Consider the following 45,000-nt stretch of genomic DNA (forward strand, 5'->3'; position numbering starts at 1 on the left):
ATGAATATAAAGAGTATAGCTGGAAGTGGTGTTGAGATGAGTGAGGGTTCAAAATTGAAAACTAGTATCCATGCTTTTTTATCAAATCTAATTGATTACGCTGGGTTATTTCCACCCGCTAATTTATCCCTGGAAACCTCAATAAAAAATTACAAGGAATTTCAAATTTGTAAAGATTCATGGATGCTCGGACGGTTTATCATTCCTATCTCACAACTAAACCAACTTATTCCGTATGTATCAATATTTTCAAAAGAACGTCCATTAATCATTTCAGCTTTAGGGTCTAGGAGTAATAATAAGATCGAATGCCTAAATAGCTTACATGCGGATCTTGAAATAGTTAGGTCTTTTCATAATGAATATAAGAGGAATATCAAAATTGACATATGCGAGATTCCTCTCCCGCCTCATATACCTGACCGTGCTTTATTACAAACTATTACAAAAGCGACAGACAAGAGTAGGCTACAAACCTTTTGTGAAGCGACAATACCTTTAGATAGGGACTGGGAATCTAAGATACTTGAAACTCTGGATATTATTGCTGCGCATAATAATGAAAGCGATTTCTTACTAGGGTTTAAATTACGGACTGGTGGAGTTACAGCAGAAGCATTTCCAACTTCTCAGCAAATAGCAACCGTACTTGTCGGATGTCGTGATCGAGATATTCCCGTGAAGTTTACAGCCGGACTACATCATCCAATTCGTATGTATCGTGAAGAAGTGAATACACGAATGCATGGTTTCCTCAATGTTTTTACAGCTGGGATGCTAGCTCATATCAAAAAACTAGATATAGTATCAACAGTAAAAATTCTTGCTGATGAGAAATCAAAGAATTTCAAGTTCACTGATAAAGGATTACAATGGCACGATTTAACCGTCCCAACTTCTGAAATTATAAGATTACGAGAAAAATTACTTTGTTCATATGGAAGCTGTAGTTTCGATGAGCCCCGTGAAGACTTACGTACATTAGGAATTTATAGTATAGAAGAGGAGTGGAGATGATGAAGTCATTTATAGAGGTAGATCCTAAATCTCATTTTCCCATTCAAAACCTTCCTTACGGTGTATTTCGCCCCCTTACGATGGGGGTTCCCCGTATTGGAGTTGCGATTGGTGATTATGTATTGGATCTTTCCGTGCTAGACGCTGAGGGATATTTTGATGGTACAGATGTAGGGGGAAAAGGAGTTTTTGAACAAGCTTCTCTTAATGAATTTATGGCTCTTGGAACTAAAGCATGGCGGGATGTAAGAGGACGTATCCAACAATTACTACATGAAGATGAGTCAATTTTACGGGATAACTATGCCCTTCGTAATATTGCATTAATCCCTCAAAAAAATGTCAAAATGCTTTTGCCTGCACAAATTGGGGATTATACAGATTTTTATGCTTCAAAAGAGCATGCAACTAATGTAGGGATTATGTTTAGGGGAAAGGAAAATGCCCTAATGCCGAATTGGACTCACTTGCCAGTTGGGTATCATGGACGAGCTAGTTCAGTAGTTCTTAGTGGGACTGATGTAAGGCGTCCACAAGGACAAATGAAACCAGCGAACTCAAATGCACCTTTATTTGGTCCGAGTTGTCAACTTGATTTGGAATTAGAGATGGGATGGTTTATTGGTCCAGGTAATGAAAGAGGGAAAAACATTGCCTTAAAAAATGCTGAGGAACAAATCTTCGGCCTTGTACTAGTCAATGACTGGAGCGCTCGAGATATCCAATCCTGGGAATATCAACCACTTGGCCCATTCTTAGCTAAGAGCTTTGCTACTTCAATTTCTCCTTGGGTGGTGCCATTTGAAGCTCTCGAGCCTTTTAGAGTAGCTGGACCAGAGCAGGAGCCAGAGCCGTTACCTTATTTACGTACAAATAAACCTGGTTCATTTGATATTCATTTAGAGGTGAATCTTAAGGGGGAAGGAATGAAAAATTCCAAAACCATCTCTACAAGTAACTTTCGTTATCTTTACTGGTCCATGGCTCAACAGATTGCTCACCATACAGTAGGGGGATGTAATTTACGTCCTGGTGATTTGCTTGCTTCAGGAACAATTAGTGGACCTGAAAAAGAGATGAGAGGAAGTTTATTGGAGCTAACATGGCGTGGAACTGAGCCGATAGAAATAGAAAATGGAGAACAAAGGGTTTGGTTAGAAGATGGAGATCAGCTAACGATTACAGGGTGGTGTCAAGGAGAGGGATATAGGATTGGATTTGGGGAAGTGACAGGACGAGTTCTGCCAGCCCTTAAACAATCTTATACTTTATCTCACATTTAACTCGTAAAGCTCGTTCAGTATACTCCAAGACAGATGTGTTTGGGAATGGGATTAGAGTCAACTGATGGGCTTTACAACTAAGTAGAACTTATGGGTGAAAGTGGAGAAAAAAGTTGGAGAGATCACTGTATCAGTCTGTAACAAAATTACATAGAACAGGATGGGTGAAAGCATGGAAGTACTTGAACATAAAATCATCTCACGGAAAGAATTAGAAGGTCTTGATGTTTATAAACCAGGTAAGCCTATTGAAGAAGTGAAGCGAGAACTAGGTCTTAATCGCATTATTAAACTTGCTTCGAATGAAAATCCATTAGGTTATTCACCAATGGCAAAAGAGGCCATGATAAAAGAAATGGAAAAGTTAATGTTTTACCCGGAAGGAACGGCGCCTGTTCTGGTAAAAAAAATAGCGAAACAATTAAAAGTTAAGGAAGAGCAAGTTATAACAGGAAATGGGTCGGATGAAATTCTTCGTTTGCTCACACGCAGCTATATCCGTTCTGGGGACGAGGCTATCATGGCAGACGTCACATTCCCTCGTTATGAAACGAATGTCATCATCGAAGGGGGCAGGGCGATTAAAGTACCACTTGTGAACGGGGTGCACGATCTTGGTGGTATGCTCGCTGCTATTACGGACAAAACGCGCATGATTTTTGTGTGTAACCCAAACAACCCTACTGGAACGATTGTTGGAAAGAGGGAACTGACATCATTTATTAATCAAGTTCCTAATCATATACTGCTTGTTGTTGATGAAGCTTATTTTGAATATGTGACAGCAGAAGACCACTTGGATACGGTGCCACTTATTCACTCTCATGCAAACTTGATTGTCTTACGTACTTTTTCAAAAATTTATGGATTGGCTGCTCTACGTATTGGTTATGGAGTAATGCATTCAAATTTTGTAAAGGAACTTATTAAGGTAAAGGAACCCTTTAACACTAATCGTATGGCACAAGTTGCAGCCACTACCTCTTTGGCAGATTTAGAGTTTGTTAGCAAGTGTAAAAAAGAGAATGAGAAAGGAAGGTTATATATTTCAGCAGAGGTCGAAAAAATGGGTCTCAGCTATTTTCCTTCCCAAGGTAATTTTGTAATGATAAGGCTAAATTCATCTGGTGATAATGTGTTTCAATCGTTACTGCATAAAGGAATTATCGTTCGTTCCGGAGGGGTATTGGGACTCCCAAACACAATTCGTGTATCAATCGGAACAAAAGAAGAAAATGAAGCGTTTATCCAAGCACTTCGCGAAGTAATACAATAAGAGAGGAGCAGTGTTTATGCCGCATTATGTAAAGATGGGGAAGGTTCCTGCTAAACGCCATACACAATTCCGGAAAGAAGACGGGAGCTTACACTATGAGCAAGTTATGGGAACGAAAGGTTTTTCGGGTATTCAATCACTCATTTATCATATCAATCCCCCAACACAAGTAAGAGAGGCTAAAAAAATCACAGAAATCCATTATGAGATTGAAGAAAAAGAGGCACTTAAGCATCGTCACTTTCACACTTGGGAAACCGAAGCAGGAGGAGATTTCCTTGAAGCAAGAAAAATCTTTATGGTTAATGATGATGTAGCCATTGGAGTTGCCCGGCCAACAAAACAAATGTCATATTTTTATCGTAATGGGGAAGGCGATGAAATGCTGTATGTTCATGAAGGAAAAGGAAAAATAGAGAGTATCTTTGGTGAATTGTCTTTTCTTCCAGGTGATTACCTAGTTATTCCTATTGGTACTACATATAGAGTAGTTCTAGAAACAGAACAGGCACGATTTCTCATTGTGGAATCAAACTCAGCAATCATGCCTCCAAAACGCTATCGCAATGAGCATGGTCAACTTCTAGAGCACTCTCCCTATTGTGAGCGTGATTTAAGAACACCAGAAAAACTAGAGCCAAAAGATGAACGAGGAGAATTCGAGGTTCGTGTGCGAGCTCAAGGTATGTTGACTTCTTATTTATTTGACTTTCATCCATTAGACGCTGTAGGTTGGGATGGGTATTTGTTTCCTTATGCTTTTAGTATTCATGATTTCGAACCAATTACAGGTAGAATTCATCAGCCACCTCCAGTTCACCAAACATTTGAAGCTCATAACTATGTAATTTGTTCATTTGTGCCACGATTATATGATTATCATCCAGAGGCCGTTCCGGCTCCTTATGTGCACAGCAATGTAGAAAGTGATGAAGTACTATACTATGTGGATGGAGAGTTTATGAGTAGGCGTGGAATTGAAGAGGGATCTATTACTCTTCATCCAAGTGGGCTGCCACACGGTCCACATCCAGGGAAAATGGAAGAAAGCATCGGGAAAAAAGAAACGCGAGAACTAGCTGTTATGATTGATACATTCCGACCACTTCATGTCGTTAAGCAAGCGCATCGTTACGAAGATTCTTCTTACATGCAGAGCTGGTATAAATAGAAAAATATACTTAGTTAAATTTTATGGCCGATATCATAGCCTTTATGCTTTTTGTACCGGGCGTTATTTAAACGCCCAGCTCCCTTTTATTTAATCATTATTGAAGATAAATTGAAGTATGCTATTAAAATTTTTAAAGATAAGTATTCATGAAAACAGAAAAGTGGTATGGGAATAATCTGATAGGTAGAATAAAAAAATTTCCTTTTTTAAATTATTAAGGCCATTAATACACTTATTCTAGAAGAAGTGCAAATTATAAAACAAATATTCCATTTTTGAGGGGAGAACCTACATGGATTTATTTCGAAAAAAGTCAATTTCTCATATGTTGGCCAGTGTTCAAGAAACGGATAAATCTCTGAACAAAGTACTTGGAGCTAAAGATCTAACAATGATGGGGATTGGCTGCATTATTGGCACAGGAATTTTTGTTTTGACAGGAGTAGCCGCCGCAGAACACGCAGGACCGGCTCTTGTGCTTTCGTTTATCTTTTCAGGACTTGCCTGTATATTTGCTGCGCTATGTTATTCAGAGTTTGCTTCTTCTATCCCTATTTCTGGTAGCGCTTACACCTACAGTTATGTCACTTTTGGTGAAGTGATGGCCTGGATTCTTGGTTGGGCATTACTGTTGGAATATGGACTTGCAGCTTCAGCAGTTGCTAGTGGCTGGTCAGGTTATTTTCAAGGCTTATTAAGTGGGTTCGGGTTGAAATTACCACTTGCTATAACAAGTGCTTACGATCCTGGAAAAGGTACCTTTATTGACATTCCAGCTATTACTGCTGTTTTAGTTATTACCTTTCTGCTCTCTCGTGGTTTACGTGAATCTACACGTGCAAATAATATCATGGTTGTGATTAAGATTGCTGTTGTTCTTTTATTCATCGTCATCGGAATATGGTATGTAAAACCAGGAAACTGGACACCATTTATGCCATTTGGTTTCTCTGGGGTAACAGCAGGTGCTGCATCTGTCTTTTTTGCTTACCTTGGCTTTGATTCTATAGCTTCTGCAGCCGAGGAAGTAAAAAATCCTCAGCGCAATATGCCTATCGGGATTATTTCTTCCCTTACTATATGTACGATCTTATATATTATTGTTTCCTTCATTCTAACAGGCATTGTTCCCTTTACTGAATTAAATGTGAAAAACCCGGTAGCTTTTGCTTTAAGTTATATTCACCAAGACTGGGTAGCAGGCTTTATTTCGGTAGGAGCTTTGACGGGAATGACTACAGTGTTACTTGTACTTTTATACGCACAAACACGTTTGTTTTTTGCTATGAGTCGGGATGGCTTATTGCCTAAAACAATGTCCAAAGTCGATTCAGTTAAGAAAGCCCCTATTATAAATACGTGGATTACAGGAATCTTAGTTGCAATTTTTGTTGGATTCATTCCTTTACATAGATTAGCTGAACTAGTTAATATCGGAACACTCTTTGCGTACTTGGTTGTTTCGGTAGGCGTATTGGTTTTGCGTAAAACACAACCTGAACTACCACGCGCTTTCAAAGTCCCATTTGTTCCGTTTATCCCCATTATCTCTATGTTATTTTGTGGCTACCTTATGTTTAATTTACCGATGACCACTTGGATTGGATTCGGAATCTGGTTGGTGATTGGTCTTATTGTTTACTTTATATTTGGTTACAGAAATAGTGAATTAGGAAAGAGGGAGAAAAATTTAAAAGCTGATAAAGAAATAGATAAGAGAGAGATTCTATAAGCCTTCTACATGCACTTATCTAATTAATATATTCAAGTTAATTAAAAACGTCTATCTTAATACATGTAATCTTCTATTCATTAACTGCCTTAGGACAAACAATTTTGTGTGATAGAATCTGTTTAATCAAACATTTTATTATAACTAAAGCTAAAAGGGATGCCTATTGGCATCCTTTTTTAGATGAAAATTATTTCATTTACCGCATACACCACAATCTACTCATCCCCTACTGCAGTAGCTACATAGAAACAGTATTAAATCAGGATTCTAAATTACACCCAGATACCATTCATAAGTGGCTATTTCTCAACGGAATGGGGTTTGCTGAAAAAGTAGACAAGTTTAAGACATTAATTATTACTTCCAAGAATGTTATAGATGGCAAGTTAATTACTGATTGGACTCAACTTCAACAAAGTTAATAACTAGATGAATAAAATAAAAAGCGACATACCTATTAATGGTAAGTCGCTTTTAGTTATTTATCATTTCAGCTTGAATAATGTAGCGATCAGGCGCTTTTCCAATCATATCAAATGGATAGCAAGTTGTTAATGTAAGCGTAGGATTATCTTTAGGAACAATTACTGTCCGATCTTCTTTATGTGTAATCCAAATCTTTTTAATTTGGTATTCATAAAGCTTGTTATCAAATTCTACAATTAGATTGTCACCCGTTTTAAGTTCACCTAACCTTGTAAATACGGTGTCGCGGTGCCCACTTAATACTGTGTGCTCCATTCCCTTTGGAGTAGTAGTTAAATCACTAACAAACATTCCTACGCCTCTTTTTAAGGTATCAGCATCTGTTCCCCAATACACTGAGTATTTTAATTCGAGTTTAGGAATAACGAGATTCGCTACTTTTTGACCTTTGTTGTAATTATAATCTTCCATTTTCTCTGAAGACTTGGTGTCGACTTCTTCTAGATTCACATCGCTAGTTGAATCTTCTTGTTTTACTTCAGTGCTTTGTTGGCCTACATCTTCTTTTTCTTTTACTTCATAATGGTTTATTTCCTTCTGAGATAGAGTCTCTGAAGATGATCTTCCTAAGTTCCACTCAAAGAATGAATAACCAGCTAGGGAAATGCCTATCACAAATAGACAAATGCCTAATATTCTCATACAACTGCACCTCTATAAAAAAGAGACAGGAATAATCCCGTCCCTTTTATTTTATATATCCATTATATTATGCTTTTGAATTTTTACGACGAGTAAATACTACCACACCAGCAGCCGCAACAGCTAAACCAGCTGCTACACCAAGTGGATTATTACTTGCTGTTTCAGGAAGCTCTTCGCCTTCTTTTTTGTCAGAAGTAGCTTTTTGCTCTGAAGAAGAATTGTCTTCTTTAGTAGCAGTTTCTTCTTTTGCAGGCTGTTCTTCAGTAGTTTGTTCTGTAGTAGTCTCTTCTTTAGTTGTTTCCTCTGAAGTAGCTTCTTCTTTCTTACCAATGCCGTTAATCTTAGAAGTATCATAGTCAGATGGAGCTTCACAAGGAATACCATCGTCTACTTTGTTACCCCAGCCATCTAATCTCTCAGGATCATTTGTTGCTGTATAACCTTTTGAATTCCAGTAGTCTACTACTTCTTGGTATGGCTTACCTTTAAAATCAGAACAGTCTTTATCTAAACCGTTTGATTCTGCTGATGCTGTAGTTGCTACGGTACCAATTCCCCCAAATGTTAACGCTGCCGCCAAAGCAAATGTTACTTTTTTCATTTCTCCTACCCCCAATAATTATGTGTCAGATTTGCTAACAATTTCATATTAAACTCTTTTTCTGGCAACTTCAACAATAATCTGGGGCATTAGCTACAATTTCCCTTTATTCGTCAATTTCTTCTGTTTAACATGACGATATCATTATATTTATCCATTTTATGTAATTAAACTAGTTTTAAATGAGTGTTGTTTTCCCGTTTTTTTCTTCAGTTAAACCTCTCATTTTTTATTTACAATTTAAATTTTTGCTTCTTTTTTCTTTTTTCTAACCGGCTTATACTTGGTTTATTTTCTCGTTAATTCTTTACATATCCATTTGATATACTTCTTTCTGAAAGTTTAAAAAGATATCCTTTGCTATGAAACAATCAGATCATTACAAGCAATAGTAATTAATAAAATGTCCCGCATTGAGAACGAACACTCTATTTAGGTAAAATAAAGGAAAAACCATACAGGAAATTTAAAGAAGGTGTTCTTATGAAGAAAGTTGTGGCTGCAATTATAAAGGAGAAAGATCAAATATTAATCGCTCAAAGGCATTCAAAAGACCCTTTGGCCGGCAAATGGGAATTCCCCGGCGGCAAGTTGGAACCTGGTGAGACACCCAAAGAGTGTCTAGTAAGGGAGCTCAGAGAAGAGTTACGAGTAGAAGTAGAAATTGGCTCTTTTTATGATGACAAGGTTCTGGTGCAAAGATTACGTCAATCTGAAAGAAAGCATGTAAATGGTTAAATACATCTATTCTTAATCAGCAATTTTGAATAGTTCATGAATGAACTCCACTTGATTTTGGACAGACTTGTCTTGTGAAATAAGTTGTCCTTTTTTTATCATATGGATCGCTTCTATTCCTGAAAGAATGGATGTAGCTGTGCTAAAAGATTTTAATCCTAACATAGATCGAACTCGTTTTTTAATAAATCGATGATCCTGTTCGATGATGTTATTCAGATATTTGACTTGCTTTAATTGGATGCCTACAGGCATCTTTTTTTGGTTCTTTAATTCTTCAATCGCTATAGGATAAGCTGAGTTCTTGTCTACTGTGATCACACGGGGTTTGGAAACATGAAAAGACCGCAAAGCTTTCTTGAAAAAGCGCTTTGCAGCCTTCGTATCTCTTGTTTTACTTAAATAAAAATCAATTGTATTTCCTTTAGAATCAACCACACGGTAGAGGTACATCCATTTTCCTTTCACTTTCACATAGGTCTCATCCACTCGCCAAGAATCATTTGTTGTCTTAAGGTGACGTCGCACGCGTTCATCTAACTCTGGTCCATATTGGTGAACCCAACGCATAATCGTAGTGTGAGCTATTGATAAACCTCGTTCTTCCATCATTTCCACTAAATCACGAAAACTAAGGTTGTACCGCAGGTACCATCGGGCGGTTAGTAAAATAATGTCCGGCTGATAATGTTTCCACTTAAATAGATTCTGCTTTTCCATACTGATCACGTCCCTTTTTTAGAGTACTAGTATCAGTATGTCCAAGGTTTAGAGATTAATTGCAAGTTAGATTGATTTTTTGCACCAAAACCCCTAATTGCGTTAGTCTAATAAAAGCCAAAAAGGAAAGAGTGAACCTGGAAGAAATAAAAGAGCAAGAAATAGATCTTGATAAAGTTTATAACTACGCTGAATATCCAGATAAGGTTTTATCAAGACCTAAATTGAAAAAAGGCATAGAAAATAAAGGTTGATACATATTGCACATGACTAATATGTATCAACCTTTTAATTTTTGCTCAATAAACGTGCCTGTTTGATGAAATGCCTTAAACATCTATGGGATTAACATCTGAAAACAATATCTAAGCTACCGTTGTAATTATCGGTTGATCCTTTGTAACAATTATTGTGTGCTCATGTTGTGCACAAAGACTATTATCGGGCACACATAAAGTCCACCCGTCAGGACTTCCAACTGTATACTCTGCTCCAGTTGATAAAAAAGGCTCAACAGTAATAACCATACCTTCTTTCAATACTCGTTTATCATGCTTGTCATAAATAGGTAAAATATTTTCAGGTGTATCATGTAAAGACCTTCCAATGCCGTGACTGCACAGATTCGTAATTACCTTATAACCACCTTTTCGGGCTTCATTTTGAATAATTCTTCCGATTTCATTCAATCTCGCCCCATGTTTAAGTGAAGAAATAACTTTCATCATGGTATCGTGTGTGTGTTGACAGAGACGCGTTACAGAAGGGTTATATAAAGGCATCTGAAAGGAATGACCTGCATCGGCAAAGTAACCATTTAACTCCGCGGAGACATCAATATTTATTAGGTCACCTTCTTTAATCTTCCGATTCCCCGGTACTCCGTGAGCAACTTCATGGTTAATACTAATACATGTGTTCCCAGGGAAATTATAAGTTATCTTTGGTGCAGAAGTCGCGCCATATCTTCTTAAAAACCGTCCCCCGATTTCATCCAATTCTTTGGTCGTCATTCCAGCACGTGTCTGGTTTTTCATTTCACTTATTGTTAAAGCAACGATCTTGCCGATTTCCTTAAGCCCTTCAATATCTTCCTTACCTCCAACTGTCATATACGAACCCTCCAATTTTCTTGATTTTTTAATTTACCAAAGGTAATGTTTCCGGTCCTCCATAAACTGGCCCGATTGCTTAATACCTATTATTACAAAGTTACAAAACTCATACCATTCACCTCCTAACTCATATTAACGTTCGGTCTGAAGACTTTACTACGCCTCCTGCTATAGGCTACATCCTCCATTTGCAACAAACTTATGTTCCTTTATAATATATACATATTGAACTATATTTATAGTATCTAAATAACGAATATAATATGTATAAGAAAAGAGGATATATGCTCATATATTGAACATAATAGCCTCTTATTAGTTTAGTCCATTTAATAAGGTCAGTGGCAGATGCGACAACTGCAACTCAGCTTACTTCAAAAGTTCCGTAAAAGGTGGCGTTTTCTTACGTGAATGTAGAGAATGTGGCATGAAGAAAAGCATTTAGTTGGTATTGATTGAAAGGGTTGGGGAAATGAGAGATATTTGGGATGATGGATACAGTCAATCAAAGAAATTAACAGAAGAAATGGTCAAAGATGCAGAAAAGAAGTTGGGTGTGAAGTTGCCAAAATCCTATATTGAGTTATGTAAAATGCAAAATGGAGGCTCTTTAAAATATTGTGACTACCCTACCTCCGTTCCAACAAATTGGGCATACGATCATGTAAACCTCCCTGAAATTTATGGAATAGGAAAAGAAGGCATTTTATCTAGTGACTATTATATAGAAGAATGGGAGTTACCAAAAGATATTGTTCTACTATGTGGAGAGGGACATTGGTGGGTTGCATTCGACTATCGGAATACAAAAGATAACCCTCCTGTAATTTATATGGATTTAGAATGGGGAACGGAAACACTTATTTTTGAATTAGCTCCTGATTTCGAGACCTTGGTAAATGGCTTATTTATTTATGAAGATGAAGAATGACTACATTTATACAATACACAGGAACTGACATTTAATTGTCGGTTCTTTTTTATTAGTTTCATATAATTTGATCCACCAAGCTCCCACTGTTCCTCATTATGTTTTACTTCAGTCCTTGGGACATCTTTGGATCCCTCGTCCATTTCATGAAAAGACAGGTGACTAGAACCACTTTGATTATAAAAAAATTAAGAGGTTGGTCTATTTTGATTGCACAGCAAATATATTGTTAATCGGGTTGTTACCCAGGTCTTTGTACCCTTCATTTCTAAGGGACATTTACCTAATTCCCAAGGGCGGATAAAACCAAAATACCTAGAGTATTATGTTTTAGAATTATTTATTTCAGGAGGATCCATATGTCTAAAAATTTAACATCAGCTATTCCAGTTTCACTAAAATCTCTTTCGGTTAGTCATAACTCAATCATTTCAACCACTAGTTCAAGCCAAGAACGAATACAATACCATAAAGCAGTCCTAGAGTCCGTTGGCATTACTTCAATCTCATCCCTTGGGACATTGAATTTATCAGGGAATTTAATACCCCAAGCAGGTGTTACAAGACCTGACTCTAATTTAATTGCTACCCAGGCCTACTTTCAGTCAGCTTATAAAGTAACCAATACTGTAAGCGCACCTGTACTTCAACCTTTTGGTGGCCAGGGTTCTATTTTAAAATCAGTTCCATTTCCATTTAAAACAGTATCTTTTGCTTCCACACCCAGTATCGCTTCTCAAATTAATATCGATACAGCCTATTGGGTAGCGACGGAAATAAATCTACAGGATAATACCACTGTGGTTCTTAAGCAACCTCAACAATATCTTATTTTAATTGCGGAAAAAATTACAGTTGGAAAAAATGTTACGTTTACTTGGGAAAGGCCAAGCAAATCTATTCCATCTAAGCCTTGGAAACCTGGAACCCCTCCTCAAGCACCAACATCTACAACGCTTGTAGGAATTTCAGGAACAAATGGTACACACGGTATCAAAGGTAGTAAAGCCCCAGACGGGAATAATGCACCTGAGTTAGAAGTATGGGTGCTTGATATGATTGGACGTCCTGCTTTTGATTTAAGAGGACAAGATGGGACGACTGGTGGCGCCGGACAAGATGGGGGAAATGGTGGCCAAGGAGGAAAAGGAAAACCTGCTCAATTAGACTGGTCAGGATTCTGTAAGGCAGGAGCAGGTGCTGGAGGTAACGGAGGGGTAGGTGGAAATGCGGGTCAGGGTGGAGACGGAGGACATGGAGGGCATGGAGGAAAGCTTTCAATTTATGCTCCACAAGCAGTTATCAACGAATACCTTAAGGGTTTTTATATTACTGTCGATGGAGGACGCGGGGGAAGTGGAGGTCAGCCTGGCTATCCAGGTATAGGGGGTGCTGGGGGTCCAGTTGGGGATTCTGTTAAAGCAAACTTTGGTGCAGTTTGTGGTCCTGGATCGAGAACTGCGGGATTAAAGGGACCTGATGGTTCTTATGCTGGTCAAGGTTCTAGTGGATACAGTGGAGGGAAATTTGCAGAACCAATCGGTATGTACGTCATCGACCCAGATGATATTGGTATTAAACTATTAGAGCCAGCTATTTTTGAAGCAGTGCCAGCTTATGCTTTTGCAGGTGATAGCATAACCTTAAAAGGTAAACGCTTTACAAAATCAGATACCGTGTTAGTAGATGGTTCTCCTGTGCAAACAAATGCTTTTAGTGACACTGCTCTGCAGTTTGCAGTACCTTCTTTAAAGGGTGGCCAGCATACAATTCAGGTAAAACAGATGGATGGAACTTTGTCTAATAAGGCTTCTATATATATTAAGCCTAAAATCGACTCTGCTCAGCAGGATAATCAAATCACTGGACGCGTGAGTCCAGGAAAGAAAGTAAGCTTAATAGGTAGTGGATTTTCAGAAAGTGCACTTGTCCGAATAAATGATCAAGATATGCCCGATGTTACCTTATTAAGTCCCACTCAGCTTGAGTTTACATTAGTTAGACCATCTTCAATAGAGGCAAACCCATCGGGGGAACCAGTAAAGGTGAGCGTTTTACTATCGGATGGAACACCATCTAACACTATTAATTTAGTATTAGATACATTTCATACGCTTGTAATAGGCGATTCTGTTTCTTGGGGTCAAGGGTTAGCTGAACATGAAAAACATTATTCCCTTGTTGGAAATGCCATAAAAGCCCGAAATGGGAATATCGGATATTATACTCAAGTACTTGCTCATTCAGGGGCTATTATTGGAGTCAACGACCATTCATCTCTTCCAACGACAGATGGAGAGGTGCCTAACTCGTATCCTACTATCATTAAGCAGTGTGATTTATTTGTCGGAGATCCTTCTAAGGTAGATCTTATCATTATGGATGGCGGGATAAACGATGTTAACCTTAGAACCGTCCTAAATCCTTTTACTGATATTGATTTAACTGAGCTACATCGTAAGCACTTTCTCGATGGTAGTAAGACCCTACTAGAGAAAGTAGCAACTACCTTCCCAAATGCTAAGGTAATTGTAACCGGATACTATCCACCCGTTTCTGAACATAGTGATTTAAGTGCTGTAGAAATTTTATTAGTTGCTTTGGGAATAGTAGTTCAAGGAATACCTGGTGGCATTGGTGCTGGCTTTTTGACCAATCATCACCTTCAAATCATACATGCAAGAAGTATGCAGCTGGCCAATGAGTCAAAAGTGTTTCTCCAACAGGCTGTAGATGAAACAAATGCTAACTTAACTGGGGAAAAACGCTTTTTCTTTGCTGACCCAAATATTGATGGGGAGCACTCTGCACTTACTGATGATCCATACGTATTTGGCATTAATTTAGATATGTCACCCCAAGATTTTATCGCAACAGAAAGGCTGGTCTCCTGCACAAAAGCCGGATGTACAGGAGTTGATTTTGAAATTTGCAAACGAGCTTCAATTGGCCATCCTAATAAAAAAGGCGCCATTGCTTACGCAGAAGCAATCTATCCATTTTTATAATAAGCTATTTTCATAAGGGTTCGATTTTTTTATGAATGGTAAGAAATGAAAAGGTATACCTAAGTATAGATGTGGTAGCAGAAAGAGAAGGTTCAGTCCTTCTCTTTTTTATATTTATTTTATTGGTGTAAATCGGAACGATTCACTAGAATCTGACTGATCCTCATTACATTCTACTTTATATGTTGGGGCACTTTTAGATTTCTCGTCCACTTTATGAAAAAGATAGGCCTATAGGCCAAGTCCTACCTATATAAAAATCAAGCACCTTTTACATCACCAGCTACTGATTCATTACTGCAGTAGGGTTTCTTTTTATTTTTGAGTGGACAGGCAAGCTTAATGAAGTAGCTACATAGTATCTAAAGAATCGCGACTTCGTTACCTAATCAGTAGCTAGTTCAGTAACGTTACCGCGTTAATACAAGCTTTATATGCGTAATGACACCCTTCACGTTGCTTTCTTTATTGGACCCTTAACTAGTTATAGATAATGACCTCACTTTTCCCTTATAGAAAAAGCAAGGCCGTCTAAAATGTTAGATATTTTTTTCAAACGTTACAACATGTATTTCATTATCTATTAATTGAAAATATGTCTTTGGATATGATCCAATATAAATAGGTAATCTTCCTTTTTCGTTCTCCGTATAAACGTTATAACCTAACTCATCGACAGTCTCAAATCCGTAATACTCCTGCCCTTTTATGATATTCAAGCCTTCAGCCAAACCATCTAAAACACATATGATTTTTATAAATTCAATTTCTTTATTTTTTTCACTCATAATTCCATTCTCCCACCTAAAAATTTCTGTATATTCAGAATTATATCGTTTTAAAAAGTGTTACTCCATACGCCAATCGACCCTATTAAATTAAATATCGATGTTTTTATGCAAAAACTGCAATCTCTAAAACTTGGATATGTACAAGAGGCCCATAAAAAAGACAGCTTTTGTTCAATTGTTCGAAGTTGAGACAAAAACTATTGTAGAATGAATGGGTTATTAAGAAGAGCTTGTACCTAAGAAGAGTAACAAGTTTTTCAATGTGAGCGTATGAAATTAGAACGTGTGATATAGGAAGAAGAAATCTAGTCGTGATATACTAATAACAAACATAAATATGACGGAGGGCATTATGACGAAACGATTAGATTTGCGTGTCGACTTTGCGTTTAAATCGTTATTTGGCACCCATGGAAATGAATCCATTTTAGCTGCCTTTTTAAATGCGGCACTTCGCTTTCCAGATGAGAAGAAGATTCAAATGGTTCAGTTATTAGATCCGCATTTTAATAAAGAAAACCAAGAAGATAAACGTTCGATTTTAGATGTACACGCGCAGTTAGAAGATGGAAGCCGCGTTAATATTGAAATTCAGCTTAATAATAAACATGATATGGAAAAGCGAACACTCTATTATTGGTCCAAAATGTATAGTAGCCAAATGAAGGAAGGTATGGATTATGGAGAGCTTTGTAAAACCATTACGATTAACATTGTGAACTTCCGTTATTTATCACATATGCATGATTATCACTCCACCTTTCAGTTATATGAGCGCGAACAGAAATTACTTTTAACCGATATACTGGAAATTCATTTTATGGAGCTACCTAAGTTATTAATTAAATGGCGTAATAGAGAGGTAGATCCTCGAGAAGATCAACTTGTGCGATGGTTATTATTACTTGAAGCATCCGAAGATGAAGAAATCACACAAGTATTGGAGGAGATTGCGATGCAAGAAGATCACGTATTAAAGAAAGCAATGGATGAATGGGAGCGTGTGAGTCAAGATCCAGAAGTATTACTTGCTTATGAAGCAAGACGAAAAGCTCTTTTGGATGAAAAATCTGCTTTGAAAAGAGCAGAAAAACTGGGTGAAGAGCGAGGAGAAAAAAAGGGGATTCAGAAGGTTGCTTTAGGCATGATCCAAGAAGGTATAGACAGTAAAATGATAAGTAAACTGACAGGTCTTACAATAGAAGAAGTAGATAAACTTCGTTACCAATAAATATTAATAAAAAGAGCCGTATCGTATGATACGGCTCTTTTTATTATAGATTAGGTCCTTGTTTTTCGTTACTCAAATAAAATCACAAACCTCTTGTTCTACAAGAAAGTTTGTGATTTTTAGTATTTGATTCATCAAATTGAATTCCTGCTACTTATTGCTTTGTTCTCTGGTCTTATATTTTGAGGCAAACATCTAATGAATATGAATAATTCATCTTTAGATATAAAATGCTTAAAATACGCTACGTACTAGTCCTCCATCTATCCGCAGTGCTGAACCATTAATAGCTGAGGATAGTGGACTACTTAAGAAAGTAACAAGGTTTGCAATTTCTTCTGGACGGATAAACCTTTGGATAATAGAAGTGGGGCGATTTTCTTTCATAAATCGCGTTTCAGCTTCTTTTAGGGTTAATTGTTCATTTGGATAAAGACTATTTAGCATTGTTTCTACTCCTTCAGTTAGAGTTGAACCAGGCATAACGGTATTAACTGTCACATTTGTGCCTGTGCATAATTCAGCTAAACTACGAGAAAGAGACAATTGCATGGTTTTAGTTGCACTGTAATGAGCCATTTCTTGAGAAGGCATAATAGCTGCCTCACTTGCAATGAAGATTACTCTTCCTTCTTCTTTTTGAATCATTTTCTTGAGGTAAGAGCGTGTTAATCGAACACCACTCATAATATTGACTTCAAATAACCGAAACCAATCTTCATCTGGTATATCAAAGTATTCAACAGGTTCAAAAATACCAAGATTATTAATGAGAATATCTACTTCTGAATACTGTTCCATTAGCTGTTGACAACCCTGCTCTGTTCCTAGATCATGTACAGCTGGATGAAGAATAGATTGAGGATATTGAGTTTGAATATCTGTAATGGTTTCATGGACCTTTTCCTCTCGTCTTCCATTAATAAGAACTGTAGCTCCCTCTGCTACTAAGGACAGAGCGATAGCCTTACCTATACCGGCTGTCGATCCCGTAACTAGAGCTGTTTTTCCTTTTAAATTTAATTCCATATCAGGTCACTCCTATTTTTATATAAAAACTATATTTTTGGTTAATAGAACTAATAAAATAAATACAATCTGTCATTAGTTTGGATAAACCTTCGAATTTTAAACAAAGAAGGAGATAGACAACTACTAGTGTGTCTATCTCCTCTCCCCCTCATTAAAAATCAAAGTTGTCAGGATCTGGACCTACACGATGATTTTGATTCAATTCATCAATACGTTCTATTTCTTCTTTAGTTAATTCAAAATCAAAGATTGACGCATTTTCTACTATACGATGTTCTTTTGTTGATTTGGGAATGGTAATAATACCATTCTGTACATCCCAACGTAGAATGACCTGGGCTACAGATTTATTATGCTTATTTGCAATCTCTGTTAAAACCTCATTATCTAATAATTCTCCTTGCATTAGTGGAGACCATGCTTCAAGTTGAATATAATGTTTCTCACAGAATGCTTGAAGTTCTTTTTGCGTTAGACGCGGATGATATTCTACCTGATTAATTACAGGCTTGATTTCTGCATCTTCCATTAAATCTTTAAGGTGATGAACTTGGAAATTACTTACCCCAATTGCTTTAACCTTACCCTCTTTATAAAGGGTTTCTAAAGCTCTCCATGCTTCTTTGTATTTTCCTTCAACTGGCCAGTGAATCAGATAAAGGTCTAAATAGTCTAATCCAAGTTTTTTTAGACTTGTTTCGTAAGCTGCAATTGTTGCGTCATATCCTAAGTCTGCATTCCATACTTTTGATGTGACAAATACATTCTCTCGTGAGATACCAGCTTCTTTTAGACCTTCACGAATCCCTTGGCCTACACCTTCTTCGTTACCGTAAATGGCTGCTGTATCAATACTACGATACCCATGTTTAATGGCTACTTTAATTGCATTTACTAATTCAGGACCTTCTTCTACTTTAAATACACCGAGACCAAATCCGGGCATCTTTACTCCATTGTGTAAAGTGACTGTATCCTGTAAATTTTTCATCATAACAATATTACCTCCTGCTTACTATCATGTTGTCGAAACCCGAATTGGTTCCAATTGTTTCTTCAACTTTTGGAAAGGCAGGTTGCCATGCTTCATACTCCGTAATATGAATAAAATCAAGACCCGCATGCCCTAACTGACCAAAGATGATTTCAGCATCTCTTTCTTTTCCTGCCCACTTGTGATTATAATCATTTACCTTTCCTTGTGAAATCCGAATACCAATGGTAAAATGCTCTCCAACAGCCTCGCGAACTGCCTTAGAAACGTCAACCAATAATCGGACTCTATTTTCAGTAGAACCACCATATTCATCTATACGTTTATTAGTATAGTCAGTAAGAAACTGGTCAAGTAGGTAACCATTGGCTCCATGAATTTCAACTCCATCAAATCCAGCAGCTTTTGCATGTTTAGCCGTATTAACAAACCCGTTTTTTACTTCTTTGATTTCTTCTTTCGTTGCTTCCCTTGGCGTCCGGTATAGGCCTTTCCCTTCATAAAACTCCATTTGTTTTCCTTTGGGTTGCACAGCCGATGGTCCAATTGTTTCTTGAATAAAACGATTCCCTTGTGAAAGGGCTCCCGCATGCATTATTTGTGCAAATATTTTAGCACCTGCTTGCTGGACAGAATCGACGACCTTTTTCCATGCATGTGTTTGTTCTTCATTAATAAGACCTGGATTATTAAAATATCCTTGACTATGTTTATCATCAGTATAAATCGCTTCCGTAATAATAAGTCCAAATCCTCCATGTGCAAATGAAGTATAGTATGATACCATCTGATTGGTTGCCACACCTTCAAAAGTTGCGCTTGCGCGTGCCATTGGAGCAACCCCTATTCGGTTATTTAATGTTATATTGCCTAATGTAACATTTTTAAATAATAGTTTTGGATCGGTCATTGTTAAAGCTCCTTTCTTCTTAAAAAAGCTTTAGGCTATTTAATTTAAAAACATCTTAAAAGTCTTAATTAAAATAATATTAAATCATTCTTAAGCAGTCCATGTCACCAATAAACTGGTTAATTCAATTATTAAGTTTAATTATCTCCTCTAAGGCACAATCTCCTTTCCTGCTTAAAGACTAAAGACTACTCTTCTTTTAAATAGTTAAAGAGCCTATCAATTTCCTAATTTACGTTATAACCAACTATTTTTTTGTATGTATAGAATATATGATTTTGTAGCTCTTAAAAAAGCTACCCTTGTCCTTTTGGTTAGCAAACTTTAAAATCTGAAATAATTCCTGTAATATATCCCATTTTCAATCTCTATCTCATATCTAAGTCTTGTTTGTCTTTTGTAAAGTTCATCAGACAAATAGTTAAATTCCTCTTCTGTGATATCCTCGTTTATTAAATCTTCAAATAATTCATCTAGATGTTGAGTTACTTCTTGAAGTTCTCGTTCTTTCAACAGAATTCACCTTTCAAATGTTGTTTTATTCTCTTTCCTTTCCTATTTTCCGAAATATTCTCTACTTCGTCTATACATCCTTCATACTGTATTTTTGTTCCTGGAATTCCTTCTTTTTTCACCTTTTGTGCATGCTCAGGTAAAACAACTTAGTTAGTCAATTAGTTAGATATTTAATAGAATCATTACAAAAATATTTGGGGTTCAGAGAAAAAAGTTCTTTTTTAAGATGGGGTATAGAAAGATATATATTAGAAAGGAGGTGACCTGTTAAGCTTTAGCGAATTAAGGAAAGGAAACAAATAGAGAAGGAGGACTTAATAGTGAAAGAATTAGTCATTAATGATGTTGTATTTGATGTAAAATATCTTACTACGTCTACAGTAAACAAAGAAGAAGTGGGACTTGAAAAAAGAATTATTAATAATGGAAAAATGACTAAGGGAAGAGATCAAATTAAGTTTTCATTTTCTGTTTTAGGTAAACAAGATTATCAATTATATGATTCCTTTTTTGAGAATACTCATTATACTGTCGTGATTCCTGAAACGAGTGAAAGATTTATAGCTCATAGTGTTTCGCATAGTACATTTTATCAAGGAGCTGAAGTAGCAGATGACACAGAAGTGGTATTTAAAGTTACACTTACCAAATAAAGAAATCGTCTGTGTTTCAGCTCACAATGTAACTTTTTTAAAGGACTTTCTTAAGGATATCATCGAGCTTGATTAAGTGCTATTTATAAGAAACGCCTGTACGCTGTACGCCTATAATGTTTTTTAAGGGGAGATCTTAGTGAATACATGTAGTGGCTTTGCAATAATTTGCTTAAATGATAAAGACGAGGTATTAATGGTCTCCCAAGAGAAACCCAACATGCCAACGTGTTGGTCTGTTCCTTCTGGTGCTATCGAAGGATATGAAAGGCTCGAAGATTGTTGTATTCGAGAAGTATGGAATCAAACGGGTTATCAAGTAGAGATAGTAAAAAAAATACACGAGAATAGGTCTACTACCTATAATGTTGATGTTCACATGACCTATTTTGAGGTTGAAATATTAGCTGGAGAAAAGAAAGTCCCGACTGTAGACTCATATTTCTGGCAACCTATATCTAAAATTAATCATTTAAACCTATTATTTGAAGATGAGCGTGAAGTCGTACTAAATTATATAAAAAAGAAAAAACAATTCACTTAATCTTGCTCAAGGATATTATTTTACCCCTATACAGGTGCATGGAGGTCTGTTGTCTTTTGAAAAAACTATAAACATATATAGAGGGGAAGATAAATAATTGGTTAATACAACACTTAATTTAATAAAAATTGTCATGCATACTACTATGAGGAATAACTTAGTCTTTATGAATCATTACCTTAATTCGAGGGACATTTTGTTATCTAGATCTAAGAGACCATAAAGTATATTATTTATATCCTCCATTTGGAGCGTCGGCGTACGTTTTACTTACCAATACGGTATATGATGAAGATACGACAGCAAATGGACCTGCAATGGGAGGCCTGAGCCGATGTGTCTTGAAAGGGACTCGCACGGTTCTTAGGGGAGGCAGGGGCAGCGATGCTCCTAACTTACCCGACTGAACTAAAAAAAGAAAACCCCTTACATTTGAGAGATTTTCTTTTTTTAGATATTAGGGGTGTAATTGCTTATCACTTACATATCATTTAATATTTTTGTAGATATTCATTATAACCTATCCAGTCATTTCGATAAAGTATAAATGAAAGCGATTACGAAATATTTAAATTGAGGTAGCTTTCTATTTTTCCTTCTTACATACGGTTCTGGTGCAAAAAATCAATCTAACTTGCAATTAATCTCTAAACCTTGGACATACTGATACTAGTACTCTAAAAAAGGGACGTGATCAGTATGGAAAAGCAGAATCTATTTAAGTGGAAACATTATCAGCCGGACATTATTTTACTAACCGCCCGATGGTACCTCCGGTACAACCTTAGTTTTCATGATTTAGTGGAAATGATGGAAGAACGAGGTTTATCAATAGCTCACACTACGATTATGCGTTGGGTTCACCAATATGGACCAGAGTTAGATGAACGCGTGCGACGTCACCTTAAGACAACAAATGATTCTTGGCGAGTGGATGAGACCTATGTGAAAGTGAAAGGAAAATGGATGTACCTCTACCGTGCGGTTGATTCTAAAGGAAATACAATTGATTTTTATTTAAGTAAAACAAGAGATACGAAGGCTGCAAAGCGCTTTTTCAAGAAAGCTTTGCGGTCTTTTCATGTTTCCAAACCCCATGTGATCACAGTAGACAAGAACCCAGCTTATCCTATAACGATTGAAGAATTAAAGAACCAAAAAAAGATGCCTGTAGGCATCCAATTAAGGCAAGTCAAATATCTGAATAACATCATCGAACAGGATCATAGATTTATTAAAAAACGAGTTCGATCTATGTTAGGATTAAAATCTTTTAGCACAGCTACATCCATTCTCTCAGGAATAGAAGCGATGCATATGATAAAAAAAGGACAACTTATCTCACAAGACAAGTCTGTCCAAAATCAAGTGGAGTTCATTCATGAACTATTCAAAATTGCTGATTAAGAATAGATGTATTTAACCATTTACATGCTTTCTTTCAGATTGACGTAATCTTTGCACCAGAACCCTAGAAAGAACCTTTTTCGAAAAAAAACCTGGAGCAAATTCAATATATAGGTAGTTTGGCAACCGACTTTGCTATTTTAATTGATACGAAGATATTCGACGAATGAAGGGACGTTAATAATGAATAGAAATATGACAAATCATTTAGCTTTTATAGACAAAATAAAGGATACGGCATCCATACTACCTTCTACAGATATAATTAAGTTTATAAAAATATTGGGCGAAGCCTATAATGAAAATCAAATAACTGAACGGGAGATAGAAAAGATTCATGCACAACGTGAAATTCTATTAATTGAAATTAAAAGAAAATATGACTTATACGAAAAAGTTTTCGAACGAATATTTGACGAGCGAAAAATTGCCATACACAAATCATTTGAAGTTATTGACCAGGGATTAGCAACAAGCAATCGTGAGTTAATTAGCACAGGGCTACATAGTTTAAGTCAAATTGTATCTAATAGCCCATTTACTGATTTTAAAAAATTATCAGATGTTCTTGAGAGTAGTAGTATTATAGAAATTTAGAAAGAAGTTATATAGGCAGTTCAAGAAAACATATGGAAGGGATTAAGTGTAGCAATTGCAAATTAAATATGCTGTTTCCTTTTCTATAATTAAATCCATCTAACTACTATGCCATAGTTTTGATACTGTAACTTTTAAGAATGTAAAAAGATACACACACCGTGGGGGTGCTACTTAATATTTAATTATTACCCGATTTTTCACATATCTTGATTTGTTCCTATAATCAAACTTATGGTGCGACAAGAAGTCGCTTTTATATAGTGTGGTTTACGCCACTGGTTTAGACGCAAAAACTATCCCCGTCCAAAACTGCGGGCCTGGTAACGGGCTCGTGGGTTGCATGCGGAAATGCGGAAACAGAGAGTCAGTGCACGACTCGGAACACTGCTAGGGGAAGATGAGTATGGTGAACATTAGTGAAGGTTTGTAAGCTTCGTAAGTGTTAGCTCAGGATAGTGCACAGATTTGCTTGGGTATTGGCAAGAGGAAAAGCAGATTCATAATGCTGCTGTGAGGCGTCCCGTATCTTGCCCGGAGTAAAGAACCCACCTAACCTCGTCGTATCTATAAGATGCGGAACTTGGTAAGCCCTTTGTCATCTGTGTAAACAGTAGGATGACTGTAAAGTCAAACGATGTGATAGAGGGTAAAGGATACGAGAGAAAGCGAATGCCGTTACCTCGAAAGAGAACAGGAAAGCAGGAAACTGTATAACTGGACGGATACTATCGTCCTTACGGACAAACCCATGATAGGCCCGAAAGGGAGCCTACTTCTCGTTGGTCTCTCGTAGGAACATAAGGTTGTGGCTATCTTCTGACGAAAGAAACGTACTGTTATGTATACCTCCACTTGGAGCGTCGGCGTACGTTTTAACTTACCGTTATGGTATGTGATGAAGATACGACAGCAAATGGACCTGCAATGGGAGGCTTGAGCCGATGTGTCTTGAAAGGGACTCGCACGGTTCTTAGGGGAGGCGGGGGCAGTGATGCCCCTAACTTACCCGACTAAACTCTAAAGAAAAAAGCTACTCCCTTACCCATGGAAGTAGCTTTTCCTTAGAACATCATACATGAAGAATAGTAGGAATTGGGGTTCCTATCCTCTTAGTTTGCTCTAAAAGTTGCATTTTATTCTTTTATTTTAAGTAAAAAAGAGAACACCAAAGGAATAATAACAAGCCTTCATCATATCGCAAATTTTTGCAATTGATTTGCATAAAAAACAGTCTCGAAGTAAGAGACTGTCATCTTAATCTGCTTACTATAATAAGATTTCTTTATAATTTCTCTATAGAAACTCTTTTCATTAGTCGTTTTAATTTATTTTCTGTATCTGTTTCCTCTACTGGTGTGTAGATACTACACCGTAAATCCATATCCCCTTGAACTTGGAGGGAAGTTAAATTAAATAACATTTTCCCTGCTTTGGCATGTCTAAATTCAATAACCATTTCGGGAGCTTTACTTACTTGGCTTTCATTCCATAAGGCTTGGAATTCTGGATGTAAATGACTCATCTGACTAATAAACTGGTTGTACCATTCATCACCTAAATAGTGTCCATAATAGGTACGGAAAATAGCAAGAAAACCTTTCGCAAAATGCTCCCAATTGACAGCTAATGCTTTCAATTCTTTTCGGGCGAACACTAATTGAATTAGATTTCTTTGATCATTTGGAATTTGTTCGAAATCTAGAAAAACATGAGCTGCTGCGGGGTTCCATCCTACAATATGGCAATGGCGATCTGTCACGATAGTCGGACAATAGGTTAATTCAGCTAGTATTCGCTTTAGAGAAGGGCTAAGCTCTAATTGATCTTTTTTTGGATGAACAATTTCTAACTTTGTTTCTAATGCTAGATCATATAAATAGTCTCTTTCATCGCTATTTAGTTGTAGAGCTGTAGAAATACAATCAAGCACAATAGAAGAAACTTTTATATCTCTTCCTTGCTCTAACCATGTGTACCAAGTGGTACTTACCCCTGCTAATTGTGCAACTTCTTCTCGTCGTAATCCGGGTGTCCTTCTTCGGGTTCCAGCTGGTAACCCAATAGACTCTGGCTTAATTTGAGCACGTTTAGCTTTTAAGAATGTAGACAGGGCCTCAAGCCTAGTTTTATCGTTCATTTTTAAAACTCCTCATCATACAATTTACCCTAGTAGTAGTTATACCAGGATAAACAATCCCTTGTAATAGGATAAAAGGACTGTAAAATACAAGTATATTATTGATTTGGAGTGATGAAAAGTGGAAAGAGTTGTGATTACAGGTATGGGAGTAGTCTCTCCTATAGGAAATAACATCAGAACATTTTGGAACAACCTAATTAAAGGAGAGTCCGGCATCTCCTCTATAGATACATTTGATATTACTGACCATAAGGCAAAAATTGCAGGAATTGTTCGGGATTTTGATGCAGATGAAATTTTAGGAAAGAAAGAAGCAAGGCGTTTAGATCGCTTTTCCCAATTTGCTATAGCTGCAGCTGAACAAGCCTGGGCAGATTCTAAGTTAGATCTCAATCATATAGATCCAGAAAGGTTAGGCGTATACGTAGGTTCAGGTATAGGCGGCATTGAAACCTTAATTGAAAATATTGATGCACTTAGACAGAAAGGGCCAAGGAGAGTCAGTCCAACTCTCGTGCCGGGTATGATTTCTAATGCTGCTGCAGCACAAATTAGCATCAAGTGGGATGCAATGGGCCCTTCTATGTCGCCTGTTTCTGCTTGTGCCATTGGAAATACTGCTATTGGCGAAGCTTTTAGACTTATTCGTTCTGGAGAAGTTGATGCTGTGTTTGCGGGTGGAACAGAGGCTGCTATAACTGACTTGTCAGTAGCCAGTTTTGGGAATGCTACCGCATTATCAACAAGAAATGACGCTCCTACTCAAGCTAGCCGTCCTTTCGATGAAGACCGTGATGGATTTGTCATGTCAGAAGGAGCTGGAATTCTAATTTTAGAATCTCTATCTCATGCTTTGCGTAGAGGAGCAAAAATTCATGCAGAGGTCATTGGATATGGTGCAAGTTCAGACGCACACCATATGGTTGCTACACATCCAGAGGGTAAGGGTGCTTATCTTGCGATGAGGGCAGCCTTAAAAAATGCAAACATATCCCTTGAAGAGATTGATGTTATTAGTGCTCATGCAACAAGTACAAAGGTGGGTGACATCTCTGAAACAAAAGCTATTAAGGAACTGTTTGGGAAACAAGCTTATCAGATTCCAATAACAGCTAATAAATCTATGGTTGGTCACATGTTAGGAGCAGCTGGTGGAGTTGAAGCAATTGCTTTGGCAATGAGCCTTAAAGAGGGCATTGTTCCTCCAACAATTAACTTAGAAAATCCCGATCCATTATGCGATTTAGATTATGTACCAGGTATTGCTCGCCAAGTGAAAATAAATACTGGTTTATCTAATTCCTTTGGATTTGGAGGTCATAATGCAGCTATTGTTTTGAAGAAATACGAGTGAGTATATGGTAAAAAGAGCTGAATGTCAGCTCTTTTTACAGAATAAACTTATTGTGTTATTTTCACTTTAAAAGATTTAAATTTGACTGATTTTAAAGAACCACCTTTAAAACCTAGATCTTTTGACTCGCCCTTTTCATCGAATTCAACTCCTCCACCATCTGTTGGAAGAGCTAAATAAGGAGTAACGGTCAATTCAGTAACATGTGAGTTAATTGGATCAAACTTTTTATTACTCTTAAATACTAGTTTATCTTTCACCATTTGACCTTCTGCCCCACCAGAATGGCTTGCAATCTCCTTCCCATCTTGATCAACTACTCGGAATTCTATATCTCCGGCTCTGCTTAGTTCAAAGTCCTCCCCTTTTTCAGCACTCTCATAAGATATACTCATACCTGTTTTACTTAAGGATAAATCTTCGACCTTAAGAGCAATGCCATCCACATTTTGTGAACGATGGATAGGAATCTTCTTAATATCCGTAATTTTTTTGATTGGATTTGAGAAATACCACGTCTCTCCATTCTTACCATGCAGGATTAATCCAAGATCAAAAGAATTTGGCATATCTTCAGATATGTTTATCTCCTGAATGGCCGTTCGGGTTGTTGCTGATTGAACTTTTTCCCCATATGAACCTGAGAATCCGTCAGGTGATTTTCCATTTATGGTAAAATCCATACCAGCACCAAAATAGTATTCTCCTAATTTTTTTTCTGATTTTATGATATAACCAAGGCTAATGCCATTTTGGTCATATAGAATTTCGTCAAGCGTAACAGATATTCCATTAACAGTTTGTGTCTCTCCGATCTGGCTGGTCAATCCATTTTTTTGAGCTTGTTTCAAACCAACGGAATTAGAATCTGCAAAAACAGAACCGATAATAGGTATTTGAGACAAAGTGCTTGCTAAAGCTGGAGATTGATAGGAAGAAGCAACTAATAGTCCAAAAGCGACTGCCACACTGGACAAAGCATATAAGCCCTTCCGTTTTCTGTTGCTAATTCTATATCTATGCTTATAACTTATCTTGTTGTCCTTCATTTGTTCTTCTGCTTGACCAATGCCTGCTTGAATAGCTGAACGAATCTGTTCTTTTGGGAAATTTTCTACCTGCTCATGAGATTCTTTCATTTAACTTATAGCTCCTTTCTAATTCACTTCTCAATTTTTTCTTTGCTCTACGTAAATACGTTTTTACTGTACTAACTGGTTTTTCCATCACATCCGAAATATCCTGAATGGACAGATCATGGTAGTAAAATAAGATAATAGACGTTTGATAAGATGAATTAAGTTTAGATAATGCCTCACTTAAATGAAAAGATTCAATTTCTTTTTCCTGTTTCTGATCTAACCTCTTTAATAATTCGTGTTCTTCATAAGGAACGATTTGTTCTCGTTTCTTTAATAGCTTGTAACACTCTCGTATAAGAATTCTAAATAACCAAGTTGAAAAATATTCTGGCTTTTGTAGATGACCTATTGCAAGAAATGCTTTACATGCTGTTTCTTGAATAACATCAAGAGCATCTTCCTTTGTTCCAACATACGAAAGGGCCTTATAATAGAGCATTTTCTCTTCTTGGAAAAGTAATTCTTCGAAAGCTCTAGCGTCTCCATTAATTGCTTTTTTTACTGTATGTATATCATGTTTCACAGTGTCATCCCTCCTCTCATTAATTAGAGTCATCCTAACATAGAAAAAGTTTCACTATTCTTCTTTTTTTACAGTATTTTGATTTTACTATCCGTAAAGTGACCAATACCTCTCTTAAAATAAACTATCAAGGGACCTTGGAATCCCTAATCCACTTAATGAAAAAGACAAGCCTATAGGCCAAGCCATAGCATATAAAAACCCATCACTTCTTACATAATTAGCTACCCCTTACCTACTGCAGTAAGGGTTCTTTTTTATTTTTTGAGTGGACAGGCAAGCTTACTGCAGTAGCTACATAGTATCTAAAGAATCATACCTCCATTACCTAATCAGTAGCTAGCTCAGTGGCGCTACCGCGTTAATACAAGCTGTATACGCTTAGTGACGCCCTTCGTGGAATCTGTAAGGGAGCTGAGCCGAAGAGGCGAAGGGGGCGACCGGATGCGTTGAGCTGAAATAATTGATACCTAAAAAGCAAAAAAATTAAATGAGAGAAAGAAGGTACCAACATGAGAAAAACAAAAGGATTGACCTTTCGAAAAATCTTTCCTCCATCTCCCACGAGACCTCGTCCCTTCAAGGCTTATTCCTTTGTTCCATTTAGTCCACTAGCCATGCTTGACCCTACTATTCTTACCATAGGAGGCATTGTATTAGGAATTGCGGTTATTGAACGAATCTTAGAACGCTGGGGTGTCATCGACCTGGTTGATCAATTGGCAAAGGTCATGCGCTTTATTTTACCTGTTGCGTTTTATAGCGCCTTGATTTACTTTTTTGCGACCTTTATGTTTTGAGGAGGAATGTTGGTGTTTGAAAAACTAAAACTGCGTGGCCAATTGATTAAAGCGTTTCGTACAGCAGAGATTTATAGGGTCATAAAGCGTGGAGATCGTACTTCCTATCTGTTTCCGAAAATTCATCAAATTGATAACCATCATACGTACACCCGGTACGTCTTTTCCTTACTAAATGGGATTGATCCTGAGCTTTTAAACAAAAAGAGATGGGCGTTACGCCAAGTATTAGGCAGCAACATCGAAATAAACGGCAGCCTAAAAAACTTTAGTATCACTGTCCACCATAAAAGCTTACCGAAGATACTTACCTACAAGTATGAAACCATTCACCCTCATATAGAGAAAATGGAGCTTCCGGTTTTCATTGGTCAAGATATCTATGGAAACCCCGTTTCATGGGATTTTGCAGATTTAGAAACGTTACTGATTTCTGGCGAAATTGGAGCAGGAAAGAGCAGTCTCATGCGTGTTATCCTCACCACATGGGTGAAATATACATCGCCTGACGATTTGCGATTAGTATTAGTCGATCTCAAACGAGCCGATTTAGGGCTGTTTCATGGGATTGAGCATGTGGATGCGCTTTGTTTTGAGGCAAAGGATATGAGAAAACCTTTTGCTTTATTACGGGCTGAAATGTATCGAAGAGGCGATTTACTGATAGAGCATGGGGTGACGCATATCAGGAGGCTTCCTTTTAAGCTGCCTCGTATCGTTGTGGTAATTGATGAAATGTCTATAGTGAAGAGAGAAACGGATCTTGTAGAAATGATCCAACAGTTTGCCAGCCAAGGTCGTGCGTTAGGTGTTCATACGATTATTGCCATGCAGCGTCCCGATGCCGATTTGTTAAATTCAGCACTAAAAGCAACCTTACGGGTTCGGATCTCTGGCAGGCAGGCCGATGCGATAAATGCGAAAGTAGCCGGAGTAATTGGCGCAGAAGAAATCGATGCCGCAGCTAGGGGACGGATGAAAATTAAGATTGATGAGGTCAAAGAGTTTCAAGCCTTTTTCTTAGATGAAGGAGCTTGTAAGGAAATACTTTCACCTTATAAAACGCTCGTGAAAGATCCTGAACCAGAACTAGAAGTGGTATCACAGTCTATTTTTGGGTTATTAGAGAAGGAGGAGCAGCGATGAGTTTCCGTTTATCTCAACGTGATAAAGACATCATAGCGTTTATTAATCAATTTAGAGCCGTGGATCGAGACTCATTAGTTGACCTATTCTTTAAACAACTGAAATCGCCCGTAAATGCATGTAATAGTGTGATGGTACGTTTATATCGATTAGGGGTAATTGAACGCACACAGCAGTATTCTCCGACCGTCTATTTACCCGTGGATGCAAAGATCAAAAAGAACTCTCAAAAAATATTACATTTCCTTTCTATCTTGGATGTCTATAAACAAATGTGTACGTATAGCACACCTAAACAGGTCATTGTCGAAGATAAGCCCACCGGACGAAAAGGAGGGATTGAACCGGATCTGTTTTGTATTTTTAAAGGATCTCCTTTTTGGATTGAAATACAACGCAATCAGTATTCAGAACAGAAAATGCAAACGAAGATCAATCTCTATGAGGAATTTTTCTTTTCGGATGAATGGAAAGCATTGTATTGGCAGCCTAAGGACCGATCAACGATCTTCCCTTCTGTCATTTTAATTACACCTGTTCGTTATGCTGTATCTTCAGAACATATTCGTCTCATACAAGTAGCAAGTATTCATGAATTGATGGAGAAATATAAGAGTCCTGTCAAACAACAAAAAGAATCGAGAATAAAAAACAATTCTTCTTCTAATGGAATCAAGATAAAGTTAACATAAACTATTTTAGGTTAATCAAAATTTCTAATTTAGTTATCATTAGGAATATAGTAAAGTTTGTAGAAAAGGTACTACTTTACGGAGGATACTTATTTTGTTAATTATAATTAGAAATTCTTTAATAATAGCTGTTTGTCTTTATTTGGCAGGTGTTTTTCTACCTGAAATAATGAATGTAAATGAGACCGTTGCAAAATATTTATTTGTAATACCAGTTGGTATTTGGGGTATTAAGTCAAAGAATAAATGGTGGATTAACCTTATTTCTTTTCTTTTAGCTCTTATTATTCTAATTTTTTCTTTGGATTTATTACCCGAAAGCATGCTGTAAAAGATAAAAGTAAAAAGCTAACTCGTAGAATGAGATAGCTTTTTATTAGGACTGCTAATTATAAAGTACCAAAATATAACCGCAAGTAAACAATAGCACATTTTTGCCGTAATGGATATTTTTGGATGAATCGACATATGTATAAAAGGTAGTCTTTTTATACGCCTTTTCTTCACACACACCTGGAGAAATCACCGTCATATCAAAGGTGTATAAAAAGCTGCATATCCGATTAAAGGCACCCACGAGAGAACCCTTTTCCTGTAAGGGTTCTTTTGCTTTATTACTTCCTTGAAGAGTGTTTATGTAAACTAGATTTGTATATCGTATACATACCTGAATGTTTCTTATTTAGTAAAAGAATGGTGATATAATTATAGAAAGATCTATACAGGGAGTAGGAATATGATGAATCCAAAAGAAAAGCAAAGTTCAAAATTTAGCAATGTGTTTAAATCCTACGAACAATTTTTGAAAAAGATTTTAAATATGTTTTTTACAAGATGATATTTCATACAAAAAGCTTTTAAGAAATATAACTCTTAAAAGCTTTTTTGTTTCCTAGAACTGTGATTATGTTAACTAAAGTTGTATACTTTATACAGCCTAAAGACAGAAAAACTCCCCCAATGCGTTAAGGGGGTTTTTCTGTTTTTAGGAGTTAGCTAAGTGATGATTCATCCATCTTGAGTAGTTTGCTCAAGATGTTATTTATTATTCATTTTTATAATTATTATATGAAAAGAAACAGACTTGTTAGGAAGTCTGCAACTGCAACAAGAAATAAAGCTATTTATATACAACAGGTATTGTATATGATCCAACGAACTTTAGCAGTCTGCCCTGTTGAGGAGATTCTATACTTTATTGATCTTATGTTAACTAAACATGTCTACCATATACAGCGTAAAAACAGAAAAACTACTGACCATGCTCCAGTAGTTTTCTCTATGAATAGTGAGTAATTAGAAGTTGTTTTTGAAATCATATATTGACCTCTGGATTAGTTTGTTCAAGTTAGTAAGAACTTATGTATAGAGAAGAGAAAAACCTACTGTCTATGGGGTCAGTCCCATGTTCAGTAGGTTTTTCTCTTAGCTTATTCATAGCACACAATGAAGGATTGAAAATGAACATCTCTCCATCTTTTCAATAGTGTGCTCAATTAGGATATAAATCATTCACATAAATATTTCACCAGCTATGAAACATTTATGTATAGAAAATGATACATCTTGTATTATTTTTGATACGAGATGTATCAAAAGCAGGCTTAAGCCTGCTCCTATAGCCTTAAAGGCTAATATATAGTTAAGAAAGACATATTAGTTTTTGTGAGGGTTCTTGATGTAGATTTTGAAACTATTTAACAGCTTCTGTCATAGACTGCGTGTTCAACTTTTTCAAGATACTCCTTCTTTGATTCTTAATTGTGCACTCTTCTTTATGGAGAATATCTTGTATTTCTGAGATAGAATGACCATCAATAGAAAGAGCAAAGACTTCTTGTTCTGCTTGAGTTATTTGATTCATAAATACTTTCTATTCCAGGGTTTTACATTCTTTTTCTGCACTCTTTAGCCCAGCAACTTCATCAACTAAATCAGACGCTACACTCAAGATATTTTCAATACCCATTAATAGTTTTTCAATAGTTTTTCGCTTTTATCCATGATAAGGCCCTCCTACTTTTTGAGGGCAACCTATGTTATAATAAAAGTCCGTTACGTACTAAGTTTTGACATGGGGGTGCTTTCCTAGCCGGGAAAGTGCCCTTTTTCATGTTATTTTGTTTGGACTTGGATTGTTTATAATAATGTTTGATCAAGAATCTTGTATATAACAGGATTTTTTTGTTTGATAGTAAACCCATTTCATTGACTAAGAAATAGCTGAGTAATACAATCGTTGGATTTAATTTATCTAACGATTGCTGTTTCGTTGTTGCTATACTAGGATTCGATGAGTTTTTAACGACTTAAATGTTTATCATGAAGAAGGAGAGAATTGAATGGTTACAACAAAAACCCCAAAAAAGGTTGCAGCAAAAGATCTAGAAACTGATACAACAACTCTTGAACAGCTAGCGTATTATCGGATATTAGCCCCACTAAAAGTTAGATCACTCTTATCTCATCTTAATTCAAGTGAAAAGAAATCTATTTCCTTTGATTTCAAAAAAATGAAAAATGAAGATTTAGATCCTTTACGTCACACATTTATAGAAGAGGTAGACAAACAGCAAACACGCTCTACTGAAACATCCGAAAACAAAGAATCTACGCATTACAAAGTAGATCTTGTTAACATGCAAAAGAAAGCTTTTAATTTATATGAAGGGATGATTCACGTATATGGTATCCCAGACGACGGTATTAAGTTACCAGTGGAGGAAGTTAAAATAGATGAGTTAAAAATTGGAAAAAACGAAGTCGTTTATATGAACAGTGAATCCACCCTTGTTACTTACCAAATCATTGAAACAGAGAAGGGATTCAAGGTCGTTATAGAAGATACTTTAACGTTGGATTTTGATAGAAGAAAGAAATCTGGTCTATTCCATCTAGAAAGAGTAAAAAGTCTCGGTTCCTATATGAAATGTTTACGATTAATAAACTATTACATACAGCGCAATAAGTTTCCCTTTCAATCTTTACAGTTATCTGGTGGAACATTAAATTTAAAGGGGCATCTCCAACAAATTGGGGAAGAGATTGAATCCTACAAAGAACTGAGAGATATTTGTACTCAAATTGGAATAAGTGAAAATTATATATTTGATGATAAGGAAGATTTCCCTTCCCTATTCAATGCTATAATCAATATCTTTAAAAATAAACAATATAGCTTACTAAATATTCATCAAGAAAAACTAGAAAAAACGGAGATGATCAATATTGAACTTTCCAAATATGTGAAACTAGCATTAGTGTATGCAGATGGATGTTTCCTTAACCTTTATAGTGAAGAAGCGTTAAAAATAACGAGTAGATATTCGTCTATAACAGATGTAGCTAGTAATCACGGGCAGGATACTGTTGAACCTGTTATGTTATCTGATAATCGGGAAAATCATGACCAAAAAGTAAGCATTTTCGCTTCTCGAAAAATTGAAGAAATGGTGAAAGATACAAACTTTGATTTTGACATAGTAAAATTATCTTTTGCCGATGAACATCATGATATACAAGCTGACTTAACAATTACTAGTTCTTTAGAATATATAGACTTTTACGATAAATCCCATGATGAAAGCTATTTAGAATTTGCTCTTGATCTAAACCAACGATACTTAGCTAAGTATCCAGAAGATGATATTGCAAAGGTTAATATTTATATCATTAAACTCAAGCAAGGCCATGCGTTATCAGAAGAGGAAAAAAATGATCTTTACAACATAACAGAAAGAGCAGAAATGAATAACGAGCAAACAATATGTTTTGCATGTGAAGTTTTGTTGAAAAATAAAGTAAAAGCGAAGAGAATATTTGCTACTCTTACTGGGGAGGAAAAAGAAGAAATCATGGAATTTCCAATTTACCGTTTTTATCAAAATTTGGAGTAGTATGCTCATTTTCTTCTGTATATAGCTTGCTAGTAAACTTTTATAAAAGCTCCTTTTTATAAAGTTCTTTGTCTTTAGTACAATAAATAAGCCCTACTTACCCACAATAGGGCTTATAAATTAAAAAAGTCCTCTACTTTCAGTTTTGGGTCAATTTTTTTTAAGACATTCATAATTTTCTTAATCGTGGTACCTGATGGGATGTAATTTGAATCATTGTAAATCTTGCTAACTGTTTTTCTATCCATCTTAGTTACTTTAACTATTTCCGTTTGATTATAGCCTTTGTTCATTAAGTATTTTCCTAATTTACTCTTTTGGGTTATCTTAGGCATAAGAGCACACTCCTTTTTATAAAGGATTGACACTTTCAAAAAAAATATTCATTTTAGGGAAAAAATTCCGCAATAAAATTTATTTATCACATATAATAAACTATAAAATAAACAATATATAAATATTACTTATGCAGAGTTAGAATAATGTCGATATTTTTGTCATAGTCATATAGCATGAATACAGTTAAGACCGCCTTATACACTGATAAGTAATGGGCGGTCTTTGTTGTGATTATTCCATATATTTGTCAGGTAGGGACTTTCCCCTCATCCAATCGTTCCAAAAAGAAAGTTTAATGTTACCCTTATTTATTTCTTTTAGATTCTGTTTAATTTCTTTTTCAGGAAGAGGATTTGTTTTAACATCCTCGGGAAAAGAACGGTTTCCCGATGGGTCATCTATTAGTTTCAAAGCTTTTTGAAAATCTCGATAAGTAGATGCTATTTTTACTTCCTTCCAAGTTGAACTATTTCTTTCCTTTTGTCCTACATAAACAGGGGAATTTTCCTCATCACGATGGATAAAGACAGGCAGCGTATACTCAATTTCGCCAATAACTAACCAGTTCTTGTTCCATCCCTTTGAAGGGATCCCTTTTTCACTTACAGCAAAATGAACTTGTCCCGCAGGAATTTCTTCATTTCTGTATACGATTAGCGAATTAGCAAAGAGGTCAGCCATATCTAAATCGAAACTCTTTCTCTGATCTTTAAAACTTTCAGGGACAGACGCATTTCCGCCCTTTCGTTCAAAGTGTATTGATACTCCTTTGTAATTGGCTCCCTTGCTATAAACGATGGTAGAAGGAGAATATGTAACGTTGAGTTGATCATTGTGTACATTTGCATCAATATGTGAATCACCTTCAAGCATCCCATAAGAGAGGATTTCTTTCTCATCCTTATCGGGATGGGTTAGAGTCAGTTTATATCCAAAATCAGTAGTAGCTCCACAGTTTGTTTGATGGACTTTCATTACATAGCCACTCTTCATTTCTATCTTCTGAATGACATCATCGCTACATCCAATCTTTTGTACCATTGCAAGTAAGTATTTTCCTCCTAGAAATAGGATAAGGATACCTACAGCGACAGCTAGTAGTATTTTCTTTTTCTTTCTCACGGGTTCCCCTTTTCTGTTCATCAATCCCCAAGCATAAAATGTAATTGCTTTAATAACTAGGCATTGGCACTTTTTAAAACGACATCTTTTTAATTACACATTTTATTACTGAGACTTCTTCAATTGTAGATTTCCTTTATTAAAAATAATAACAGCATTATAAGCTTCGTATAAAGCATACACTGGGTAACAAAAAGCAGTAAATACAATCATTGTAGGTACCTTTTCCACAACGGGAAAGTGACCGGCTAAAAAGTTTTTCACGCTAATACCTAAGTACACCAACAAAGGAATGACAATCACAGCTAGTAACAATAACCACGGCGTCATCTTGGTTTCTTTTAATTTTGCTCGACAATGTGGGCATTTCATTGTAAAAGGACTTGAGAAATCCTCAAAGTGCTCGATTGTAATGGGTTTTTGACACCCTGGACAAGGTGTTGATGTGTTCATATAGGCCTCTCCTTGTAATCGTTTATATTTAGGTTAATATCTGTTATATCGGTTAACAAATCGTAGGAGTCCAGCCCGTTATTCTTATTTTTGATACTCATAGACAACCGGAACTTTGTCCATTTTGACAGTTTTGGCCACGACATAACGACGATAACCATCTTTTAAGACGTTCGATCCTTTTTCAATCGTTAGTGGCTCATCTAGGCGGCCCGTACGCTTCACAAAGTCAATGACCTTTTGTGTTTTTTCAGCGTTTGGTCGTGTCTTTAAGAACGCTTCAGGTACGATAATGTCATCAAAGTTCAACAAATCTTGTGTTCCTTTTGGTTGGTTCGGTAGTGTTTTCTGTTTTGGCTCGGCCTTTTTTTCTTCTGTAGGATCTTGTTGTACCTCCGGCTGAACAGTCTTCGCTTCTTTCTTGTCTTCTTTTGCTGCAGGTTGAGAAGCAGTTATCGGTTTTTCTTCCGGCTTAGTAGCAGCAACTTCTTGTTGTGCGGCAGAAGCTTCTTGTTTATCGTTTGAGTCATTGGTTTCTTTGTCTTTTTTATTCGGGAGAACGGTAATCTGGAAACAGATCACGCCTATTTCACCAGGACATTCATCAATCGGAATATCTAACGTTGGTTCCCCTTGAATTAAGATTTTTTCATGCATAATACTTTTCTTAGTCAGACCAGTTTTATTAAAGGCTTTCTTCGCAACAAATACGGTATACGAAATAAAGGTACTCTTCTTTAATCCTTTAGGCGCAGATGGTGACCCTTTTTCACGCATATCAAAGGCAACGTAGCGATCGTATTCTCGTAGTGGTCCTGTGGCTGATCCGGTTAACGTAATTTTATGTGGCATAATGTTCTCCTCCTGCGTAGATTCTTAGGTACTGTTTATTTAGAACACAGTTCTAAATAAACATATTCTATTAAAACATAAGCTTCTAAGGAATTTCTACTTTTTTAATTAGGAAGCTGTGTCTTCTAACTGGTTATGTTGACGCAAACATTCTTGTTCCTCTGGAGTTAAAGCTTGTCCTAGGTCTTGTTTTACCTGAGCTATCTCCAACAAGCTATACGTAGAACTGTGTTCCTGCAGCAAGTTTTCTTCCTCTGGTGTTAGCTCTTGTCCTAAATCTTGCTTCAACTCAATCATTTCAAGCTTCTGCTCCAACGTAACTTCTGTTTCTTCTGCATTGTCTTTTTGATCTTTTTCAGCTTTTAACCAACCAGGAACCAATTCCTTACGGATAATATGTTTCGGTTTAGCCAATGTTGTTGTTTCACTTTCGTTATGTATAACTTCTTGTTGGTTTGCGTATACTGATGAATAATCCTGCCCTTTAGGGTTTACCCATTCATAGAATTGATTTTTTGCAATTTGATAGATTAATCGACACATATCCCGCAGGGATAAAGAATTGCCTTGTTGATTAGCTTCATGGACATATTTGTCTAATCCCAGGATGGATGTATACGCAATTTCATGTACTTGCTCTTTTTCAATCTCAATCTCTGTATCTCGTTTTACGGCTTTTGCAGCGTTTTGAATGCGAGCATAAAAGTCTTGTAGTTGATGTCCATACTTACCTGCATAGACTTGATTGACTTTTTTAGGCACACCTTTGATATAGGTGAAGGCCTGTGAAACAGACATTAAATGATTATTTATATGATTTACAGGTAAATCAAGGTTAATAAAGGCATCAGGTGATTTATCGGCCTCTAAGCTTGGTGTATCAACGTTTTCAGTGCTTTCTGGATGCGTCACAGGACGTGTCACAGGAGTGGTCATTTCTTCTTGCTGAAGCGTTTGTACACCTGTTGTATCATGAGCAAAAAAGATTTCGTCGCAAATATGATGAAAGTTTTTATGGCTTTTAAGGATAAATACATAACTATCAGGATGAGTACCTGTTGCATCCTCTTTAATGTATCGTGCCACAAGTATAAAGGGTGTCGCCTTTAACGAGCGTACAAAACGAGAAACCGTGCTTTTGGAAACATTAAATTTCTTCATAAGTGTTTCAGAACGGATCGCTTGAATGCCCGTAGCCACTAGGTTATAGATGACGTGATCGAGCATTTCCATTCTCTTTTTAGGAAATTCTTTATGTATAGCTGATTGTTGTTGTTTAAAGTGGGTACGAAGACTTTCTAAAAACTCTTCTTTCTTTTTACGAAGTGTGGACTTGTTGGTCCATAACCATTTGAACCGCCCATTGAAGGTATCTACATCTTTTAGATAACAGGTCAATATTTTTGTCATTTGTTCATCGTCTCCTTTAAGGAACACAAAAAAGACACTGTTTCCCTGGAAAAAGGAAAACAATGCCTTGATTTTGATGAACTAAGCCCTTGAAATAGATGTCAATTTCATATAAAATAAAAACATAAGTTTTATCTTATAGAAAAACTAACTCTATTAACAAGAGACTTCGACAAGTGTTTTCCCTACCGTGATTAGGGTGAACGGTTTAAGAGTGTTGACAGCACTTCTTAAACAGTTGAAGTCTTTTTTCTATTCCGATCCTTTTTGTTAGTTTTATTATAGCGTTAACTAGTCTCATAATTCAATAAAAATTAGCAAAATATATCAAAACGAGTATTTTAGGCTAATCTTTTTCATTTAGATAATAAATAATTTAAAAATTATTCATCTGAAAAACAAAATCTTTCTCTCTACTCTCAATCAGTATGCAAAAGTGCAATTTTTAGTTTCAACAAAAGTGATCTTTCAAACTGGCATTATTTAAAAGAGGCATTGCCCTTAGTTAAGCTGACTTAACTAAGGGCAATGCCTCTTTCATTTTTTATATTTCACTAAAATTAGGTTAATCATTGATTTTGTTTCATATCATACTCTCTTTCAAGTCGATCTACTAAATGTTCACTTATATAATCTTCGATGAAAGCACGTTTTTTATTATAATTTTCTTCCCTTTTAAAACTAAACAGACCAGTTTTCACAGTTGTAGTCTGTTCCTCTTCGGGTAACATACCCCATTTTTCAATTGCTTCTTTTTTTAATTTGTTTCTAATTTTTAATTCGTTTAGACGTTGCTCTTTTTCCAAGATTCTTTGGTTGTTTGTAGTTGTAGGTGTTTCAGGGAGTGCCTTTAGTACATCTTGAAATTGAGATAAAATATTTTGATTTGTTTGTCCACTTTGTTTCATAAATGTTGTTAAAACCTGAACCATAGAATCAATTTTTTCAGTTGCCTCTGCTAATTGTTCTTCTAAATTCAATATTTTCTTCTCAAAAACTGTTTTCATAGGTTCATTCTTTTCTAACATCTCCGATGTTGTTTCTCCATTAAAATGTGAACGGATTTGCTTAATAGAGTAACCATGTTCTTCTTTCAATCTCTTAGCCTCAAGTAACATATCAATTTCTTCTCTTTTGAAACGACGATGACCACCTTGAGTACGAATCCCTTGAATATTAAAGTCCTCTTGATATCTTCGAATTGTTTGATCAGAAAGCCCAGTAAGTTTTATTACTTCACTTAATTTGAATTCTTCCTCAGTTTGTTTCAAATTAACCCCCTCCTCTTCTCAATTATAATAATAATAAATTTGTTGTTATTATAACAGAACTGACATTAAATTTTGAGAGATTTAATGATGGATTTTGTGTTAGATTTACAGGTTCTTTTGCTATTTTTGAGAGAATAGGCAATTCAAAGTCATAGTTTATTATAACAAAGTTCTTAAGAAGACTAAAGAGATGGAATCTAACTATAAATCTGTAGTGAGTAACTGTTAAGTTTGGAATGGGATAGACTAAAGAGATGGAATCTAACTATAAATCTGTAGTGAGTAACTGTTAAGTTTGGAATGGGATAGACTAAAGAGATGGAATCTAACTATAAATCTGTAGTGAGTAACTGTTAAGTTTGGAATGGGATAGACTAAAGAGATGGAATCTAACTATAAATCTGTAGTGAGTAACTGTTAAGTTTGGAATGGGATAGACTAAAGAGATGGAATCTAACTATAAATCTGTAGTAAGTAACTGTTAAGTTTGGAATGGGATAGACTAAAGAGATGGAATCTAACTATAAATCTGTAGTAAGTAACTGTTAAGTTTGGAATGGGATAGACTAAAGAGATGGAATCTAACTATAAATCTGTAGTAAGTAACTGTTAAGTTTGGAATGGGATAGACTAAAGAGATGGAATCTAACTATAAATCTGTAGTAAGTAACTGTTAAGTTTGGAATGGGATAGACTAAAGAAATGGAATCTAACTATAAATCTGTAGTAAGTAACTGTTAAGTTTAACTTGAGTTTGACTAAAGCTGAAAACCTGACTGTGATTCTGTATTTAATTGCTGTTAGGTTTGATTTAGGTTGAACTAAAAGGAATGTGTGATTAAAAAACTATATTTAGTAGATATTATATTCAACTTAAGTTTAACTAAAGTCGAAGAAACTAACTATAAATCTATAGTAGGTGATTTTTGGATGTAAGGTTAATTGGGATTTTAATATTTCTTTAACTCTTAGAAGGATGAAAATGTCGACGATCAAACGCATGACATTATTAAGGTTTCTTTGCGAAAAGAAGCGAACAAATGGGTGTTTTATAGTATCGAAGAATTGAAAACAGAAATCATGAAATGAGGTGGAACAGGTGGCATTTAAGAAGCAATTGGAAGACTATCGGTTTAATTTAAGTCGCAATCGATCATGGAAGTATACAGCTGTTTTAATCTTTTTCTTTATTGGTTTTTCATCCTTACTGACATCAAAATTTTATTTGCAAATAGAAGATCCTTTGTACCATACCAAAACCTATGAGGTGGTTTCTTCCAACATTACAGGAACCGTCACTATTGAAAAGCTTGTGTATCATCGGGCTTCAAGTTCACTGGATATGGTCATCAAACTAGATCAAACAGATGAAGAAAAGGTAAGCTTCCTTGCACAAGAAAAAGCGAATCCAAACGTGAAATTACCTGTTCAATTATTGTATGAAGATGATGGATATTACGTTGTCAGGATCAACGCTTTATCTCCAAACTGGGAAGTACTAGCATTTGATCTGTATCAAGAAAATGAAGAAAAAGAAACGGTAAACGTGGATGATGTGACGAGTGATTCAGAAACAGGTTCAACAGAGAAAATAGATGCTCATGCGTTAATTACAACGCTCTATTCTGACCAACGAAAACGAAAAACGAAAAGTGAAGAAGGAAAAGGAATCAAAAACAAACAAGAATATGCACTTTTGGTCAATGAGTTGGAAAAAGATTTTGCCAAAAAGAAAATGAAAAACTATGAAAAAGCAATCACGGTAGAAACGAAACATAAACGTCAAACGCAACAGGAAATGAATGAATTACAACGTGATATGAAGTACCAAGTGGAGGAGGAAAAAGCAGATACGGAATCAAAACTTGCGATGAAAAAGGATGCCATTCAATCAAGTGATGAAAGCATTCAGCTCCATGAAGATGAACAAAAAGGTTTACAAGAAAAGCTCCAAAAATTGAATGAAAAGCAACAAGATTTAGCCATGAAGTGAAAAAACAGAGGGGGACGTAAAGGAGACATTGGGATTTTAAAGGGGGACGTGAAAGGGACGTACACCAAAAAAAGGGGACGCAAAGGGGACATTTAGCGACTTTCTTTGATATCACGGTTTTGCTAGGCTTTGCCTAGCCTATCACACCCTGTGATAGCAAAAACCCCTTATGCTCTTCTCTCTTTTGAAGTGGGGACTCACAATTTACAGGAAAGGAACGAATATGATGGATATGTTTTTACGAAATATAGATCCAATTGCCATTAAAAAATAAATGGAATTGAAAAATAAAAAAGATTTCTCGCTAAGATTTCTTTAAAAGTCGACTTAAAAAGGTGGAGGTATTGAGAGAGAAAAAGTATTAGGACAAAAGGAAAAAGAGAAATTATAAAATGGATTTACAAAATCTTTTGCACGGAATAATGGAGCACAATCTACAAAAAAAGAATTGTAGCACAAGAAATGGAACGTTAAAAAAAGCAAAAGTTTGAAAGCGAAATGAAGGCAGAAGAGTCTTCTTTTTTTATATTAGGAAGGGAGAAGAAGAGAAGAAGAAGCAAGATAACCAGCGAATTAAGATTTGATTATTATTAACAAGTACTATAACAAGCTAGCTTATTTTCATAATGGTTATATGGAAATCGTTGATCAAGTTAAAACAACGGGAGAATTTTATGCTCATGAAGTTACAGGTGAAAAAGAGAACATGGGATTTTTTGTTTGTCCTTCTTGTCTGGTAAGAGTACATTATAAAAAAGACCACTTCTTTTTACGTGAACATTAGGCAAGTTGTACATATGTAAAGGGTCAGTTGGATAAAAAATATAGGTGAATAAAAGAGAAAGCCAGACTAGTTAAAACCAGTCTGGCCTCTTAAGATAACATGTGCATTGAAATCGAAAGATATTTGGATTATAGCATATTCCAGTTGTCCGTAGAAGGATAGGCTGAAAATTTCCGTATTTAATAGAAAGTCCGGACTAATTAAAATAAAAAAGGTGCTTTCCCTTAGGAAAAGCACCTTTTTTCGAAATTAAAGTATTGGTTAAACGTATTATAACATGTTTTGCTCCAAAAAGGTAGGGGGATTCTGTCATAACCAAAGTGCGAAACGTAGACAAATACGCATTGATCATAGCTAGGATATTCTGATGTGCAGTTTTAAAATGTTGAAAAAGCACCTCTGAACGGGTGCTGTGAATTAAGCTAGTTCATCGTTCTGGTTTTTTAGGAACTTACTTTCTAACTCTAATTGTTTCATTCGTCGTTGTAATCCTAAATTCTCTAAGTCTTGTTCTAACTCAGAAAATAAGTCAGTTCGTTCTTTAGCATTTCCCCTTAGTTTTCTAGTAGTTGCCAACCGCTTTTGTTCTTTTGAATCCATATTAACAGCCCCTTCCTTGTGACTTGCTAGATTCGACATGGCAGATGAAACATCCTGTAAAAAGACACTTATCTAGAAATGCGACAGCAGTACAATACAAAAAAACATCCGTTTAGATAGGATGTTTTTATTCTACTCTTATTTCGTTTTCATCTAGCCTGCTCCTGTCGAGCTTCAATTTTTTCTTCAATCTTTTCCATGACCTTTTTATCTTCTAGTATTTTATGTCTGTTTTCATTGACGAGGTTTTGAAAAGAGGGTTTTAACTTTCTCATAAGGGCACTTCTTTCTTACTGTTAAGTTTAGTCCGTAGACAAGTATGATTATAACCGTTAAATGAAATAAAGCAATTATTTGCTATCATAAAATGAAGAGTGGAATCCTTATTCTTATAATAGTCAACTTAAGAAGAGTAAGGTAGCTACAATAGTACATACCTTTTGTATTAGGGTTCTATTTCCGTTATTTGCTATCAATACGTCTATATGGTACACTACCGTTAACTTATTTTTGTTCGGTATAGGATTGAGAGAAGAAAAAACCCTAAACAGAAGTTTTTATCTTGAAATAGTATGATTGAGCAAGAGTGGTAATACATTTGTGGAGTATTCCACAGCAGGAGGCAACATTATGACACAAGGTACAGTAAAATGGTTTAATGCAGACAAAGGTTTCGGTTTCATTGAAGTCGAAGGCGGAGACGATGTATTCGTTCATTTCAGTGCTATTCAAGGTGAAGGTTTCAAATCATTAGAAGAAGGTCAAAAAGTTACTTTTGATATCGAGCAAGGTCAACGTGGAGCACAAGCTGCTAACGTTCACAAAGCATAATCAAAAGTGATAAAAAAGACTCCTATGAAGGAGTCTTTTTTTATGGTCTTATAATTAGAAAGCCATGATTTATCTAATATTAGTTCAATAGAAAACCCAGGCTTTAAAAAAAGCCTGGGTTTTAGTCAAGACGATCGATACAAGGTTAACTAGTTATAACATAAAATAAAGATATAAAGCAAATGTAATTATATTAACAAGTATTTGTAACTAAGATAAATATCAGTAAGTTTTTTGATCTTTTT

The 45,000-nt window shown here is 36.0% G+C and carries 42 protein-coding genes and 2 pseudogenes; 23 read left to right on the top strand and 21 right to left on the bottom strand.

Features of this window, described 5'->3' with window-relative positions:
* The 5 genes from LIS78_RS27735 (at position 1) to bcaP (ending at position 6,482) form a co-directional block, all read left to right on the top strand.
* The gene (locus LIS78_RS27735; RefSeq protein ID WP_244659763.1) at positions 1-1,017 is read left to right on the top strand and encodes a hypothetical protein; all 1,017 of its coding nucleotides are present in this window, start codon (positions 1-3) and stop codon (positions 1,015-1,017) included.
* Positions 1,014-2,300, top strand: coding sequence for a fumarylacetoacetase (fahA, locus tag LIS78_RS27740; RefSeq protein ID WP_252285476.1), 1,287 nt, complete (start codon positions 1,014-1,016; stop codon positions 2,298-2,300). The genes LIS78_RS27735 and fahA overlap by 4 nt, the downstream gene beginning before the upstream one ends.
* Before the next feature lie 172 nt (positions 2,301-2,472).
* Positions 2,473-3,576 carry a histidinol-phosphate transaminase gene (hisC, locus tag LIS78_RS27745; protein WP_192101020.1) on the top strand — a complete coding sequence of 368 codons (1,104 nt, stop codon included), beginning with the start codon at positions 2,473-2,475 and terminating at the stop codon, positions 3,574-3,576.
* 16 nt (positions 3,577-3,592) lie between these two features.
* Positions 3,593-4,747 carry a homogentisate 1,2-dioxygenase gene (locus LIS78_RS27750; RefSeq protein ID WP_209152280.1) on the top strand — a complete coding sequence of 385 codons (1,155 nt, stop codon included), beginning with the start codon at positions 3,593-3,595 and terminating at the stop codon, positions 4,745-4,747.
* A 295-nt stretch (positions 4,748-5,042) separates the two neighbouring features.
* Positions 5,043-6,482: a branched-chain amino acid transporter BcaP gene (gene bcaP, locus LIS78_RS27755; protein ID WP_209152279.1), complete on the top strand. Its 1,440-nt coding sequence runs from the start codon at positions 5,043-5,045 to the stop codon at positions 6,480-6,482.
* Positions 6,483-6,959: 477 nt separating this feature from the next.
* Here the strand turns inward: bcaP and LIS78_RS27760 are convergent, their stop codons facing one another.
* Complete coding sequence (locus tag LIS78_RS27760) at positions 6,960-7,613, bottom strand: class D sortase, LPxTATN-specific (protein WP_209152278.1); 654 nt, start codon at positions 7,611-7,613, stop codon at positions 6,960-6,962.
* Between the two features lie 67 nt (positions 7,614-7,680).
* On the bottom strand, positions 7,681-8,217 hold the full coding sequence (locus LIS78_RS27765; protein WP_075422368.1) for an LPXTG cell wall anchor domain-containing protein: 537 nt from the start codon (positions 8,215-8,217) through the stop codon (positions 7,681-7,683).
* A gap of 483 nt (positions 8,218-8,700) precedes the next feature.
* Here LIS78_RS27765 and LIS78_RS27770 point away from each other — a divergent pair, with 483 nt between their 5' ends.
* On the top strand, positions 8,701-8,955 hold the full coding sequence (locus LIS78_RS27770; RefSeq protein WP_209152277.1) for an NUDIX domain-containing protein: 255 nt from the start codon (positions 8,701-8,703) through the stop codon (positions 8,953-8,955).
* Positions 8,956-8,967: 12 nt separating this feature from the next.
* Here the strand turns inward: LIS78_RS27770 and LIS78_RS27775 are convergent, their stop codons facing one another.
* Positions 8,968-9,675 carry an IS6 family transposase gene (locus tag LIS78_RS27775; protein ID WP_252285477.1) on the bottom strand — a complete coding sequence of 236 codons (708 nt, stop codon included), beginning with the start codon at positions 9,673-9,675 and terminating at the stop codon, positions 8,968-8,970.
* A 131-nt stretch (positions 9,676-9,806) separates the two neighbouring features.
* Between LIS78_RS27775 and LIS78_RS31540 the strand changes: the two genes are divergently transcribed.
* On the top strand, positions 9,807-9,929 hold the full coding sequence (locus LIS78_RS31540; protein WP_286676975.1) for a hypothetical protein: 123 nt from the start codon (positions 9,807-9,809) through the stop codon (positions 9,927-9,929).
* Between the two features lie 111 nt (positions 9,930-10,040).
* Here the strand turns inward: LIS78_RS31540 and map are convergent, their stop codons facing one another.
* Positions 10,041-10,787, bottom strand: a complete 747-nt coding sequence (gene map / locus LIS78_RS27780) for a type I methionyl aminopeptidase (RefSeq protein ID WP_252285478.1) — start codon at positions 10,785-10,787, stop codon at positions 10,041-10,043.
* 343 nt (positions 10,788-11,130) lie between these two features.
* Between map and LIS78_RS27785 the strand changes: the two are divergent.
* The 3 genes and pseudogenes from LIS78_RS27785 to LIS78_RS31545 all read left to right on the top strand — a co-directional run.
* Positions 11,131-11,235, top strand: a pseudogene (locus tag LIS78_RS27785) (DUF8096 family protein); the annotation flags it as partial.
* A 27-nt stretch (positions 11,236-11,262) separates the two neighbouring features.
* Positions 11,263-11,721 (top strand): SMI1/KNR4 family protein, encoded by a 459-nt coding sequence (locus LIS78_RS27790; RefSeq protein WP_252285479.1) that lies wholly within the window; start codon positions 11,263-11,265, stop codon positions 11,719-11,721.
* Between the two features lie 359 nt (positions 11,722-12,080).
* Positions 12,081-14,729, top strand: a complete 2,649-nt coding sequence (locus LIS78_RS31545; RefSeq protein ID WP_286676976.1) for an SGNH/GDSL hydrolase family protein — start codon at positions 12,081-12,083, stop codon at positions 14,727-14,729.
* A 539-nt stretch (positions 14,730-15,268) separates the two neighbouring features.
* Here LIS78_RS31545 and LIS78_RS27800 read toward each other — a convergent pair.
* The gene (locus tag LIS78_RS27800) at positions 15,269-15,517 is read right to left on the bottom strand and encodes a hypothetical protein (protein ID WP_209152272.1); all 249 of its coding nucleotides are present in this window, start codon (positions 15,515-15,517) and stop codon (positions 15,269-15,271) included.
* A 355-nt stretch (positions 15,518-15,872) separates the two neighbouring features.
* Between LIS78_RS27800 and LIS78_RS27805 the strand changes: the two genes are divergently transcribed.
* Complete coding sequence (locus LIS78_RS27805) at positions 15,873-16,751, top strand: Rpn family recombination-promoting nuclease/putative transposase (RefSeq protein WP_252285480.1); 879 nt, start codon at positions 15,873-15,875, stop codon at positions 16,749-16,751.
* 234 nt (positions 16,752-16,985) lie between these two features.
* On the opposite strand, the gene LIS78_RS27810 is transcribed toward LIS78_RS27805, so the two are convergent.
* From LIS78_RS27810 to LIS78_RS27825, 4 genes and pseudogenes are all read right to left on the bottom strand, one after another.
* Positions 16,986-17,780, bottom strand: a complete 795-nt coding sequence (locus tag LIS78_RS27810) for an SDR family NAD(P)-dependent oxidoreductase (RefSeq protein WP_209152271.1) — start codon at positions 17,778-17,780, stop codon at positions 16,986-16,988.
* A 154-nt stretch (positions 17,781-17,934) separates the two neighbouring features.
* Entirely contained in the window at positions 17,935-18,777 is an 843-nt protein-coding gene (locus LIS78_RS27815; protein WP_209152270.1) for an aldo/keto reductase, read from the bottom strand.
* 46 nt (positions 18,778-18,823) lie between these two features.
* Positions 18,824-19,687: pseudogene (locus LIS78_RS27820) on the bottom strand (NADH:flavin oxidoreductase); the annotation flags it as partial.
* Positions 19,688-20,011: 324 nt separating this feature from the next.
* On the bottom strand, positions 20,012-20,200 hold the full coding sequence (locus LIS78_RS27825; RefSeq protein WP_252285481.1) for a hypothetical protein: 189 nt from the start codon (positions 20,198-20,200) through the stop codon (positions 20,012-20,014).
* Between the two features lie 323 nt (positions 20,201-20,523).
* On the opposite strand from LIS78_RS27825, the gene LIS78_RS27830 reads away from it, so the two are divergent.
* From LIS78_RS27830 to LIS78_RS27845, 4 genes are all read left to right on the top strand, one after another.
* Positions 20,524-20,856: a hypothetical protein gene (locus tag LIS78_RS27830; protein ID WP_209152269.1), complete on the top strand. Its 333-nt coding sequence runs from the start codon at positions 20,524-20,526 to the stop codon at positions 20,854-20,856.
* A 139-nt stretch (positions 20,857-20,995) separates the two neighbouring features.
* Positions 20,996-21,400 carry an NUDIX hydrolase gene (locus tag LIS78_RS27835; RefSeq protein ID WP_209152268.1) on the top strand — a complete coding sequence of 135 codons (405 nt, stop codon included), beginning with the start codon at positions 20,996-20,998 and terminating at the stop codon, positions 21,398-21,400.
* Positions 21,401-22,099: 699 nt separating this feature from the next.
* A complete protein-coding gene (locus tag LIS78_RS27840) occupies positions 22,100-22,807 on the top strand; it encodes an IS6 family transposase (RefSeq protein ID WP_252285482.1) in 708 nt (235 codons plus the stop codon).
* A 183-nt stretch (positions 22,808-22,990) separates the two neighbouring features.
* Positions 22,991-23,404, top strand: a complete 414-nt coding sequence (locus LIS78_RS27845) for a hypothetical protein (protein ID WP_209152266.1) — start codon at positions 22,991-22,993, stop codon at positions 23,402-23,404.
* Positions 23,405-24,689: 1,285 nt separating this feature from the next.
* Here LIS78_RS27845 and LIS78_RS27850 read toward each other — a convergent pair.
* Positions 24,690-25,544 (bottom strand): helix-turn-helix transcriptional regulator, encoded by an 855-nt coding sequence (locus LIS78_RS27850; RefSeq protein WP_209152265.1) that lies wholly within the window; start codon positions 25,542-25,544, stop codon positions 24,690-24,692.
* A 121-nt stretch (positions 25,545-25,665) separates the two neighbouring features.
* Between LIS78_RS27850 and fabF the strand changes: the two genes are divergently transcribed.
* Positions 25,666-26,901: a beta-ketoacyl-ACP synthase II gene (fabF, locus tag LIS78_RS27855; RefSeq protein WP_252285483.1), complete on the top strand. Its 1,236-nt coding sequence runs from the start codon at positions 25,666-25,668 to the stop codon at positions 26,899-26,901.
* Positions 26,902-26,948: 47 nt separating this feature from the next.
* Here the strand turns inward: fabF and LIS78_RS27860 are convergent, their stop codons facing one another.
* Both LIS78_RS27860 and LIS78_RS27865 read right to left on the bottom strand, forming a co-directional pair.
* A complete protein-coding gene (locus LIS78_RS27860; protein ID WP_209152348.1) occupies positions 26,949-28,040 on the bottom strand; it encodes a DUF4179 domain-containing protein in 1,092 nt (363 codons plus the stop codon).
* Positions 28,024-28,566, bottom strand: coding sequence for a sigma-70 family RNA polymerase sigma factor (locus tag LIS78_RS27865; protein ID WP_245210764.1), 543 nt, complete (start codon positions 28,564-28,566; stop codon positions 28,024-28,026). Before LIS78_RS27865 ends, LIS78_RS27860 begins: the two co-directional genes overlap by 17 nt.
* Positions 28,567-29,078: 512 nt before the next feature.
* Here LIS78_RS27865 and LIS78_RS27870 point away from each other — a divergent pair.
* From LIS78_RS27870 to LIS78_RS27885, 4 genes are all read left to right on the top strand, one after another.
* Positions 29,079-29,366 carry a hypothetical protein gene (locus tag LIS78_RS27870; protein ID WP_252285484.1) on the top strand — a complete coding sequence of 96 codons (288 nt, stop codon included), beginning with the start codon at positions 29,079-29,081 and terminating at the stop codon, positions 29,364-29,366.
* Positions 29,367-29,372: 6 nt separating this feature from the next.
* Entirely contained in the window at positions 29,373-30,512 is a 1,140-nt protein-coding gene (locus LIS78_RS27875) for an FtsK/SpoIIIE domain-containing protein (protein ID WP_252285485.1), read from the top strand.
* Positions 30,509-31,204, top strand: coding sequence for a hypothetical protein (locus LIS78_RS27880; RefSeq protein ID WP_209152344.1), 696 nt, complete (start codon positions 30,509-30,511; stop codon positions 31,202-31,204). The genes LIS78_RS27875 and LIS78_RS27880 overlap by 4 nt, the downstream gene beginning before the upstream one ends.
* 94 nt (positions 31,205-31,298) lie before the next feature.
* The gene (locus LIS78_RS27885; RefSeq protein ID WP_252285486.1) at positions 31,299-31,535 is read left to right on the top strand and encodes a hypothetical protein; all 237 of its coding nucleotides are present in this window, start codon (positions 31,299-31,301) and stop codon (positions 31,533-31,535) included.
* A gap of 1,362 nt (positions 31,536-32,897) precedes the next feature.
* On the opposite strand, the gene LIS78_RS27890 is transcribed toward LIS78_RS27885, so the two are convergent.
* A complete protein-coding gene (locus LIS78_RS27890) occupies positions 32,898-33,068 on the bottom strand; it encodes a helix-turn-helix transcriptional regulator (protein WP_081113383.1) in 171 nt (56 codons plus the stop codon).
* Between the two features lie 478 nt (positions 33,069-33,546).
* On the opposite strand from LIS78_RS27890, the gene LIS78_RS27895 reads away from it, so the two are divergent.
* Entirely contained in the window at positions 33,547-35,100 is a 1,554-nt protein-coding gene (locus LIS78_RS27895) for a DUF4365 domain-containing protein (protein WP_252285487.1), read from the top strand.
* A gap of 113 nt (positions 35,101-35,213) precedes the next feature.
* Here the strand turns inward: LIS78_RS27895 and LIS78_RS27900 are convergent, their stop codons facing one another.
* From LIS78_RS27900 to LIS78_RS27925, 6 genes are all read right to left on the bottom strand, one after another.
* Positions 35,214-35,435, bottom strand: coding sequence for a helix-turn-helix domain-containing protein (locus tag LIS78_RS27900; protein ID WP_053487940.1), 222 nt, complete (start codon positions 35,433-35,435; stop codon positions 35,214-35,216).
* Between the two features lie 235 nt (positions 35,436-35,670).
* Entirely contained in the window at positions 35,671-36,561 is an 891-nt protein-coding gene (locus LIS78_RS27905) for a hypothetical protein (RefSeq protein ID WP_209152340.1), read from the bottom strand.
* A gap of 105 nt (positions 36,562-36,666) precedes the next feature.
* Entirely contained in the window at positions 36,667-37,014 is a 348-nt protein-coding gene (locus LIS78_RS27910; protein ID WP_209152339.1) for a hypothetical protein, read from the bottom strand.
* Positions 37,015-37,098: 84 nt separating this feature from the next.
* On the bottom strand, positions 37,099-37,866 hold the full coding sequence (locus tag LIS78_RS27915; protein WP_252285488.1) for a ParB N-terminal domain-containing protein: 768 nt from the start codon (positions 37,864-37,866) through the stop codon (positions 37,099-37,101).
* A 108-nt stretch (positions 37,867-37,974) separates the two neighbouring features.
* A complete protein-coding gene (locus LIS78_RS27920; RefSeq protein WP_252285489.1) occupies positions 37,975-39,276 on the bottom strand; it encodes a replication protein in 1,302 nt (433 codons plus the stop codon).
* Between the two features lie 569 nt (positions 39,277-39,845).
* Positions 39,846-40,547 (bottom strand): helix-turn-helix domain-containing protein, encoded by a 702-nt coding sequence (locus LIS78_RS27925; protein WP_252285490.1) that lies wholly within the window; start codon positions 40,545-40,547, stop codon positions 39,846-39,848.
* A 1,099-nt stretch (positions 40,548-41,646) separates the two neighbouring features.
* On the opposite strand from LIS78_RS27925, the gene LIS78_RS27930 reads away from it, so the two are divergent.
* On the top strand, positions 41,647-42,540 hold the full coding sequence (locus LIS78_RS27930; protein WP_252285491.1) for a hypothetical protein: 894 nt from the start codon (positions 41,647-41,649) through the stop codon (positions 42,538-42,540).
* 1,201 nt (positions 42,541-43,741) lie between these two features.
* Here LIS78_RS27930 and LIS78_RS27935 read toward each other — a convergent pair.
* On the bottom strand, positions 43,742-43,924 hold the full coding sequence (locus LIS78_RS27935; RefSeq protein ID WP_097813104.1) for a hypothetical protein: 183 nt from the start codon (positions 43,922-43,924) through the stop codon (positions 43,742-43,744).
* 149 nt (positions 43,925-44,073) lie between these two features.
* Positions 44,074-44,199, bottom strand: coding sequence for an FbpB family small basic protein (locus tag LIS78_RS31550; protein ID WP_286676977.1), 126 nt, complete (start codon positions 44,197-44,199; stop codon positions 44,074-44,076).
* Between the two features lie 355 nt (positions 44,200-44,554).
* On the opposite strand from LIS78_RS31550, the gene LIS78_RS27940 reads away from it, so the two are divergent.
* A complete protein-coding gene (locus tag LIS78_RS27940) occupies positions 44,555-44,755 on the top strand; it encodes a cold-shock protein (protein ID WP_045295226.1) in 201 nt (66 codons plus the stop codon).
* Positions 44,756-45,000 lie beyond the last annotated feature (245 nt).

Source organism: Priestia megaterium, assembly GCF_023824195.1.
GTDB lineage: Bacteria > Bacillota > Bacilli > Bacillales > Bacillaceae_H > Priestia > Priestia megaterium_D.

Excerpts from the sequence above, each read along its gene's own strand:
- LIS78_RS27850 (WP_209152265.1), bottom strand. The coding sequence starts at position 25,544 with ATGAACGATAAAACTAGGCTTGAGGCCCTGTCTACATTCTTAAAAGCT.
- LIS78_RS27910 (WP_209152339.1), bottom strand. The coding sequence starts at position 37,014 with ATGAACACATCAACACCTTGTCCAGGGTGTCAAAAACCCATTACAATC.
- LIS78_RS27940 (WP_045295226.1), top strand. The coding sequence starts at position 44,555 with ATGACACAAGGTACAGTAAAATGGTTTAATGCAGACAAAGGTTTCGGT.
- fahA (WP_252285476.1), top strand. The coding sequence starts at position 1,014 with ATGATGAAGTCATTTATAGAGGTAGATCCTAAATCTCATTTTCCCATT.
- hisC (WP_192101020.1), top strand. The coding sequence starts at position 2,473 with ATGGAAGTACTTGAACATAAAATCATCTCACGGAAAGAATTAGAAGGT.
- LIS78_RS27935 (WP_097813104.1), bottom strand. The coding sequence starts at position 43,924 with ATGGATTCAAAAGAACAAAAGCGGTTGGCAACTACTAGAAAACTAAGG.
- LIS78_RS27815 (WP_209152270.1), bottom strand. The coding sequence starts at position 18,777 with ATGATGAAAAATTTACAGGATACAGTCACTTTACACAATGGAGTAAAG.
- LIS78_RS27750 (WP_209152280.1), top strand. The coding sequence starts at position 3,593 with ATGCCGCATTATGTAAAGATGGGGAAGGTTCCTGCTAAACGCCATACA.
- LIS78_RS27800 (WP_209152272.1), bottom strand. The coding sequence starts at position 15,517 with ATGAGTGAAAAAAATAAAGAAATTGAATTTATAAAAATCATATGTGTT.
- LIS78_RS27770 (WP_209152277.1), top strand. The coding sequence starts at position 8,701 with ATGAAGAAAGTTGTGGCTGCAATTATAAAGGAGAAAGATCAAATATTA.
- LIS78_RS27915 (WP_252285488.1), bottom strand. The coding sequence starts at position 37,866 with ATGCCACATAAAATTACGTTAACCGGATCAGCCACAGGACCACTACGA.
- LIS78_RS27765 (WP_075422368.1), bottom strand. The coding sequence starts at position 8,217 with ATGAAAAAAGTAACATTTGCTTTGGCGGCAGCGTTAACATTTGGGGGA.
- LIS78_RS27810 (WP_209152271.1), bottom strand. The coding sequence starts at position 17,780 with ATGGAATTAAATTTAAAAGGAAAAACAGCTCTAGTTACGGGATCGACA.
- LIS78_RS27870 (WP_252285484.1), top strand. The coding sequence starts at position 29,079 with ATGAGAAAAACAAAAGGATTGACCTTTCGAAAAATCTTTCCTCCATCT.
- LIS78_RS27900 (WP_053487940.1), bottom strand. The coding sequence starts at position 35,435 with ATGCCTAAGATAACCCAAAAGAGTAAATTAGGAAAATACTTAATGAAC.
- LIS78_RS27920 (WP_252285489.1), bottom strand. The coding sequence starts at position 39,276 with ATGACAAAAATATTGACCTGTTATCTAAAAGATGTAGATACCTTCAAT.
- LIS78_RS27790 (WP_252285479.1), top strand. The coding sequence starts at position 11,263 with ATGAGAGATATTTGGGATGATGGATACAGTCAATCAAAGAAATTAACA.
- LIS78_RS27890 (WP_081113383.1), bottom strand. The coding sequence starts at position 33,068 with ATGAATCAAATAACTCAAGCAGAACAAGAAGTCTTTGCTCTTTCTATT.
- map (WP_252285478.1), bottom strand. The coding sequence starts at position 10,787 with ATGACAGTTGGAGGTAAGGAAGATATTGAAGGGCTTAAGGAAATCGGC.
- LIS78_RS31545 (WP_286676976.1), top strand. The coding sequence starts at position 12,081 with ATGTCTAAAAATTTAACATCAGCTATTCCAGTTTCACTAAAATCTCTT.
- LIS78_RS27875 (WP_252285485.1), top strand. The coding sequence starts at position 29,373 with ATGTTGGTGTTTGAAAAACTAAAACTGCGTGGCCAATTGATTAAAGCG.
- LIS78_RS27895 (WP_252285487.1), top strand. The coding sequence starts at position 33,547 with ATGGTTACAACAAAAACCCCAAAAAAGGTTGCAGCAAAAGATCTAGAA.
- LIS78_RS27880 (WP_209152344.1), top strand. The coding sequence starts at position 30,509 with ATGAGTTTCCGTTTATCTCAACGTGATAAAGACATCATAGCGTTTATT.
- LIS78_RS27805 (WP_252285480.1), top strand. The coding sequence starts at position 15,873 with ATGACGAAACGATTAGATTTGCGTGTCGACTTTGCGTTTAAATCGTTA.
- LIS78_RS27735 (WP_244659763.1), top strand. The coding sequence starts at position 1 with ATGAATATAAAGAGTATAGCTGGAAGTGGTGTTGAGATGAGTGAGGGT.
- LIS78_RS27860 (WP_209152348.1), bottom strand. The coding sequence starts at position 28,040 with ATGAAAGAATCTCATGAGCAGGTAGAAAATTTCCCAAAAGAACAGATT.
- LIS78_RS31550 (WP_286676977.1), bottom strand. The coding sequence starts at position 44,199 with ATGAGAAAGTTAAAACCCTCTTTTCAAAACCTCGTCAATGAAAACAGA.
- LIS78_RS27760 (WP_209152278.1), bottom strand. The coding sequence starts at position 7,613 with ATGAGAATATTAGGCATTTGTCTATTTGTGATAGGCATTTCCCTAGCT.
- bcaP (WP_209152279.1), top strand. The coding sequence starts at position 5,043 with ATGGATTTATTTCGAAAAAAGTCAATTTCTCATATGTTGGCCAGTGTT.
- LIS78_RS27840 (WP_252285482.1), top strand. The coding sequence starts at position 22,100 with ATGGAAAAGCAGAATCTATTTAAGTGGAAACATTATCAGCCGGACATT.
- LIS78_RS27845 (WP_209152266.1), top strand. The coding sequence starts at position 22,991 with ATGAATAGAAATATGACAAATCATTTAGCTTTTATAGACAAAATAAAG.
- LIS78_RS27775 (WP_252285477.1), bottom strand. The coding sequence starts at position 9,675 with ATGGAAAAGCAGAATCTATTTAAGTGGAAACATTATCAGCCGGACATT.